This is a genomic window from Pseudomonas sp. HP_01 (genome assembly GCF_055284355.1).
Genome location: NZ_JBTOPV010000010.1, coordinates 1 through 56,901 on the forward strand (window position 1 = coordinate 1; position 56,901 = coordinate 56,901).

The following is a 56,901-nucleotide window of genomic DNA, read 5'->3' on the forward strand; positions in this document are numbered from 1 at the left end:
GCTCCTCCCCCCCCCCCCGCCGCCCCCGTGGCCCCCCCCCCCCCCCCCCCCCCCCCCCCCGCTCCTACGCCTTCGGCAGAAGCGGGGCGGGGTATGCTTGAACTCTGGTGTTTTGATTCTCGCCGGATGCCGTAGGAGCGCGGCTTGTCCTGCGATCTGCCGGGAACCGGCAGTCAACGAGGCGATCCTTTTCCATCAGGCACACCGCATTGGCCGGTTTGCTGTCGATACGCGCCAGATCGCGGGACAAGCCACGCTCCTACCGAACTTTCATGCGCCGGACGTCCAGCGCCTGGCACAGATCATTGTAGGAGCGCGCTTGCCCGCGAAGACTGGGGTACAGCTGATAAAGATGCGTCGGGTGTACCAACGCTTTCGCGGGCAAGCGCGCTCCTACGCCTTCGGCAAAAGCGGGAGCGAGATATGCCTGAGAAGGTTATTCAAAGCCAGGCCCGCCGCATTGGCGCGGTGGGCCTGCAGGACTCAGTCTTAGTGCAGCTTCATCCGTGGCTCGGTGCCGCGGCCGATTCGGCTACCCAGCATGAGCATCAGCGTGCGGAACATGCCGTAAAGCGCCATCTGGTGCATGCGGTACAGCGAGACGTAGAACATCCGCGCCAGCCAGCCTTCGAGCATGACGCTGCCGGTCAGGTTGCCCATCAGATTGCCGACCGCCGAGAACTTCGACAGCGAAATCAGCGAGCCGTAGTCCTGATAGCGATACTCGGGCAGCGTCCCGCCCTCGATGCGCAGCTTCAGCGATTTCACCAGTAACGACGCCTGTTGATGGGCCGCTTGCGCGCGGGGCGGGACATTACGGTCGGTGCCTTTTTGCGGGCAGGCCGCGCAGTCACCGAAGGCGAAGATATTGTCGTCGCGTGTGGTCTGCAGCGTCGGACGAACTTGCAGCTGATTGATGCGATTGGTCTCAAGACCGGCGATGCCCTCCAGAAATGCAGGAGCGCGGATGCCCGCCGCCCAGACCTTCAGCGTTGCAGGAATCACCTGACCGGTCGCGGTCACCAGGCTGTCAGCCGTCACTTCGCTGACAGCCGAATTGGTCAGCACCGTCACGCCCAGTTTCTCCAGCGTCTTGTGCACCGGGCCGCCAATACGCTCCGGCAGTGCCGGCAGCACGCGTGGCCCGGCCTCGATCACGGTGATGCGCAGGTTTTCCGGCTTGATCTGGCCGAGCCCGTAGGCCGCCAGTTCGTGCGCGGCGTTGTGCAGCTCTGCGGCCAGCTCGACACCCGTAGCCCCGGCACCGACGATGGCGACGTTGATCTCTTCGGCCGCATCATTCTGGCTGGCGTGGGCGCGCAGATAGCGATTGAGCAATTGCTGATGGAAGCGCTCGGCCTGCTTGCGCGTGTCGAGAAACAGGCAGTGCTCAGCCGCGCCTTTGGTGCCGAAATCATTGGTCGTGCTGCCCACGGCAATCACCAGCGAGTCGTAGTCCAGGCTGCGCGCCGGGACCAACTCGTTGCCGTTTTCGTCGAGGGTCTCGGCCAGATGGATCTGCTTGTTCTCGCGGTCCAGCCCGGTCATGCGGCCCATCTGAAACTGAAAATGGTTCCACTTGGCTTGCGCCACGTAGTTCAGCTCATCCTCATAGGAGTTGAGCGAACCGGCGGCCACTTCGTGCAGCAGCGGTTTCCAGATGTGGGTCAGGTTGGCGTCGACCAGCGTGACGCTGGCCTTGCCTTTCTTGCCCAAGGTTTTACCCAGACGGGTAGCCAGTTCCAGACCGCCAGCGCCTCCGCCGACAATCACAATACGATGGGTCATGGGGATATCTCATAAGGCTTAAGGAATTCTGTGTCAGCGCAATCCGCGCGAGCGCAAGGCAGCTCATAGCGGCAGATCGCTTGGTAAACGGTTCAACGGGCCCGGTCCGAGCACCACCACAAGGAGCAGCCGAAGCCAAAAAGGCCGGCGCTCGACTTGGGCTGGGGGCTCGAAGGTACTCTTCGACACGCCCTGGGTCGGCAGGTTTCAGGCGGCTGATCATTTGAGGCTCTTAATCAATCTTGACCCGGATCAGGAAACGGCGCTGTTGGCTGCGTTAAAGTCCTGGACGCTCGGTTCGATCGGCTCGATACACAAAACGTCATCCAGACGCACGATGCCGCTTTGTATCACCCGCGCGGTGATTCCGCCATGGCCGCGAACGGCCTGAAAAATGCCGTGGCCCAGGCGTTGCTCAAGGCGTGCGCAGGGTTGGCACCAGCCGGTGGTTTCGAAGATCGCCTGACCGATGCGGAAGCGCCGGTTTTTCAGGCTGAACAGGTTGATGCCGCTGATCACGATGTTGCGCCGCAGATCCCGTGGCAACACCGGGTTGTCCTCGGTCCGGCCCATCAGCGAACTGACCACCGCAAAGTGCTCCCACTGGATCAGCGTCACCTGTCGAGCGTTGCGCGGGCCAGGGCGTGCATGATCGCCCGTCAGGCCAGCTTCGCGGCGGGCTTCCACGGCGTCAAGTTCAACCATCTCGCCACGGGATTCCGGGCGCACGCCGATCCAGCGCACACGCCCGCGCTGGGGTACATCGGCGATCAATTCCTGCAACGGACTCATAAACTGATTCCCACATCAAACACCACGCTACGGCCCAGATTGGTCCGCAGAAAATCCGGAGCGTCCGGATGGGCGAACAATACCCGGGCGAAGGTCGGTCCGACCAGCGAGAGTGATCGCCAGCCCTGACGTAAATACTCGGTGGGCGGAGGAAAGTGGCTGTTCAGGTCCAGCACCTCGCGTTTGAGGCTGGCGAAGGCAATGATGTCAAACTCGCCCAAATCCAGCCCACGCTCCTTGTAGTTGTGGGCCTTTTTGCGCAGGGTTGGCGCCAGGCGCCGCAGCAATTCGGCAGCGGGGATGCGTTTGGGTTTGGCTTCTCGTCTCACCAGTTGACTGAGTGAAAACGCGCTGCGTCGGCGTTGCAGTTCTTCACGCCACTCATCGTTGAGTCGACGACCTTCATCCAGAACGAAAAACACTTCAAAACACGCATCGCGAAACAGTACGTCCGGCGGCTCTTGCCCGGCAGGCAAGAAGTCGTCGGTGCGATGGGGAATGTTCAGGCCTTGCAGCAATCGTTCGCACACCCAACGTTCGCGCTCCCACTTGCGCGCATTGGACAGAAACGCGTTGGCTTGCTCGGCCTGGCTCGTCAAGAGACGCAGATAATCGGAGTCATCCATGGCGCCAAGCTTAACGCTCCGGAGGGGAGAAGAAACACCGGGTTAGATTTAAAGTTGGCTGGTTTGCTCGTATTTACCCCGGAGCCGGCTTGCTGGCGAATGCGGTGTATCAGTCCCCTTTGATGTATCTGACAGATTGCCTTCGCCAGCGCGCCAGCTCCTACGCATCGAAGTGAGCATTAATGCCATGGGATCCCTCTTAAAACGCTCCGGACTCAACCGACAGCTCAGCCACCAGAAAATCAATGAACGCCCGCGTCTTCATCGGCACTCGCCGGGACGAGGGATACACCGCGTTCACCGTAATTGCCGGCGCCTCCCAATCGCACAGCACCGGCACCAGACGCCCGTCCGCCACTGCGCGCTCGACGATGAAGTTGGGCAGCAGTGCGATGCCCATTCCCGCCACAGCAGCCTGCGCCAGGATGTCACCGTTGTTCGCGTGCAACGGCCCACTTACCGTCACCCGCTGGGTTTCCTTACCGTTGCATAACTGCAGACTCGCGCCGCTCTGCAGATAGCCGTAGCTCAGGCACTTGTGGTGTGCCAGATCCTTGGGCGTTTGCGGCGTGCCTTCGCGGGCCAGGTAGCCAGGCGAGGCCACCATGATCCTCGGCGCCGGGGCCAGCGAGCGCGCGATCATCGACGAGTCCGGCAGGCTGGCGATCCGAATCGTTACGTCGAAACCGCCCTTGACCGGATCCACCTGCTGATCGCTCAACACCACCTGCAGCTCGACATTCGGATGCAATTCGTTGAAGCGCGGAATCAGCGGCCCCAGACGACTCAGCCCAAACGACATCGGCGCGTTGACCCGCAATACGCCGCGTATCTCGCCCATGCCGGTCCGCGCCCGCTGTTCGGCCTCGTCCAGCGAGGCGATGACATCCCGACACGCGTCGTAGTACTCGGCGCCCGCTTCCGTCAGATGCAGGCTGCGCGTGGTGCGCTGCAACAACTGCACACCGATGGCTTCTTCCAGCGCCTGAATCTGCTTGCTGATTTTCGAGCGCGGTACGTCGAGCGCGCGGGCTGCTGCGGCAAAGCCGTTGGCGCCCACAGTAGCGACAAACGCGCGCATGCATTCGATACGATCCATGACCGTCCCTGAATTGGAAACAATGAGTCCCAATTCTATGGGATTGTTCCTTAAGCAGCCAGTCCGTACATTCACTCCCAAGCCAGCCAACAAGCGCGACGAGCGCAGCGGCTAACCCATATCGAACTCACTGCTGACCACTAAGGAATCTACCCATGTCCATTCGCGAACTGCTGAACCCAACCAACGCAGCCCTGATCCTCATCGACCACCAGCCGCAAATGGCCTTCGGCGTTCAGTCGATCGACCGCCAGACGCTTAAGAACAACACCGTCGGCCTGGCCAAAGCTGCCAAGATCTTCAACGTGCCGACGATCTATACCTCGGTCGAATCCAAAAGCTTCAGCGGCTTCATCTGGCCTGAACTGCTGGCGGTGTTCCCGGATCAGCAGCCGATCGAACGCACGTCGATGAACTCGTGGGAAGACAAGAAACTGGTGGAAGCGGTTAAGGCGACCGGTCGCAAGAAGTTGATCATTGCCGCGCTGTGGACCGAGGTCTGCCTGAACTTCCCGACGCTGGACGCGCTGGCTGAAGGCTACGAGGTGTACATCGTCACTGACGCTTCCGGCGGGACGACCAAGGAAGCCCACGACATGTCGGTGCAGCGAATGATTCAGGCGGGCGCAGTGCCGGTGACCTGGCAGCAGGTGCTGCTCGAATTCCAGCGCGACTGGGCACACAAGGAAACCTACGAAGCAGTGATGGAGCTGGTCTTGGAACACAGCGGCGCATACGGCATGGGCGTCGACTACGCCTACACCATGGTTCACGGCGCGCCGCAGCGTAAATTGGGCTAAAACCCTCGGCCAAAAAAAAGCTTCGCGATTAACGTCGCGAAGCTTTTGTTTTCTGCGGTTTATCGTCGAGCACGGTTCCGGTCATTCCGAGCGGAATATGTCCACAAACTCACCGGACACCGCAGTCCACTGTAGGAGCGCGCTTGCCCGCGAATGCGTCAGCACAGTCAACATCCTACTACCTGACCCACCGCCATCGCGGGCAAGCGCGCTCCTACAGTTAGATATCGATCCGGAACAAGGGGAATGCAGCGGCGCTGGTGATGTTCGGCCCGGAGTGGTTGGAGAGGGTTAAACGCACCCGTTACCTGTCGGCGCTCTCGAAGGACTCAGCCTCCGAGCGCCGAGTCTGATCAATGCTGACGAGGGTCGAGGTCGCCCGAAAACAGCTCGTCTTCAGCATCCGGCGCAACCGGAATCGCATGTTCTTCCGACGCCCAGGCACCCAGGTCGATCAGCTTGCAACGGTCTGAACAGAACGGCCGAAATTTACTCTCCGGCGTCCACTCCACGGGCGCTCCGCAGGTTGGGCAATCGACGGTCATTGGTTGGCTCATCATTGGCCTCCACGCAAAGTTAAATAAAAGTGATGCAGACGCTCGACCTCGCTTTTCAGCCAGGCCGGCTCACGGTCATTGACGATCACATCATCGGCCCGGCTCAAGCGCTCGTCGCGACTGGCCTGCGCCTTGAGGATCGCCCGTACCTGTTCCTCGTTGGTCTTGTCACGCAACACTGTGCGCTCGATCTGCACCGATTCCGGCACATCTATGACCAACACCCGCTGCACCATCTGGTGCTGAGAAGTCTCCAGCAACAGCGGCGACACCAGAATCGCGTAAGTCGATTCAGCGCGCGCCAGGTACTGACGGATTTCCTCGCGGATCAGCGGATGCAACAGGCCTTCGAGCCAGACCCGCTGTTGCGGGTCCTTGAAAATCAGCTCGCGCAACGCGGCTCGGTTCAGCGTGCCATCGCCCTGCAAGACGCTCGCGCCGAAGTGCTCGGCAATCTGCGCCAGGGCAGGGCGCCCGGGTTCGACCACCCAGCGGGCGGCCTGATCAGCGTCCACCAAATGCACGCCGAGATCGACGAAGCACTGAGCGGCCGCACTCTTGCCACTGCCGATGCCTCCGGTGAGGCCGAGAATCCAGGGTTTTGACGCAGGAGAAGTCATCTGAAACCGGCGATCTGCAAATACGAAGTCGTTATTTGATCACCCCAGAGCAATGCGATCCACCCCGCGAGCGCCAGATAAGGACCGAAGGGGATCGGCGTGCTGGTCTCGACATTGCGTAAGCGCAGCAGAATGAGGCCCAACACCGCCCCGACAATCGACGACAGTAGAATCGTCAGCGGCAGAATCTGCCACCCGCCCCACGCGCCGAGCATGGCCAGCAACTTGAAATCGCCGTAGCCCATGCCTTCCTTGCCGGTGATCAGCTTGAACAGCCAGAACACACACCACAACACCAGATACCCCGCGACCGCGCCCCACAGCGCATCGGTCAGCGACGTGAACAGCCCGAACGCATTGACGATCAGGCCCAGCCACAACAGCGGCAACACGATTGCGTCGGGCAGAAGCTGGTGGTCGGCGTCGATCAGACTCATCGCCAACAAACCCCATGTCAGCACCAGCATCGCCCCAGCCTGCCAACCGAAACCGAAATGCCAGGCGATAAAGGCCGAGAGTAAGCCACACGCCAATTCAACAAACGGGTAGCGCTTGCTGATCGGGGCTTTGCACTGGGAGCACCTGCCGCCGAGGAACAGATAACTCACGACCGGAATGTTCTCCCACGCGCGGATTTTGTGTGAGCAATGCGGGCAGCGGGAGTGGGGGAGGATGAGGTTGAAGGTTTCTGGTTGTGGCTCGGCGGGGAGGTCGAGCATTTCCCGGGACTGGGCTTTCCAGTCGCGGATCATCATTAGCGGTAATCGATAGACAACGACATTCAGGAAGCTGCCGACTAGCAGGCCCAAGATGAGTGCGCATAAAACAAAGGCCAGCGGGGAGCTGGCCAGGAGGTCGAGGAGGGGCATGGTTAGACGACTTGTCCGAGTTTGAAAATGGGGAGGTACATGGCGATCACGAGTCCGCCGACAATAACGCCAAGGAAAGCCATGATCATGGGTTCCATGAGGCTCGTCAGGCTGTCCACCATGTTGTCGACTTCGTCCTCGTAGTAGGTCGCGACTTTATCGAGCATTGAGTCCAGCGCGCCGGATTCTTCCCCAATCGCGGTCATCTGTATGGCCAACATCGGAAATACGCCGGTGCTCCGCATGGAAAAGTTGAGCTGCATGCCGGTGGAGACGTCCTGTTTGACTTTGTTGACGGCGTTCTTGAACACAACATTACCGGTGGCGCCAGCGACGGAATCAAGCGCCTCTACCAATGGAACGCCCGCGGCGAACGTCGTGGACAAGGTCCGTGCGTATCGCGCTACTGCGGACTTGTACAACAAAGGGCCAATAACGGGGAACTTGAGGAGTGCTCGGTCAAGGCCATTTCTAAACTTTTCGGAAGTTCGGTATGCGCGCCGAAACAAGAAAATACTCAATGCGATCCCGCCCAAGATCATCCACCAATACTCCTGAACCATTTTTGATAGGCCAATCACCATCAATGTGAATGCAGGGAGCTCAGCTCCGAACCCGTCGAAAATGCTCTGAAACTGAGGTACGACTTTGAGTAACAAGATCCCCGTTACGATAAACGCGACAACGATCACAGCGATTGGATAGGTCATCGCTTTTTTGATCTTGGCTTTCAGTGACTCAGTCTTTTCTTTGTAGGTTGCGACTCGATCCAACAACGTTTCGAGAGCACCTGCTTGTTCACCTGCATCTACCAGGTTGCAGAAAAGATCATCGAAATATAAGGGCTTCTGCCTCAGCGCCGTTGCGAAGCTGTGTCCGGCGGCGACCTCTTGCTTGATGTCGTCTACCAGCTTTCGCATGTTCGGGTTGTCATGCCCCTCGCTGATGATGTCGAAGGATTGCAACAGCGGCACACCTGCTTTCATCATGGTTGCCATCTGGCGGCTGAAGAATGCGATGTCCAACGGCTTAATCTTCTTGCCTTTGCTGAAGATCGAAGCCGATTTTTTTCGGACTTTGGTCGGGTTGACTCCCTGCTTTCGCAGCTGAGCTTTTACCAAGGCAGGATTGTGCCCATTGATTTCGCCAGTGAGCTTAGTCCCTTTTTTATCTACCCCTTCCCAAGCATAGACGCTGACTTTTACTGCTTTGGTCGCCATGCTTAATCCTTGGTCACCCTGTTTATTTCTTCAAGACTGGTCACACCCTGCATCGCCTTCATCAGGCCCGAGGTGCGCAGATCGTTAAAGCCGTCTCTGCGCATCTGTTCGGAAATTTGGATCGAATTGCCTTCCTCCATGATGATGCGCTCCAGCGCTGGCGTGCTCTTCACCACTTCGTAGATGCCTACGCGGCCCTTGTACCCGCCGTTGCAGTGCTCGCAGCCCACTGGAGAGTAAAGCTGAAATGCGCCGATCTGCGACTCGGGGAAACCTTCCGCAATCAAAGTTTCACGCGGAATCTCAACCTCCTTTTTGCAGTGGGGGCACAGTTTCCGCGCCAGGCGTTGAGCGATGATCAGGTTAATTGCCGTCGCTATATTAAATGCCGCCACGCCCATGTGATGAAGCCGGGTAAGCGTCTCGGCCGCGCTGTTGGTGTGCAGCGTAGACAAAACCATGTGTCCAGTCTGCGACGCCTTAATGGCAATTTCGGCAGTCTCGAGATCTCGAATCTCGCCAACCATGATTACGTCAGGATCCTGACGCAGAAACGCCCGCAGTGCCTGAGAGAAGTCCATCCCCTGACGCGGATTGACGTTGACCTGGTTGATGCCCTCAAGGTTGATCTCTACCGGGTCTTCTGCTGTCGAGATGTTGATATCAACGGTGTTGAGAATATTCAATCCGGTGTAAAGCGACACCGTTTTACCCGAGCCGGTAGGGCCAGTCACAAGGATCATGCCTTGGGGTTGGCGTAGAGCCTCAAGGTAGAGCGCCTTTTGTTCAGGCTCATACCCAAGCGCGTCGATGCCCATTTGTGCAGTAGTAGGGTCCAGAATCCGCATCACAATCTTTTCACCCCACAATGTAGGCAGGGTGTTGACCCGGAAGTCGATGGCGCGGTTTTTAGAAATTCTGAGTTTGATGCGACCATCTTGGGGTTTGCGACGCTCCGAAATATCGAGGCTCGCCATGACCTTTAGGCGTGCAGCAATTCGCCCAGCAAGGTGAATGGGCGGCTTCGCCACCTCATGGAGAATGCCGTCGGTACGGAGCCTTACCCGAAAGATCTTTTCGTAGGGTTCGAAATGCAGATCAGACGATCCTAGGCGGATAGCGTCCATCAGCATCTTATTAACGAATCGGACGACCGGCGCGTCATCGGCGTCTTGACCGCCGATCGCGGTCTCTTTGCTCTCATCGACCGCCTCGATTTCGAGGCCCAGATCGACGTCCGCCAAGTCGCCCATACCAGCATTACCGTCGAAGAACTTATCGATAGCGATGGTCAGTTTGTCGTCTTCGACCAAAATGGCTTCAGTGGTCAGGCCGGTGCTGAACTGGATGTCAGTAATAGCTTGATGATTGGTGGGGTCAGATATGCCCACAAAAAGCTTGTTACCCCTACGCCACAGCGGAAGCGCGCAGTGCTGGCGAATGAGCTTCTCACTGACGAGCCCTTTCGGTTGGGTCTCCTTGTCCAGCGTGCCGAGATCAAGAAAAGGAATGCCGAATTGATCTGACGCGACCTCAGCCAGCGTAATGCTCTTAAGTAGCTTCGTCTCGACGAGGTGGTGCACAAGCGAAACCTTGTCACGTCGCGCTTGTTCGTAGGCTTTTTGGGCCGTTTTCTCAGTGAGCAGCTCAGCCACAACAAGTTGTTTAGCCAAGCCGGTTAGGACGACGTCAGTCATTACAGCCACCAGATCCAGACATTGGACCGTTTATAGCCTAGTCAAGCTTGGCTGCCAAATAAGCAATGTCAGGGTGACGGAAATTGTCACTTTGTGCTGACTCCGCGCGCCGTTTGCGACGGGGGCGCTTGCAGAAGGGGCAACGGCTTCGGCGATTAGAAACTGGCACGTTGCGTGCAATTACTACTTCGAGCAACACCAAATTGACGCTTGGAGTAGTAGCGATGAATTTACAAAAAGGTTTTACGTTAATCGAGCTGATGATTGTCGTGGCGATCATCGGGATCCTGGCCGCGATCGCAATCCCTCAATATCAGGATTACGTGGTGCGCGCGCGCTGGGCTGACAACAACACTGCGATTGCGCCTGTGAAAGCAGCAATCGCAGAGTGCCTGCAGACTAACAACAGCGTCCTCGCCAGTTGCGACACCCCCGCAAGGCTGTTGACGACCGTCGGGTATGCAGGTCTTCCTGCTGCGACCCCTAACATGAACGCTGTGGTTATGACTCCTGGTACTGCGGCAATCGTGGTAACTGGTACAGCGGCGGCAGGTGGTTGCACTGTCACTTGGACGCCGGGCGTTGCTGATGCTAACCGCATCACTTGGGCTAGTGTGACGGGCGGTGGCTGCACTCGTTCTCGTACTGGTGTGAACTAACGACACCGCCAGAGTCGGCGTTTTGTAGGTGGGGCTGGCTAGAGCTTTTACTTACACCACAACGCTTTTCGCCGAAATAGCTCAGTCGGTAGAGCAGCGCACTCGTAACGCGAAGGTCGTAGGTTCGATTCCTATTTTCGGCACCAGAAACACAAAAAGCCCGGTCCTCAAGACCGGGCTTTTTCTTACCAACATTCTTACAACCTCGCCAATCAACAAATCCCCGGCGGAATCCCGTCCTTATTAAAATCCTTCAACCGCTCCTTTTCCTCCTCAGTCGAGTGGGCCGGAACGTCTTCTTCAGGTTCGACAGGTTTCTTCTCGTCAGCCATCGTCATTTCCTCATCCGTCTAATCACCAATCCGATTTCAGGGATCTCAGGCCCATAACAAGCAGAGCCCTGGCAATCCACGCAGTTCAACCTTTACGACGTCGCGACGCTTTCAAATGCTCAACCGCATCGACAAATCCACCGCCTTCACATCCTTAGTCAGCGTCCCAATGGAAATGTAATCAACGCCCGTTTCAGCAATGGTCCTCAGGGTCGCGTCAGTCACACCGCCGCTGGCCTCCAACTTGGCGCGACCCGCAGTGAGGCGCACAGCCTCGCGCATGTCGTCCAGGCTCAGTTCGTCGAGCATGATGATGTCGGCGCCGCCGTCGAGGGCCTGTTTGAGTTCGTCGAGGCTTTCCACTTCGATTTCCACGGGCTTGCCCGGTGCGATCTTGTGGGCGGCGGTGATGGCTTCCGCAATGCCGCCGCATGCGGCGATATGGTTTTCTTTGATCAGGAAGGCGTCGAACAAGCCGATGCGGTGGTTATGACAGCCGCCGCAGGTGACGGCGTATTTCTGAGCCATTCTTAAACCCGGGAGGGTTTTGCGTGTGTCGAGCAGTTTGACTTGGGTGTCCGCCACCATGTCGGCGTAGTGCCGGGCGCGCGTCGCAACGCCTGACAGCAGTTGCAAAAAGTTGAGCGCGCTGCGTTCGCCCGTCAGCAGCGAACGGGCAGGGCCTTCCAGGTGGAACAGCGCCTGATTGGGCTGCACGCGATCGCCGTCAACAATCTGCCAATGCACCGCGACGCGTGGGTCGAGTTGACGGAAGACCGCGTCAACCCACGCCGTGCCCGCAATCACCGCTGCGTCGCGGGAGATCACAGTGGCCTTGGCCAGTCGCTCCGCCGGTATCAGCTGCGCAGTGATGTCGCCAGTGCCGACATCCTCGAGTAACGCACGGCGCACGTTTGCGTCGATTTCAGCAGTGAGGGCGTCAAGACGTAGGTTTGGCATATCAGGCTCCACGGACTAAGTGCGCCGAGTATATGGCAGACTTGTGTACCAACCTAAGTAGGCCAGGTGCTCAGTCGGGTGCATAACCTGCACTTTGTCGGTTTTTTACTCGGTTATGCGACAGATTGCGATTTTGAGGGTCTATCGCTGCGCACGTCCCTTCGCCGCCTCCTATTATTCCAACTAAGGCGAAGACACCGCTGGCGAGCGGGTCTGATTTACCTGATACTTTCGCCTTGTATTTGACGTCATGGCGTTGACGTTAGCCTGCAACATCCCCAGGGATAAAATTTTGAGATCCGTCCGAATGGAGTCGAGTCTTCATTCGCTGCGGGGTGTAGCTGTTGTTAAAGCAGTTGTGTCGACGGTGTGAAGGAGTCCTTGATGCAGAACGACAGTAATAAAGTGGTGCCATTGAAGGCGGGTCCGGATAATCCCGGTTCCTCGCCTCTCGCTCGGCTGCCCGTCGTTCTGCTTCAGGTGCGTGATCGGGCCGCTCAGCAGTTGAAGGAAAGCCTGCAGACGCTGTTCGATAACGCTGATGACACGCTGTTCGAAATGGCTGATCGTGCCCACAACAACGCCGAACAGAACATCTTTTTCGAGGCCATGCGCGACTTGCGTCTGAAGCGCAAAAGCATCGAGCGCAATTTCCTCGACAAATTCTTTGAGGCGTTCCTGCGCCTGGGTCAGTACGAAGTGGCTGAGCCACCGATGCCAGAGCCCGTTTCCTACGACAAGCTTGCGCTGGTTCACAACGACGATCTTGAGCGAACCGTGGCGGTAGACGCCATGGTGGTCAAGGTCATGAGTCGCGACGGTATCGCCCTTGGTCAACTGACCACACGTTTGAATGTACTGATCCCGCAGCCGTTGACCGACGAGACCAATCCGATGGGTCCGACGCTGCTGTGTGACTATTTCCTGCAGGCCGGGCGCAGCCTTGGCGTTGAAATCAAGGTGAAGCTGATCATTCTCAAATTGTTTGAGAAGTACGCTTTGAGCAACGTCGATCAGCTCTTTGAGGAAGCCAACCAGTTGCTAATTTCCGCAGGTGTATTGCCGGAACTGAAGGCGCTGCCTTCCCGTCGCTCGACTGATCGTATCGCCAGCGTGCCGCTGTCGAGTGAAGCCATGCGCGCCGACAACGCCGCCATTCTTCAGGCGACGGAGAGCCTCGATAAAAGTGTTCAGGACGTGTTTTCTGCATTGCAGGATTTGCTTGTTCACGTGCGTGGCCACCTCACTCCGCGCCCCGATTCGGTGACCGAGGCGCGCCCGATTTCGAGTCAGGATCTGCTGCGTCTGCTGTCCCATTTGCAACAGTACGTACCGAAAGTCGAAGAAAGTGACGACTTTGATCTGCGCGCCCAGCTTGAGCAGTTGATCAGCCGTGTGAGCGCGAGAAGCGGCAAGTTTCGCGTGGTCGGCACGATGGATGAGGACGTTATTAACCTCATCTCGATGCTCTTTGAATTCATTCTCGACGACCGCAACCTGCCGAGTTCGCTGCGCGCGTTGATCGGCCGTTTGCAAATTCCAATGCTCAAGGTCGCGGTCATCGACAAGAGTTTCTTCAGCCGTGGCAGCCATCCTGCGCGCCGGCTGCTGAACGAAATCGCTTCTGCTGCGCTCGGCTGGGGTGGTCGCGACGACACCCAGCGCGACTCGCTCTATGCCCGCATCGACCAGATCGTCCAGCGCCTGCTCCACGATTTTGTCGATGACCCGGCAATTTTCACTGAGTTGCTGGTGGATTTCCTGGCGTTCACCAGCGACGAGCGTCGTCGCAGTGAACTGCTGGAGCAGCGCACCCGTGATGCCGAACAGGGCCGTGCATTGGCCGAGTTGGCGCGTCAGCGGGTGCAGCAGGCGCTGAATGACCGGCTGCTCGGCAAGACCCTGCCGCAGGTGGTTGTTCGCCTGTTGCAGGAGGCGTGGAGCAAGGTGCTGTTGCTCACATGCCTGAAGCACGGCGACCAGTCAGTTGAATGGACGTCAGGTCTTCAGGCCATGGATGATCTGATCTGGAGCGTCGAGTCCCACGACGAGCCGGAAGCGCGACAGCGTCTGCTTGAGCTGGTGCCTGGGTTGCTCAAGTCCCTGCGCGATGGCTTGAGCAGTGCCGCTTTTGATCCGTTTGCCACCAGCGAATTCTTCAGTCAGCTCGAAGTGCTTCACGTCAAGGCGTTCAGCCACGTGACCAGAGCACCAGGCACGGGGCCTGATGCCGATCAGGCCGGGTCTGATAACGGACCGGCGATGATGGCCGTTGTCGAAGAGATCATCCTGGTTGGGCCTGGCGAGCAGATTCAGACTGAGCCGTCGACGCAGTTGCCTGCCGACGACGAAGGTTTGATGCAAGTCGAAAAGCTTCGTCTGGGCAGTTGGGTCGAAATCCACGAGGACGAATCCCACAAGCTGCGCTGTAAACTGGCTGCCATCGTTGAACCGAGCGGACGCTATGTGTTCGTCAATCGCACCGGCATGAAGGTACTTGAGAAAACCCGCATGGGCCTGGCGGTGGAGTTCCGTCGCGGCACCATTCGTGTTCTCGACGACGCCCTGCTGTTCGACCGCGCGCTGGAGTCCGTACTGGGCAATCTGCGCAAGCTCAAGGGCTAAGCGCCAGATCAGTCCTACGACTTCCAAATGCGAATCCGCATGACCTCAGCGTAGATTCGCCATCCACATCCTTTTTCGCCGCGGGCATACTGCGCGCTGTCGTTTCACGCTCTAAGGACTTCCTATGCATCTGGACCCTGCCACCGGCTGGTGCCACGGCGCGCAGCACTGCCCTTCGCCCAATTTCAATGACCGACCGGAAAACGAGATCTCGTTGCTGGTGATCCACAACATCAGTCTGCCGCCCGCGCAGTTCAAGACCGGCAAGGTCCAGGCGTTTTTTCAGAACCGGCTGGACGTCACAGAACACCCTTACTTTGAAGGCATCGCCGAGCTGCGGGTGTCTGCGCATTTCCTGATTGAGCGCGACGGGGAGGTGACTCAATTCGTGTCGTGCCTCGATCGTGCGTGGCACGCAGGTGTGTCGGTATTTGAGGGTCGCGAAACGTGCAATGACTTTTCCATTGGCATCGAGCTTGAAGGCACGGATGATCAGCCTTTCACCGAGGCGCAGTATGAGGCATTGATCGAGTTGACTCGCCAGTTGCAGGCGGCGTGGTCGGCAATTACGGTGCAACGCATATGCGGTCACAGCGACATTGCGCCGGGACGCAAGACCGACCCGGGTCCATGTTTTGACTGGGCGCGGTTTCGTGCCGCCCTGGATGTTTGAAGTGAGGAACAGCTAATGAGTTTTCTGGTTTTGCTGCTGGCGGTGTGGATCGAGAAGTTCTCGGCCCTGCGTCAGCGTATTCAGCGCGACAGGCCATGGCTCAATCAATTGAGCCGGCTGGAATCCAACCCGCATTCAGCCAAGCGGCCGTGGTGGATTTTGATGCTGACGGTAGTGCTGCCTTTGGTGGTCCTGGCCCTGGTGCTGGTGATTGTCGGATCGGTGGCCTACGGCTGGCTCGCCCTTCCGATCCACTTGCTGGTGCTGATTTACAGCCTTGGCCGCGGCGACGTCAAAGCCGCGCTCGGCTCGTTTCGAGACGCCTGCCGTCGGGGTGATCAGGAAGCGGCGGTGCTGGTGGCCGAACGTGACCTGGGTGTCCGGGCCGAGAATGAAGAGCAGCTGTTGGGCGGCGCTCAGAGGTATTTGTTGTGGGAGATTTATCAGGGTTTTTTCGCGGTCATTTTCTGGTACTTCGTACTCGGCCCGGTTGCCGCGCTGGCTTACCGCTTGTTGGCGCTCGCTTCGGAGCACGGCAAAACACCGGCACTCGTTGAGCGCGCGACCCAGGCAAGGCATGCCTTTGACTGGGTGCCTGTGCGCTTGCTGGCGGCCAGCTTTGCACTGGTTGGAAACTTCGTCGCGGTCAGTCGCGTGATGCTCAGCGAGCTGCTCAACTGGAACATCAGTGCTTCGCGCCTGATCAGCAAAGTCGGCTGCGTCGCCGGCGAGGTTCCCGCGCCAGTGGTGGGCGTTGAGGGCGTCAACAGCCTGGATGTGTTGTGGGAGCTGCTCATCCGCTCGGCCATCGTCTGGTACGTCGGCTTCGCGTTGATCACCTTATTCGTTTGAATCGTCGGGAGTCGGCAAGCCGGCTCCCGCATGTTCAGCCCTGGCTTCGCTTTGCCTAGATGTCCTCCCTGAAATATCCGTGTTGCTGCTTCGCTAACTCGCCGCTGATTGATATAGATCAATACCCAGCCGGTCCCTGACGCTATCCTCTTTTGCCTTCGGCTAGACGCCGCCACCCCTCTGAACTGACAGTTCTTCTCCACGTTATTCATTCTTCATAAAACATTAATAGCCTAAGTAAGGATGGCTTGTCGCAAGCAACTAGCGGCCGGCTGGATTCTTGATTAACAAGAATCCCTTGCTATAGCTAAACCCTCTCACCTTTTGCAAACAGGGCAACGGAATGTCAGTCGCTAAGAAAATGAGCGTCGGTCAGCTCACGATGTTGACTGCGGTCAACATGCTCGGGTCCGGCATTGTGTTATTGCCGACCAAACTCGCCGAGGTCGGCGGTATTTCCATCCTGTCCTGGCTGATCACGGCCACCGGCTCGCTGGCTCTGGCCTATGCCTTTGCGCGCTGCGGCATGCTCAGTCGCAAGACCGGCGGCATGGGCGGTTACGCAGAATATACCTTCGGTAAATCGGGCAACTACATCACCAACTACACCTACGGTTTATCGTTGCTGATTGCCAATGTGGCCATCAGTATCACCGCAGTTGGATATATTCAGACGCTGTTCGGTATCAAGTTAGGATCGCTGGAAGTCGGTCTGGCCACCATCGCCCTGTTGTGGATTACCACGTTCGCCAACTTCGGCGGCGCGAGTATTACCGGCAAGATTGGCGCGGTGACCGTATGGGGTGTTATTGCACCAGTCGTGCTGGTCTCGACCATTGGCTGGTTCTGGTTCGACAGCAGCACCTATGCGGCCGGATGGAATCCCCACGACAAATCCTGGTACGAAGCTGCAGGCGCTTCGGTGGCGATTACCTTGTGGGCGTTTCTCGGCCTGGAGTCGGCGTGCGCCAACGGTGATGCTGTGGAAAACCCAGAGAAGAACGTGCCCATCGCAGTGCTCGGCGGTACCCTCGGTGCAGCAGTGATCTACATCGTGTCGACCAATGTCATCGCCGGCATTGTCGGCAACGCGGAGCTTGTTTCTTCAACCGCACCCTTCGGGCTGGTGTTCGCCAAGATGTTCAACCCCATGATCGGCGACATCGTCATGGGGCTGATGGTGCTGGCTTGTGTCGGCTCATTGTTGGGCTGGCAGTTCACAGTGGCGCAGGTGTTCAAAAGCTCGGCGGACACCGGATACTTCCTGCCGATCTTCGCCAAGGCCAACAAGCACGGAGTGCCCATCATCAGCATGTTGATCCTGCTGGCGATCCAGACCGCACTGGCGCTGCTGACCATCAGCCCCGACCTGGCCAAACAGTTCGACACGCTGGTCAATCTCGCGGTGGTCACCAACCTGGTGCCGTACATCCTCTCGATGGCAACGCTGATGACCCTGCAAAAGGTTTCCAACGTGCCGCCGCACAAAGCCCTCATCACCAACATCGTCGCTGGCATCGCCGCCGCGTACAGCTATCTGGCGCTGTACAGCTCCGGCGCCGAAGCGTTGATGCTCGGCGGGGTGGCAACCATTTTCGGCTACACCCTGTTCGGCTTCGTCAACACTCGGCTGATCAAACTTGAAGGGCTGAACAACAGCGTGCCGACCCAGACCGTCGCGGCGCAGCACATCGTCGGCGAGCCGATCCCCGTCAATAACCTGCACCTCGCCACCCTGGAGACTCGACCATGAGCGACAACAGACATTTACTCGGCATGCTGGCGCTGCTGGTCAGCAGCCAGCCAGACAAGCGCAGCGTGTTCGGCCGGGCCCTGATCCAGTTGATCAGCGACGTGGAAGAACGCTCCATCAGCGTGCTGACCTCCGAAAGCCTGAGCGACGCAAAGTCGATCCTCAGCTCTGATCCTGCCATTCAGTGTGTGCTGCTGAGTTGGGAGATGGACGACAGCCAGGACCATCATGAATGCATCAACCTGCTCACCGCCTTGCGTGAGCGCAACACGCGAGTGCCGGTGTTTCTGATCAGCGATCGCAGTACGGCGTCGAGTGTGCCGTTGATTGTCATGCAGCACGCCGATGACTTCATCTGGCTGCCGGAAGACACCAGCCGCTTCCTTAGCGGACGCATCATGGCGGCCATCGAACGCTATCGTCAGGCGGTGTTGCCGCCGATGTTCGGCGCGCTGCTGAAGTTCGCCCGCAGCTACGAATATTCCTGGCACACCCCGGGCCATGCCGGCGGCACGGCATTTTTGAAAAGCACCGCAGGCCGCGCGTTCTACGAGTTCTTCGGCGAAAACCTGCTGCGTTCCGACCTGTCGATTTCCGTCGGCGAACTGGGCTCGTTGCTCGACCACAGCGGCCCGATCGGCCAGGGCGAGCGCTACGCCGCGAAGGTGTTCGGCGCCCATCGCACGTACTACGTGACCAATGGTTCGTCGATGTCCAACCGCGTGATCCTGATGGCCAGCGTCACCCGTGACCAGATCGCCCTGTGCGACCGCAACTGTCACAAGTCCGCCGAGCACGCGATGACGCTGTCCGGCGCGATCCCGACTTACCTGGTGCCCACGCGCAACCGCTTCGGCATCATCGGCCCGATCCTGCCGCAAACCCTGAGCGCCGAGAGCGTCAAAGCCGCCATCGCCAGCAATCCGCTGGTCAAAAGCCACATCGACCCGACGCCGGTGCATGCCATCGTCACCAACTCCACGTACGACGGCCTGACCTACAACGTCACCCGCGTCGAAGAGCTACTGGGGCAGAGCGTTGACCGGCTGCATTTTGACGAGGCCTGGTACGGCTATGCGCGGTTCAACCCGCTGTACAAAGACCGCTTCGCCATGCACGGCAGCCCGGATGATCACGATCCGTCCAAGCCCACCGTGTTCGCCACGCAGTCGACTCACAAGCTGCTCGCGGCGCTGTCCCAGGCCTCGATGATTCATGTCCGTAATGGCCGCAACCCGATTCCCCACGGGCGGTTCAACGAGTCCTACATGATGCACGCGTCGACCTCGCCCAATTACGCGATCATGGCGTCCTGCGATGTCAGCTCGGCGATGATGGAGGCGCCTAGTGGGCAAATTCTGACCAACGAATCCATCGAAGAAGCGGTGGCGTTCCGTCAGGTCATCTCGCGCATGCAGACCGACATGCTGAGCCGCGACGACTGGTTTTTCTCCTGCTGGCAGCCGCCTACGGTGCAGGTCGGGGCTACGGCGATTGCGTTTCACGAAGTCGATCCGGTGCGGCTCAAGACCGATCCAAACTGCTGGGTCTTGCACCCCAACGAGGTGTGGCACGGCTTCGGAGACATCGAAGACGGCTACTGCATGCTCGACCCGATCAAGGTGTCCATCCTCAGTCCGGGCATGGGCGACGACGGCAACCTGCTGGACTTCGGCATTCCGGCCTGCTTGCTCAGTGCCTACCTGGGGCATCAAGGCATCATCGTTGAGAAGACCACCGACTTCACCATCCTTTTCCTGTTCTCCATCGGCATCACCAAGGGCAAGTGGGGCACGCTGGTCAACGCATTGCTCGACTTCAAGCGCGACTACGACACCAACCTGGAACTGGAAATTTGCCTGCCCGAACTGCTGACCGCGAACCAGCAGCGCTATGCCGGCATGGGACTAAAGGATCTGGCGCAAGCTATCTTTGCCGCGATGAAAGAGACCAAGACCACGGCCGCCATGTCGAAGGCGTTCGGCACGTTGCCCAAGGCGGAGTTCAGCCCGGTGGAGGCGTATGAGAAGTTGGTCAAAAACGAGGTGGAGCAGGTCACTCTGGAAGAGGCCGCCGGGCGAATTGCCGCGACAGGGATCGTGCCTTACCCGCCGGGCATCCCGCTGCTGATGCCGGGGGAAAACGCAGGCCCTGCGGATGGGCCGGTGCTGTCCTATCTTCGGGCGCTGGAAAGCTTTGATCGATCATTCCCCGGCTTCACCCACGACACCCACGGGATTGAAAGCGAAGCAGGTGTATATCGACTGCTGGTGTTGAAATAGCTGCAGCGCTGAAAGAGGTGGGCCGTTTGGCGCACCTGCGGCTCAGTTGCTCTGGGCCTTCTGCAGTGCCTGCTGCGTCAGCGCCACACATTCACGTCCACCGTCATCGTTGTGCCGCGCCAGGGCCGCTTCGGCGCGGTGCACGGTGGTGTCGATATCGCTTTTCACTGCGTCGCTGAGGTTGGGATTGGCGACTTTCGCGTCACGAACCTTGCTCAGGTTCATCTGGCACTGATTGTTATCGTCGTTGGCATTTGCCGCGAAGGGCAGGGCACATGCAGTCAGGAGCAAGCCGGCAAGCAGGGCGTGTTTCATGTGGGTTTCCGCAGAAGTAGGGGTGTGGCTCGTTATCTGTACGAGCTTTCCGCATCAGACCTCAGATTCCGGATTTCCGCCAGTGGCCGCTTAACGCGATCTGTCACCTGACCAGTGTGATGATGCCGACCACCTTCTTGTCGCCATCCAGCACCGGCAAGTAATTGCTGTCATTCCTGGCCAGCATCTTCATCGCGTCCGCCATCGAATGCTCCAGGGACAGACTTTCCGTACTGCGTGAGAGAGTCCGAGCGGCGTCGATATCGAAACGGTTACGCCGCAGCGCGTGCTCTTCGGTCTTGTGCAGAATCTCCTCAAGGTCCTCCCGAGAAACATCGACGAACTCGCCCATCTCCTCCAGCGCCTTGTCGAGATCCTCGGTCTTGAAACCGTCGTTGTTGAGTGGCGGCTGTTCGGTCGCCGGCAACTCACTGGCCTGCGCCTTGGGGTAGCGCACCCTGGTCAGGTTGTTGTAGATCAGCGCGCCGACCAGCAGACACAGCGCGTTGAGCATCACCGGGCCAAGCACATACAGCCCCAAGGGCGACAGCTCGTTCTTCGACGTGACGATGCAGATCGCCACCGCTGCAGCGGGCGGATGCAGGCAGCGCAACACGCACATGAGCAGGATGGACGAGCAGACCGCCAGGCTGGCGGCGTTGATGGTGTTGCCGAACAGCCTGATGGACAAGAGCGCCACCAGCGCGGCGATCAGGTAACTGCCGAGGATCGACCAAGGCTGCGCGAGCGCCCCGGTCGACACCGCAAACAGCAGCACCGCCGACGCACCGACCGGGCCCAACAGGTGCAGCGTGATATCGATGCCATACAGCTCGCGGCAGAACACTGCACTGACGAAGATGCCCAGGCACGCACCGATTGCGGCCCGCCACCACTCGACAGGATGAGTGTTGGAAGATTGGGGGATAAAACTACGCAGGAGGTTTTTCACGATCAACACATTTCAAGAGAGGGGATAAAAGCGCGGAGATTTTCAATGCATTGGCCGGGCAAGGCAAACGTGAACAGCGCTGGTTCGATTCAAGAGGCTTGAGACATGGGACAGAGCCGCGCAAAAGAAAGCCACCTACGTCGCCAAGGTCGGGGTTACCTGGCTGCGTAGGTGGCGTAGTTCAAAGCTGCATTTACAAACTGCGCGACTGAGCTGACTGCCGAACTCGACGTGCAGGTCGTGCCTCTTCAACTTCCAGCAAGTGCATGGCCAATACGTCAGTCAAAAACCGGAACTGATCGTTGAAGCCCACCACCTCATTACTGAAGTGGTTTTCCGCCGAGGGCATCATGAAGGCGCCGAAGCGATTGTCCTCAACGAGACCGTGGCTGTTCTTGCGGGCGATGACATGTTGTGAGTAATAGTTCTTTCCAAATATCGGAAAGCTAACGTGCAAAGTGACGTCTCGGGTCATGTCGATTGCTCCGCATTCAACAGAAGTTGAAAGCGTGAAAGGTGCTGATAAGTGTCAGCTACTTGGCCTTAATTGGCCGGTGCCACAACACGACTGTCCTCTTCGTCCGCGGTCATGACGACCGACGCCAGATCGAAGAGTTTGAGGGCGACGACGTAGCTGGTTAGCGCTGCGAGCGTCAAGCAAGTAAGGAGATGAACGATCATTTTTCCTGCCCTCGGTTCGTGTTTGGGTGTGAGGGCGATGGTACGCCCATGAATGTTGAGCGGAAGGCATTCGCGGGAATGTTGGTTATCGATGGGAATGATGGAGCGGGAATCCTGTAGGAGCGTGCTTGCCCGCGAATGCGTCCAGTCAGGCGCATCAGAATTCCTGACCCAACGTGATTCGCGGGTAATTGCGCGCCTGCTGCAGGTCGTTCATTTGCCCGCCCGACTGCTGAGTTTTGTGGCCTACGCCCGAATCGTTTCGCCGTACCGATGCGTCGCCAGGCACGCCAGCAGCAAGCCACTGATCGCCACCATGCCGCCTACCAGACCGATGTTCGCCACGCCAAGCTGGCTGATCACCACGCTGCCCAGCAGCGCGCCGCCGCCGATGCCGATGTTGTAGATACCTGAATGCAGCGCCATGGCCACGTCCGTCGCATCCGGCGCCATCGCCAGCACCTTGGACTGCATCACCAGACCAAAGCACATGATCGCCATGCCCCAGACCACGCTCAGCGTACCCATCGACGAGGCATTGCCGGACAGCGGCAGCAACAGAATCAGACACGCCGCCAGCGCGCCGATCGCGGTGATCAGCAGGCCGCGCGGGTAACGGTTGTTGTAGCGGCTGAAGATCACCGATCCGACGATCCCGGCGCCGCCGAACAGCAAGAGGATAACGGTAGTCATGTCGCCATCCATCTTCGCCACGATCTGTGCGAACGGTTCGATGTAGCTGTAGGCCGTGAACTGAGCCGTGACAACCAGAGCCGTCAGCAGATAGAGCAACATCAGCGCCGGCCGCTTGAACAGCATCGGCAGGCTCTGCAACGAACCCGAGTTCTGGCTCGGCAGGAGCGGCAGCGATTTCATCAGCACCAGCACGGTAATACCCGAGGCAATGGCAATCGCCAGGAATGTTGCGCGCCACCCCAGCGCTTCGCCCAGCATGCGCCCCAGCGGAATGCCGAGCACCATCGCCAGCGCGGTGCCGGTTGCCAGGAGCCCGAGGGCTTGTACCTGCTTGCCCTCCGGCGCCACCCGCACGGCCAGCGACGCGGTCACCGACCAGAACACAGCGTGTGCCACCGCGATACCGACGCGACTGACCAACAACATGCCGAAGCTCGACGACACGCTCGACATCACGTGGGCGGCGATGAACGTCAGAAACACAAACAACAGCAATTTGCGCCGCTCGATGTTGCGGGTCAGCAGCATCATCGGCAGGGAGGTCAGCGACACGATCCACGCATAGACCGTCAGCATCAGGCCGACCTGGGCAGTGGTCATGTCGAAGCTATGACCGATAGCGCTCAACAAGCCCACCGGCACAAATTCCGTGGTGTTGAAAATGAAGGCCGCCAGAGCCAGCGCGATCACGCTCAGCCAACTTCCGGTGTGTGCGTTAGTGGTATTCATTAAAACGAATGCCCTCCTGAAGAATTCGGTTTGCCGCTTCCCCCACAAAAACGACGACAAGCAGGAAGACCGCTCGAGGCGTAGGCCTGGGCGGTGCATGCGGTCAGCTGAATATTATGAGTATGGGGAGATGCGACGAGATGTTGCGGATTCTACGCCGTTGTTAACGTTGTCACAACGCAGGTCCGGGGTCTCAGGGGCGTTCATTTGTCGCAGGTGTGCTGCGGCGCTTGCTTTCAGCAGCGGTCGCCAGCATGTGGGGCGCGATGAGGTCGGCGTTCAATATGAGATGTCGTGGACAAACCGCCCGTCTAATCCGGGGCACTTGGCGAGTTCATAGGATTCTCATGGTCATGGTGCGGATAACTCGCACGTAAACGAGGAGATCGGTTTCATGGCTAATGACACTTCGCTTACAGGAAACACCGCGCAGACGGATCCGGATAAGGACCTTGGCTTTAATGAGGAATCGCCCGATGTCTCCGATCCGCAGGTAGACCCGACCGAGCCCGCGCGTACCGAGAATGACCCGGTGACTGACGAGCCAACTACTCGTCGCGGCAATGACGAACCGTTGCCGGGTAAGGGCGGGGTCTGATCGACTCCCGCTGAACGCAAAAGCCCCGCTGAGTGAAGCGGGGCTTTTTTATGTCTGGATTTTGTTGAGCGAAGTGCTGCTGCGTGGGGGTGGCCCACGCGCAAAGGGTGTGTGCGCGCAACCAAATTCCACCCACAAAAAAAGACGTCCTTGGACGTCTTTAGATATAAAAGTGGTGGGCCGGGGTAATCTGAATTGATGTTGTAAGATTATGATTTCATTGGTTTTTTTATGTCTGCATTTTCTGCTTGGAATACTCTTTGGAATACCGAGTCCATTTAGAATGCTCTGAGGCGTGATCGGCCAAGCCGATGAGATTCCTTCTGATCCGGACGACTCTATCAAATGCCTTCAACGTTGGGATCGGCCCACAATCCCTTCAGCTCAAGCCATTCGTCTTAGGTTAGCCCCCCATTTTCAATGCGCGACACCAAAAGGCCTGTGCTCAAGGCGGACATTATCAACAGTGGAAGCTTAAAGGCGCTGGTTGGAGGAAAACCAGCAGTAGATCTCTAGCGTGTTGCTAGGCTAGGGGAATTTGCTAAGCTACGAGCAATCGGCATTTCCATCAGGCGAAGCATTCGCCGCCGTGATATGCGACCGGGCCGTGTGCGGAGCAAGCTACTCTGCCGAAACGGGATTTTCTGGTTGACTCGGGTAAAGGTCAGACTAGGCGTACAGCCTCAAAAGGACGTGAGCTTGAACGTAAGACATTGGCAGCGTGCATTGCTAGCGCTACAGGTGAGATCTGTTCGCCTTAACAGTGTCGACGGCTATCCTGCGCATCGAATCCGCGCTTTCCGTTCTCAGGTCTGTAGTCCGCGCCTCGCGTCACCATGCGCCACCCCACATGCCCTCAAGAGCCCAAGTCAGTGAGCACATGAATTCTTTTTCTGCAGAGTTTAAAAAGACCATCACTTCCCAGATCGGTCGTGATTTGTATTTGGAAATAGAACGCGCGTCCTGGAATGCAATGCCCCCGGTGGCCATAGCTGACCTATCCGTCGCCATCGGCACCAGTGTAGGGTTGGTCCGTTCGAGAAATGAGGACCGGGTTGCTGTAGCCCAAATCTCAGCAGCAGATGGCGAGGCCTACTTTGTCGTGCTCGTGTGCGATGGCGTGGGCGGTACAGACATGGGGGATGTCGCCGCATCAATCGCATTAACTGCCTTTTTAGAAGAGCTGGCGCACAACCGCTCCAGCCTTCCCCTTTCAATCCTGCTTCCTCGACTAGTTAGACGTGTTGATGATCGTGTCCGTGAAAGTCTTCGCGGAAAGGGTGCTACCACGCTCAGCGTATTGATAGCGAGAGGCTACGGAGAAATGGCGGCGACGAATATCGGCGACAGTCGGATCTACGCTTGGTCCCCACTCAAAGATAGGCTAGTCCAAATCAGCAGAGATGACACAATGGAGAACGAGCTTTCCGAGCTTGCCATTAAAGATCCCTCTGCTCTTCGCTTCCGGGGATTTGGCGGGAGTTTGTCGCAGGCAATCGGAGAAGAAAGCAGGACCGCCGATGATCTTAGAATAACTCTATTAGATCCCGACCACCTAAATGACGGTGTCGTTGTAGCTACGGACGGTACATGGAAGGGTGCCGAAGAAGGATTTAATGCCCTGCTAAAAAAAGCACCCTCTGCAACCGCTGCCGTCAGCAGAGTAATTTCACTGTCAAACTGGACGGGTGGGATAGATAATGCGTCCATTGTTGTAATTGAAAGAATTAAGGATGCTATTTCAAATATACCCAAGGCTGAATCAGGCTTGCTGAAAATTCAAGCGTGGATCGGAAATACTAAAGTGATACTTTCTGCCTCGGCATCAGCTTCGCGCCTGCCTGATTCAGAGCGGCCAATTATGAAGTCGGATATTCGAAAGGCGTTGCGGAAGAAGTATGCCCGCTCGGGAGTAGAAGAACACAAGCCAGAACAGCTTGACTTTAGAATCGTTGAAGAACCTGCGTTAGAAAGAAAAAAAGTAGCGCGTGCGAAGATTGAAATTTCGGTCGATCCCGAGCCAAGTACAGACCCTAAAGATTGAATGGAATCAGATGATAAATTTACCCAGTAGATACTCGACAGTTACAAATACGTTGATGAGTGGTGGGTTTGGTAGCGTTCAGCCTGTCCGAGATAATTTTTTGGGGAGGGATGTTCTATTTAAGTTTATGCAGTCTGGGCACGATGATGCGCAGCTTCGTAATGAGATTCAGATGTTGGCCAAAGCCCGGTCTAAACATATAGTCGAAATCTATGATGTTATCAAAGACGAGGGCGGAGCAGTTCAAGGGATCATAATTGAGCATCTCAAAGGTCGATCTTTCGAGAAGTTCCATTTAGAAGCCTCGGGTGATCCTACAGGCTATTTGAAGGTGGTTTATCAAATCGCGCAAGCCTTGGCTGCATTGCATGCTGCTGATATTATCCACAGGGATCTGAAGCTTGATAATATAAAAACGTCCTCCGCTGGCATAGTTAAGCTCTTTGATTTTGGTATTTCTGTTGAAGGCATGGATTACCATACGGTGCTTAATCGTGGTACTTTCGTGTACGCGGCTCCCGAGCTATTCGTAACTGGTGCGTGCATCACAAAAGAAATGGATATTTATGCGCTAGGTGTCTGTGCTTGGGCTCTTGCCAGTGCGAGTACACCTAGCGTGTTATTCGAAAGGCCCCCTCAGACCTCTGCCGGCGTGCCTTCAATAGACACGGTTATGAGTGGGAAGTTAGCGAAAGAAGTCGTAGATCTCATTGATTCTTGTTTGTCGACTAATCCTGCTTCGCGTCCTACCGCAAAGAGGTTTTGCGATATCATTCAGAATCATCTCGTGCGGGATGAACACAGGGGGACGTTTGTTTACAATAGTAACCTCTATCAGCTGTCGAAAGATAATAGGCGGGTGGGGTTAAAGTTCAAAGGTCTAGGTGGGATAGTTGCGGTCTATGATGGCGTGCGCTTCGAAATAACCAGCGTCGAGGGTGATGTCTACATCAATAATCGCGTTGCGGTTCCCGGTGCTATTTTGCATCATGCGTGCGTGTTAACTTTTGGCCGCGCTGAACTCAGAAATAACCGTTACTGGGTTACCTTTTCCTCCTCTCACCCCGAGGTGATACTGTGAGTCAACTTCGTCTAAGTCCAGGGCAGGTACTTGTTGATCGATATGAGATCATAAGGTTTCACGCTGCGGGTGGTATGCAAGAGGTTTATTATGCCTACGATCGTACGCTTGATAGGCATATAGCCGTAAAAACTCCTAAGGCGGGGGTTAAAGATAGACGATTTCGACGTGGAGCGGAGATGGGCGCGCGCGTCAATCATCCAAATATCGCCGCAACACTTGATTACTTTGAAGATGATACCTTTACTTTCATGGTCGAGGAGTTTATCTCAGGTCGAGATTTAGGGGATCGCTTAGCTAATGACTTCCTCTTTTTAGATCCGTATCTTGCTGCGCATGTCTCTCATCATATTGCGAAGGCTTTGCATGAAGCCCACAAGGTAGGAATATGTCACAGGGATCTCAAGCCTAGCAATATCATGACTTCCATTGATGCATCAATGGAGTCTATTAAGCTTACGGATTTCGGAATCGCAAAACTCGCTGAAGCTGAAATTGCTGCAGAGATGGAGCTTTTTGCGGAGGACGAATCTACGCTCCTGTCCTCCAATACCTTGCTGGGTGCTGTTCCTTACATGGCTCCTGAATGCTGGGACGATTGGAAGAAAGCCGGCATGCCTATGGATGTCTGGGCTCTAGGATGCGTGATATACCACTTATTGGCTGGTGTGCCTCCGTTTGGTACTGGGCGTATGGCTATTAAGAACGTCACCCTATACCAAGTTGGAAAGTACTCAATCGCTCAACCTACTTGGTTTGGCAAACATCCTGACACCGGCGAGCTGGAGCGTAATGTTTGGGATCTGTTGATTAGTTGCCTAGCGATGGAGCCTGATGATAGGCCTACCGCAGAAGATGTGATCAAGAGCTTTAACTCCTTTACGTATGCGACGGGTGCTCGCAGGGTTGGGCGAATTACTCGATACCCTATCAACTATCAAGGAGGTGGCACAGCCACGGCCGGGTTCATTGCTGAGGAGGATGGGGTGTCTGAGGATAAGTTTTTCCATGTGTCTAATTTTTACGGCAGTGTTTCACCAACTGTGGGTCAAAAGGTTTGTTTTTCCTCTTACCCAGGTGTGCCTTCGCCACGGTCGTCGCCTATTCTTCTCCTTCGGTGACGCTTATTTGTCTGGAAAATTAGATCAATTTTTAAGATTAAAATAGGTCGCGTTGTTTAGTCGGCTGGTATGTCGCTGTTCATTACGGCCTTAGAACTTCCAGCATTTTTGATTCGGGGGTGGGGTCAATAGCTCGTTTGATCGTAGCGCTTTGGTGTCGGTGCCCATTAGGTGGGCACCGTTTTTAGCCTCATGCATCTTTTCATTACATACCAACCAATGCGTCACCACAGTGACAACAATCACCCTTTTCATCGTGTGAGCTACCACTTCGAAGCTGTGACCCGGTGTACGCCATTCGCTGTCGTGTGCTTGGTTCCAACGGTGGCTAAGACACGCTCCTGGACGGCATGTTCATCTACGAGCAGGCCGAGGTGGAGGCATTCGACAATGCCATTGTCGATCTAAACGTTACCCACCAGAAACCCTACTCACTTACCCAATCGGCCACCGACCGATTCAATGGCAAACTAAAGACGCTGAACGACGCCATCGATCAGTGGGAAAAGGCTTGGGAGATAGCTCAGAGCAGCGGTTACAACAAGGGCATGGAGTACGCCGACGTGCAGCGTGCCGAGTACTGTAAGGCGCGTGACGAGTTGATGGTTTTCAGCGAGAGTCTGTCCAAGTTTGTACGAACCTATGAGTACATTGCGCAATTGGTAGAGTTCGGTGATTCTGCGTTGGAAGCCTTTGCCTGCTATGCACGGCTGCTGCGCAGGTGCCTGAAAGGGATCAGCGCCGAGCAGGTAGACTTTGGGGATCTCAAACTCACCCATTACAAGATTAAGAAAGGTGATGATCTGGTCGGTGTTGGCGTGCTGGCCGAGGTTCCTGGTTTGTATGGCATGATCGACAACGGTCTGCGCGCAGCGCGCGACCGCGAGAGAAAATATCTCACGGAGCTTATTGAAAAGCTCAACAACGCCTTCGGTAAGGACATCACTGAAACCGAGCAGGTGGCCTTTGCCGTTCATGTATCAGAAAGGCTACGTAGCGATAGCGTTGTCATGGCCCAAGTTCAGAACAACACAATGGATCAAGCTATGAGGGCCGACCTGCCGATGAAGGCCGTTCAAGCGATTGCCGGTGCCATGAGCAGCCACGCCAGCATGGCGACTAAGCTGCTGAGCGATGAGGCGACGCGGGATGTGTTCCTGACGGTGGTATATGAGTTATTGAAGAAGGATGCGGGGGCAGACCTGCTGAGTTCGGCTAGGGCTTAAATTTTTAGCAATCCGGACCAAAAAAATAGCATAGTTGTTAGGCAGACAGGGGGTGCTTCAACCCCCTGTCTGCCGTATGTTATTTATCAATTTTGGGCAGGCGTTTGAGCATCCAGTGAAAGATTAGGAAGGCAATGCCTACTGCGATCAACATTGGCGGAAACCGCAGCATCAGTATCATACCCAGTACTACCAGTGAAACACTTGCCAATACACCGATGAAGGTGAGAGGTGTGATCAGGAAACGTACAAGCGCCATGGAAATCTCGTCGACTTATCGCGATATTGGTTCATATCCGGGACGTAGCTGCCTCGCCCAGCCTGATCTGCTTGCCTAGTGCATATCAAGGGGAAAGCGCTCCTACAGTTGTCGCTGTTCTGCCAGCGAGACACAGCCCTCATAACCCACGACGACATGGTCCAATATGTGGGTGCCAATCATGTTGAGTGCATTTTTGAGGACTGCGGTCAGTGCTCGATCTGCTTGACCGGGCTCCGGGCCACCGGAAGGATGGTTATGCACCAGAACCACGGCCGCAGCGTTATGCTCCAAGGCGATCTTGACCACCTCTCTAGGGGACACGCAGACAACCTCCAATGCGCCCCTGAATAGTTCCTTAAAGCCAATAACCCGGTGCTCGGTATCGAGCAGTAACAAAGCAAGGACCTCGTAATCATGGAATTGCAGCAGCGTTTGTAGGTGGCTGATGACGAGTCTACGCTCAGTCAACGCCCGTCCTTTAGACAGACGATACATCGCGAGTTGTTGAGCCATCTGCAGGATGTCGGACTCGGTTACTGGTGATTCCATGACATAGGTGTCGGGCGTTTTACCTGGGCTGAGCTTGGGATATTTCATGCTGATATTCCTATCCGAACGCGTGGATGCACTGGCGGGCGGGTGCGCAGTACTAGAGTGTGGGTGTTGGCATTAAATGATTACGAACGCCCCTTCAGGCGAGAGCGCTCGGCAGTGCTGTGGCTCGATGGTTCACGCAACGAGTTGGAAGGCTGCATTAAGAGCCTTCTGTTTGATTACTGCGCCTTGTCCAAACCATGCGGAATCCATTCGATACTCAGAGCTCCGGGCGCGTCTTTCATGATCGACGTATTGAGTCACGGCGTTCAGCAAGCCCCATGCTGTTCCGCGAGCAGACTCCAGATCAGCTCCCTGGCCTTTACCTTCGTAAAGGTTTTGCACCTTCTCCATAGCTCGCTTGTTGGGCAGTACATTTGGAATGGGGTCATGGGCTCCGGTGTCGCATAGCACGTCCATAAAAAAGCCAAGGGCCTCTTTTGTCTGAACCTTGCGTTCGACGAGGACGCGCATCCGGTACATGAATTCGTCCCATTGCGAGACGGCGATGCCCAGTTGCTTTTTTACAGTTCGCGGATCAAAGCGTGTGCTGTGCGAAACCTTAATGGCTTGACTGGCGTTGTTTAGGGAAATGCCCAAAGTATTATTGCAGACAACGCGAACGGTGGTGGGGGTGGCGGTGGTCGCCAGTGTGCCATCGCAGGAAGTTGCCAGCAGCAGATAACCGTTGACCCGATCATTGTCCTTCAGCATTGTTGCCTGACCGGTTCTTGCGAGTGCCCAGAACTTGCGACCGCCTTTGAGCACGCCAGCAGTTTCCAATTCGTAACCCGAGAACTCCGTCAGGTCTCGGTAGAACTCTAGAACTTCACGAGGTTGCACTACCTGATAGCGATGCGAGACCACCGACAACGGTGCTTTGGTGTCGGAGCGATACAGCACCTTTTGTTCCGGGAACGAGTGAATGCTGCCTATATGGCCAGCGGTATCGGCTTTGAAATGAACCGGGCTGTCCTGAATCTGCCAGTTCATGCCGGCTTCACGCTGCCAGACTTCCAGCGGCTGTTTCTCTGTAAGGCGACTGCCCAGGCCATGCCAGGGCGTAGCGCCAACGTAAGCCATTTGTTCGATGAGATGTGCCATGGGAACTTCCTTTTCATAGGGGCACGGCGAGGCCGCTGAGCATTCAGCAGGAAACCTTCGGCATGCGGAGTCGTGATCGAGGAGAGCGGAGCGATGAATCAGATGGTGAGTAGCGCTTGCTTCAAGCGGGAGGAGAGCAGTTCAAACTTCAGGTCAAATAGACTGACGACAGCTAAACGAAAGTCCGCAGTCTAGGCAGAGGAAATTGTCCAGAACTCGTTCATCTACTATCTCGCCGAGTTTGGCGCCAGCGATACAGCCTGTTGCCGCGCCTGCTAGTCCGCCGAGGATGGCTCCGGCAATCCCGCCAACGGCGACCCCAGGAGGGCCGGCGATGACGCCGATAACAGCACCAACCTCGGCCCCGGCCATTGCCCCGGTGACCCCTTGGGCGGCACCACCGACGGTGCCGATGAGGGCACCGATTTTCTTGCCAATATCTTTGGTCATTACAGAAGCTGATTGGCAGCTGGGACACTGAATGGTCATGAGCGCTTTCCTTTTATAGAGAGATGAAGTCATTGCACGCTTACAGAGCCCATCAAGCAGGTCGTATGGCCGATCTGCTTGGATGTGAATTGCCGAGTCGGGAGAGGTAATTGGTGCGCAGAGATTCAGGTTCGTAATGTATGACCGAGATTTTGTTGACTGCGATTTTTTATGTATCGCAGACAGCTGCTTCCTGCTATTCCCGCTACGAATTGCAAAAATAGCAGGGGCGTGAGGCAGCGGGATGAGCATTTAAAAAGTTGAATGAAACCGGCTATCGTGCCCCGCCCTTTACTGAGGGTAACAGGCATGATTGTTGCGGAGTTTGATTGGGTTGGACATGTTTGGATGTGAAAATATGAGTTCGGATCGTTTGGTAGGGCGGTGCGCTTTTGAACTGCGCGTGAATTTTCGATCAAAGAACTAAGTTTTATTTTTGCGAACTAACTTCTGTTGTTATGCACGCGCTGCGCGATTAGTCAGGTCGGCCTTCGCTGTCAAGGGGGGCAGCAGCAGTGGCTGTCAACGGCGGGGATTTTTTGCGAGCGATCATGAGGTGAATGACGTGTTCAGCGTTATGCCATAGCCTGTTCTCCAAGCCATACGAGGAGGCCCCTGATGAATACCGAACCTAAAAAGGCAATGCAGATACTGCGAATGGCAGAGGTCACAAGGCGAGTAGGTCTTTCAAAGTCGACTATTTATGATCGAATCAACCCGAAATCCACCCGCTATGATAATACCTTCCCTAAACCAATTAAGATTGGCTTGTCAGCTATTGGTTGGCTAGATCATGATATAAACGGCTGGATAGAGTCCAGGGTAACGCTCGGTCGAGAGTGAGGGTGTTATTGAAATTCGACACTAACTTTTTTCAGGTTTTGTTCTGAGTTTCTATATTTTCGAACTTGATAATCCTCTCTAGAGGTGAGGGTGGTGAGATATCGCCGTAAGTGTTGCGTGTGTGAGTATTGGTTTATATGTTATATCAATAATTATATCTAATATTGAATGTATGTAATCGCTCGTTTGTATTGAGTGACTTTACTGGTGCGAGCTTGGCGTTTGTAGTGGTCGAGGATGAAATATGAATGATGATTCAGCATGTGCTACTGTGTTGCAAGGTCGTGAAGTTGAGTTGGCGTGGAATCATGAGACGCTTAATGATGAGTGGGTTATTCATTCTTCCAATATGTTCGGAGCCGTGGCTGCAATAATTCGGGCGACGAGTTTGATACTGGAGACCAAGGGTGAGGTTCTAGCAAAAATTCAATATGCTGCATCAGATACTGGGTTTCACATTGTATCCTCTAAGCGTGCTGAGATCGTTATAGAAGCGATGCGCGTCAGTGCATACGAAAGTGGCTATGAAGAAATGAAAAATGTCGTAAAACTAAGCCCATATGTGCATGCTTTCTTCGAATTGCGAAGTGAGTTTAAGTATAACTTTAAAGCGTATTCTAAGGAGGGTGCGGACGACAATGTTAAAAATGTTAATGCATACGTTCGCGGTCTTTATGCTCATCTTAACTCCGGTGAGTTCAAGAAGGCAGAGCGAAATCATCGGCGAGCTTCTGATAAAAATTTTCGGAGTACTTCTAAATACATTGACGATATTCTGAAGTGCTTCTCCCGATTGCTGGTCGTTCGTGTTGATCTAGGCTACTCAGGCGAGGAAAGCGATTTAATTTCGCGCGAGGGCTATGAGGTGCATTCGTATCACCCTGAGATATGCGAGCATCGAAAGTCTTTGTTCAAGGCGCTGTCAAAAAAAGATTCTCCTATATCCATGGTCGGATATGCCTGTAAGCTTGAGTACGGTATCAGGAAGGGATTTCATTTCCATGTGATGTTATTCCTAGATGGCTCAAAGCACCGTGAGCATTTAACAATGGGTATGCGTGTAGGTGAGTTATGGCAGCAGGTCACCTGTGGGAAAGGGCACTATTGGAACTGCGTGCCTCGGCCATGGCATAACGTAGATGGCACCGGCCGACTCGATTATTATGATCTTGAGAAATTACAAGCGGTCAAGGAGGCTGCTTCATACCTGACGAAAATTGATCGATGGGTACGTGCTTATTTGCCCGGAGACAAGCGCTCGTTCTATAAAGGTGTAGTAAAAACTGTACAAGCTCAGAAAGGGGGTAGGCCAAGGGCCAAATGATTTTTATACCGGGCGATTGCTTTTAATATATACTTCAATCATTGCGCTGTTTATTTTGCTCGAAGGCTAGGTTCACTAAGTCATGCTTTCTCATCCAAGCTATCAAGCGCTTTTTAAGCATAGCTTTGTCTTGAGTGCTTGGGTGTCTAATTTTTTCTTTGTCTAGATACTCTTTGAGTTTTTCCATAATGCTCGTAGCTGCTTCATTTTCGTCTTTCCAGCCTTCTTCAGGTCGTAGTTCATCAAGAAGTTCGCAAGTTTTAATGCGCGCAGCGCTATATTTTAAGCTTTGCAGTCTTCTGGTACGTTTTATTGACTTTTGGCGGTCAACTGTATTGTCTTTTGCGAATCTATCTTGGCCTGCATAAGCATGCTCTAGGCTGAAAAGCAATGTTGGAATTGCTAATGGCGGAAGGCCTGAAAACTTTTTAGCGTCCTTGTGCTCGGCAAAAGCTTTGATGAGATGATTTATTACCGTAAGTTCCTCTCGGCTTAGATAGGATAAGAAATTGGTTGATTTGCGCACTGCGGTAGCGATGAGCTTGTCGTCGCTATCTACGATTTTAGATATGTCTGAAAGCAGCTTTTCCCTGGTATCGGGGGCAAATCGCTGAGTGAAAACTAACATGCGGTGGGTAATTATTTCAAACGTCTGCTTTAAAGCTTCTTCAATGCTAAGTTTCTCAAGTACAGTCAAAATCCTTGCTGCGTTTCCGATGAACCAGTCCTTTCCTGAGAATAGATCTTTTTCGCAAGCCTGTCTCAATTCGGACGGTTTGCGCCGTTTAATACCTTCAATCTGCGCATCTGTAATCGAAATCATACTTCCTCGGAACGTACCAACGCAGAAGTTAATCATAGAAAATTAGCCCGATCTGTCTTGAACGCACGTCACTTGTCGAGGAAGTCGGAGCGAGAGTACGACCCCTCAGTTTGGTCACGTTCATCATGCGCCATCGCCGTTTCGCAAACCTCACGTGGGTAGTGAGTGCATTCGCCCACCCGGACCCGGAACGAAGAGCGGAAGCCGTGTCGCGTGGTATGTTCATGTCCCATGCCATGCAGGCGCGGCGTATGGTGTTTGCGTGTATCACTCCGGTCTTGCCCTGCCCTTGAAACAAATAGGGCTTTTCCTTTTGCTTGCGGAATGCTCTGCACGAGGTTTACGACGTCTTCCGAAATTGGGAGTAGGAAAGCCACTCGCATCTTAATGCGCTCATCCGGGATGAGACAAAAGATAGCTTCAGTTCAGGCGATCAATGATTGCGGAAATCGACAGATTTCCGGTAGCCGCTTCCTTGATATGCTCGCTCCACCATTTCATCATGGGCCGTCTTCGCTCTATGTAATCTGCCCGATTATACGCGCTACGAACCTCGTCCTTATCCACGTGAGCAAGCGCAACCTCAATCAGCTCAGGATCCCAGCCGTGCTCGTTGAGGATGGTGCTGGCCATTGAGCGCATTCCATGACTAACCAAGCGGCCTCCAAAACCCATACGCTTGAGAGCCATATTGGCGGTTTGGCTGTTGCAATGAGTACGGGGATTCCGGTCTGCAGGGAAAACATGCTCGCGGTGTCCGCTAAGCGGCTTTATAGCCTCCAGGAGCTCCAGAGTCTGTTCCGTGAGCGGGATGATGTGAGTCCGGCGCTTTTTCATTCGCTCCGCAGGTATCGTCCAGATTTTCTTGCTAATGTCGATGTCTGCCCACCGTGCGGTAGCTGCTTCTGCGGGTCGAGTCATTGTGTGAAGCTGCCACTCGATCAAGCACCGCGTAGTCCTTTTTATACTGGCATTCGCCACCGTCACCATCAGTTCTTTCAACTCGTCTGGAGCGAGTGCTGCCATGTTTTTCTTTTTTGGTTTCTTGAAAACCGAGCGAATCCCGCTGAGTGGATTTGAGTGAATCAAGCCGGAATTCACGCCGTAGGTCATGATCTCGTTAAGACGCTGGCTCAGTCGCTTCACTGTCTCAAGGCTGCCTTTGGTCTCTAGCGGCCTAAGCAAATTTATGACCGCTGGAGCCGTGATTGCTGAGATCGGGGTAGCCCCCAAATCGGGAAAGACATGCAGCGTCAAAGAGCGCCAGATGTCTTCAGCATAGGCAGTAGTTACAGAGTCTTTCTTGAGCTCGAACCATGCGCTGGCCACATTTTTGAAGGTGTGTTCCGTAGTCGCTCTTAACGTTTGCCGATCAGCGTCACGCTTCTCTTTCGGATCGAACCCTTGCGCCACCAGCTCCCTTGCCTCTACGGTCCGTTTCCGGGCTTGAGCCAAGCCCACCTCCGGGAAGGTACCAAGGCCCATATTGATCCGCTTTTTTGTTGCTGGGTGAATGTAGTTAAAATTCCACAGCTTTGAGCCATTGGCTCTCACTCTCATCTGAAGGCCGTCGCCATCAGTGAGGATGTAGTCTTTTTCCTTTGGTTTCGCGGCTTTGACTTTGACGTCTGAAAGCCGCGTGGCTTGAGCACCCATGGTGATCTCCGATACTGCGTGTATTCCAAAAAATACCAGTCGTGGGTTTGGAATACCACGTGGAATACACGATTTGTAGGATGAGCTCAGATGCCCTCGGACCCCATTGGACCTAAAAGCCCCGCATTTGCTGGATTTCAGGCACAAAAAAAGACGCCCTAGGACGTCTTTAAATGTGAATTTGGTGGAGCCGGGGGGATTTGAACCCCCGTCCGCCAGTACTCCGCTTTCGGGCCTACATGCTTAGCCGTGTCTATTAAGTTAACCCTCAGCGACCCGACGGGCAGGGTGCTTTGGGCGAGCTGTGTAAGTTTTAGCCGATTCGTCCACAGCGTACTGCACGGCGATCCTGTTCTATATGACAATCACTTTGGGTTTACAGGCATCCCCTGGTGATTGCTGGAGCCGAGGCTACCAGAAGGAAGGCTAGCACCGCTTACGCGGCGAGAGCTTGTTCCCCGTAGGTTTCGTCATTGGCAACTATAGAAAGTTGCAACAGTGGATTTACGACTTCTGTTACCAAGTCGGCATGCCCCTAGAGTTTCATCACCGGCGTCGAATCCTAATCGGCCCCAATTCTGCTGCTCTAGCAGTCAGGCGGCGGAGTCTACCCGAATCAATGAGATACGTCGACCGTCCACCTGACATTCCTATCGCGACGGGCCTGGGCCCGTCGCGATTCGGCAATTACTTCGCGGCGCCGCCGTCGCTACCGTCACCGCCGGTTTTCAGCTCGGTGATTTTCTTGGTAGTGATGGAGATGCACTCTTTGTCATCGCCACGTTTCTGCGCGGCGGTGGCATCAGCTACGGTTTTCTCGATGTCAGTCTTGCTGTCGCCGGTCAGGTTGGTAGTGGTCGATGCTTCAGCATTTTTCAGTGCCGCGATGTTCGCGCCGCACAGGTCATCAGCAGCGAAAACCGGGGAGCCCAACAGTGCAGCGGTAAGAAACAGTCCAGTCAGTGCGGTGCGCTTCATGTGTATCTCCTTGAGCCTGTTGACTCGGTGTCGCCGCTCAATTTGCCGGTGCCCGAGATAGAGGGAAAAGCGCCGAATGGTTTGCGGCGCCTAAAGAGATGGACTGCCGCCTGTCGCAGGGGTTCTATTTTTTTTCACGATGCTGCGAAAAAGCCACGTTGCCGGATGTTTCGAGATTATGGGGCGATCTACGCCCCATTTGTGTGCATCAAGAGATTCTGGGTTTAGTCACTCGATCCACGAGATAGACGAGCCCGTGGTAGTCGATACCGCCATGTTGCGCGAGCCCGATCTCGCACGTCCGGCTGGTCGAAATGCCTTCATCACAGAATTGAACAGCGTCTTTTAACGAGCGCAGCGCATGGGCATTCAGCTCCGGTGTGGTGAAGCCTTTGTCTCCCGCGAATCCGCAGCAATGAATGCCTTCGGGCACGACCACATTCACGCTGCACATTCGCGCAAGGTCGATCAGCGCCTGGCTCTCGCCCAAGTGTTGCGTGCTGCAAGTGACGTGGACAGCGATGGGTGCCTGCTGCGGGGTGAACACCAGCTTGTCCAGCAGATGCGTGCGGATGAAGCGTACCGGGTCGTACAGGTCGAGCCGGCTTTCCTTGAGGTCTTGGACCAAACGCAGGGTGCAGGGACTGGTGTCGCAGTAGATCAGATCGATCCCGCCGCGACTGGCCTTGATCAGCGCAGCGAGCATCTGCTGGCGCTTCTCTTCTGCCTGCTCGGCGTAGCCCTTGGAGGCGAAAGGCTGGCCGCAGCACAGACTGTTCTGGTCTTCCGGGAACACCACTTGATACCCGGCTTTCTCCAGCAGCCCTCGGGTCTTGTCCATCAGCGACATCTGCTCGCGGTCACCCGCAGCAGGCCCCATGACGCGGGACACACAGGCGGCCAGGTAGACCACTCGCGGGCGCGAATCTTCAATCGGCGGCGTGAAGCGAATAGCGTTCTCGGGCTGTGGCATTGCCGGCGTCCACTGAGGCACGCGGCCCGAAGACGCTCTGCTCAACGCGCTGGAAACGTTCGCCAGCCTCGGTGCGCCGAGCAGCATGCGCGCGCCATTGGCGGCATGCAGCGTAAATCGCGCCCCCCTCAACGCTGTCGCGAAGTGCTGGCTGATCCAGCTGGCAGCCTTGCCGTGTTGCGCTTGTTCCCCGCGAAGCTTTTTCACCAGCTCGCCGGTATTGATGCCGACCGGGCAACGTTGAGCGCAGAGTCCGGTGGCTGCACAGGTATCGATGCCCTGGTATTGATAGTCACGCTCGAGCTGAGTCGTGTCGGCGCCCGCGCGTTTTTTCGCCTGGATGTCCCGCCACATGACGATGCGCTGGCGTGGACTCAGGGTCAGCCCTTTTGACGGACACACCGGCTCGCAAAAGCCGCACTCGATGCATTTGTCGATGATCGCATCGGCAGCGGGCATGGGTTTGAGGTGCTTGAGGTGCACCTGCGGATCTTCACTGAGCACGACGTCCGGATTGAGAACGCCGGCGGGATCGAGCAGACGTTTGAGTTGCCACATCAGCGCGTACGCCTCGCTGCCCCATTCAAGCTCCACGAACGGCGCCATGTTGCGGCCGGTGCCGTGTTCGGCTTTCAGTGAGCCGTTGAACTCCACGGTCACCAGTTGAGTGACGTCATCCATGAACGCGGAATAACGCGCGATCTCCTGCGGATCGTTAAAGCCCTGGGTGAAGACAAAGTGCAGGTTGCCCTCCAGTGCGTGGCCGAACAGGATCGCCTCGTCGTAGCGGTGCTTTTCGAACAGTTCGATCAATCGCCGAACGCCGATGGCCAGTTGCTCGACGGGAAAGGTCACGTCCTCGATGATCACCGTCGTGCCGGTCTCACGCACTGCGCCGACGGCAGGGAAGGTGTCTTTGCGAATGGCCCAGAGCCGTGCGTTCTCGGTCGCGTCTTCGGTGAAATCGACCTGCTTCTCGACCGGGAAATGCGCGATGGACGCCATGATCTGCGCCAGTTGTTCGTGCAGTAACGGTCGTGTCGCGGCGCGGGCCTCGATCAACAGGGCGCAAGCGCCTTCCGATAGCTCACGAACGAATGCCGGCATGCCTGGCTTGTTCTGCACCGAGCGCAGGCTGCGCCGATCAAGCAGTTCGACAGCAGCGACCGGCTGGGTTTTCAAAACCGTCACGGCGTTGCAGCAGGTTTCGATGTCGGGAAAGACAATCAGCGCCGTTGCCTTGTTCGGGTGATCGGGCACCGTGTCGTACGTCACCGCGCTGATGAAGCCCAGCGTGCCCTCTGACCCCACCAGCAGGTGACTGAGGATGTCGAGCGGCTCGTCGAAATCTACCAAAGCGTTCAGCGACAGGCCGCAAGTATTCTTCAGACGATACTTGTGGCGAATCTTCGCGGCGAGGTCGGTATTGGCGCGGGTCTCACGACCCAACTGCGCGAGGCGCTCAAGCAGCTCGGCATGGCTGAGGCGAAACGCAGCGACGCTGGCGCCGTCTTCCGTGTCCAGGCGGGCGCCGTCGGCGAGCACCAGCCGAATGCCAGCAAGGGTGTGGTAGGTGTTTTGGGCCGTGCCGCAGCACATGCCGCTGGAATTGTTGGCGACGATGCCGCCGATTTTGGCGGCGTGCATGGAGGCCGGGTCCGGACCTATCTTGCGCCCGAATGGCGCGAGCCACACATTGGCCTGCGCGCCGATAACGCCCGGTTGCAAACGGATCTGCGCACCTTGCCCGCGTATTTCACGACCGTTCCAGTTGTCGCCTAGCACGATCAATACCGAGTCGCTGATGGCTTGCCCCGAGAGGCTGGTGCCCGCCGCGCGGAAGGTCACAGGGACTTTATCCGCCTGCGCCAGTTTGAGCAGCGTCACGACTTCGTCTTCTGATTCGACGCGGATGACCAGTTTGGGGATCAGTCGGTAAAAACTGGCGTCGGTGCCGAAGGCCAGGGTCGAGAGTGGGTCGTCGAAGCGTCTTCCGGCAGGAATGAGGCTGTTCACACCGGCCAGAAACGCGGCGGGCAAGGTCATGCGGTCTTCCTCGTGGGTGCATCTCGGTGGCGGCTGCGGCCTCTGTCGGGCCGCATGCGGGGAATCAGCGCGGGTCAGGCGCCCAGTTCGCGAACCAGCGAATCGCGGGTGATCTCGCTGATCGACTTGGCGCCGGTCAGAACCATCGCCACGCGCATTTCTTTCTCGAACAGATCCAGCAGGTTTTTCACGCCGGCCTCGCCGTGGGTGGCCAAGGCGTAGATGAACGCGCGGCCGATCAGCACGGTGTCGGCACCGAGGGCAATCATGCGCACCACATCCAGGCCGCTGCGAATACCGGAGTCGGCGAGAATCTTCAGATCGCCTTTCACGGCGTCGGCAATGGCGGGCAGCGCACGGGCGCTGGACAGCACGCCGTCGAGCTGGCGGCCGCCATGGTTGGACACGACGATGCCGTCGGCGCCGAATTTCACCGCATCCCGGGCGTCGTCCGGGTCGAGGATGCCCTTGATGATCATCGGGCCGTCCCAGGAATCGCGAATCCATTCCAGGTCTTTCCATGAAATCGACGGATCAAAGTTATTGCCCAGCCAGGCGATGTAATCGGTAAGTCCGGTAGGGTTGCCGCGATAGGCCGACACGTTGCCCAAGTCGTGGGGACGGCCGTTGATGCCTACATCCCACGCCCATTGCGGGTGAGTCATGGCTTGCAAGACCCGGCGCATCGGTCCGCTTTTGCCGCTCATGCCAGAGTGCGCATCTCGGTAACGAGCGCCGGGGACGGGCATATCGACGGTGAACACCAGTGTTTTCACGCCGGCGGCTTTGGCTCGCTCCAGCGCATTACGCATGAAGCCGCGGTCTTTCAGCACGTAAAGCTGAAACCACATGGGCCGCTTGATCGCCGGGGCGACCTCTTCAATCGGGCACAACGAAACCGTCGACAGCGTGAACGGAATGCCCTTGGCGTCTGCGGCGCGTGCGGCCTGCACTTCACCTCGGCGGGCGTACATGCCGCAGAGACCGACCGGTGCCAGTGCCATCGGCATGCTCAGGGTTTCACCGAACAGCGTCGTCTCAAGACTCAGCTCGGACATGTTCTTCAGGATGCGCTGGCGCAGCGCAATGTCGGCCAGGTCGGAGACGTTGTGGCGCAGGGTGTGCTCGGCGTAGGCGCCACCGTCAGCGTAGTGAAACAGGAAGGGCGGGAGCTTGCGCTGGGCGGCGGCTCGGTAGTCGGTGGAGGCAGAAATGATCATGGGATCTCGCAGATGAGTGAGCGGGGCCACAGCCGGGCGCGCAAGAAGCACACCCGGCGCTCGTCTGATTAATGAACCAGCATGCCGGTGAACCAGTACGCCTGGGCGTAGGTGATGCAGCCAACGATCGTGGCAAAGAAAATGCTGTGCTTGAGGGTGAAGCGGAACAGGTCGGATTCTTTACCTACCAGCCCGGTCGCCGCGCAGGCCACCGCGATCGATTGCGGGGAGATCATCTTGCCGGTCACACCGCCGCTGGAATTCGCCGCCACCATAAGCACGTCACTGACGCCCAGTTGGTGTGCAGTGGTGGCCTGCAACGAGCCGAACAGCGCGTTCGAGGAAGTGTCGGAGCCCGTCAGGAACACGCCCAGCCAGCCGAGGAACGGCGAGAAGAACGGGAACGCGCTGCCTGTCCCGGCGAGGACCAAGGCCAGCGTCGAGGACATCCCGGAGTAGTTCATGACGAAGGCGAAGGCCAACACCATGCCGATGGACACGATGGCCCAGCGCAGTTCGATCAGCGTTTCTTTGAAGGTGGTCAGCCCGGTTTTGGCGCTGATGCGCAGTACGATCATCGCCAGAATGGCCGAGATCAAAATCGCGCTGCCCGATGCAGCGAGCAGGTCAAACTTGTACACAGCCGGCATGGCGGTTGGATTGGCGACAATCGGCGCCACCTTCATGACCAGTTGATCCAGGTGCGGCACCGGGAAGTTCATGGTCAGCGCTTGCAGCGGGCCGCCGGCAGCGAACAGCGCCTTGAACGGCTTCAGCGTCCAGATCGTCACGACGACGGTCAGGATAAGGAAGGGCGACCACGCCTTGATGATGGTGCCCGCCGAGTAAGGCGATTTCTTGGTGGTGCGCGGCTGGCCAAAGCCGCCTGCATTACCTGCGCCGCCTCCCATCACCGCAGCACCGCCTGACGCACCGACGATTTGCGCGTCGGCTGAGCGAGCGGGCTGCCAGACTTTCAGGAAGAAGGTAAGGGCCACGAGGCTGACCAGCGCCGAGGTAATGTCAGGCAGTTCCGGGCCAATGAAGTTGGAGGTCAGAAATTGCACGACGGCGAAGCTGCCGCCCGCGACCAGCGCCGCTGGCCACGTCTCCTTGACGCCTTTCACGCCGTCCATCATGAACATCAGCCAGAACGGCACGAACACCGACAACAGCGGCAATTGGCGACCGGCCATGGCGCCGATCTTGAACGGGTCGAGGCCGGACACCTGACCGGCTACGATGATCGGGATGCCCAATGCGCCAAACGCCACCGGTGCGGTGTTGGCGATCAGGCAGAGGCCAGCGGCGTACAGCGGGTTCAATCCCAGGCCAACGAGCAAGGCAGCGGTGATCGCCACCGGTGCGCCGAAGCCTGCTGCTCCTTCCAGAAACGCGCCGAAGCAGAAACCGATCAGCAAGACCTGCAGGCGCTGGTCGTCCGTGATCGACATGACCGAGCTGCGAATGATCTCGAACTGGCCGCTTTTCACCGTCAGTTTGTAGAGAAACACGGCCGCGATGATGATCCACGCGATGGGCCACAAGCCGTAGAGGAACCCGTAACCGGCGGACGCGACGGCCATGTCGGCGGGCATATGGAACGCGAAGATCGCGATCAGTATGGCGAGCAGAAGCGTGATGGCGCCTGCGACGTGGCCCTTGAGCCGGAATATCGCGAGCGCCAGAAAGAAGAAAATAATCGGAATGACAGCCACCAGCGCCGAAAGGCCCAGGCCGCCAAGAGGTGTGTAGAGCTGTTGCCAGGTTTGCATGTATGAGGCCCCTAATTGTTTTTGGTTAGGCCCGGTGTCCATGTCTTACGTGCGCGGCTCCTGCAGGTGACAACTGCTTGTCTGTCTTCCTGTCGGCGCTGACGAACGAGTCGCACAGCTCACCAGCTCAAGCGTTCCGCCGTCGGGAAGTGCCTGCAGCGTGGGACAGTGATAAGCCGTCCATCGCCGGCATTGTAAATTGGTAATACCAATTTACAATGTCTTGGAGCTAGGTTAGAAGCCTTGCTGACGGTGTGTCAATTTATGACGCGTAAACTTTCGTAGCAGCTCGCCTGGATTTCGCCCGCTTTTCGCCTGAGAGGGCGATTTCTCCTACAGCTGCCGGGTGAATGTCTGATCGTGATCGGCGAGAATATGCGCCCCGCAGCTACGTCAGACGGGGCAGCCGGGTTGTGGAGTGAAGGGTTATGGGCTTTGATCAGGTGCGTCAGCGCCGCTTGTCCGACGACATTGTCGAACAGCTGGAAAGGATGATTCTGGAGGGCACGTTGCGCTCCGGCGGTCGTCTTCCGGCTGAGCGAGCGCTGGCCGAACAGTTTGGTGTGTCGCGCCCCTCGCTGCGCGAAGCCATCCAAAAACTGACGGCCAAAGGGCTATTGGTCAGCCGTCAGGGAGGCGGCAACTACGTCGTCGACAGCATCGGGTCGACGTTCAGCGATCCGCTGCTTCATCTTCTGGAAAGCAGTCCTGAAGCCCAGCGCGACTTGCTTGAATTTCGCCACACCCTTGAAGCCTCATGCGCCTACTACGCGGCGATACGTGCGACGGATGTTGATCGGCTGCAGCTGCGCGAAGCCTTCGATGCGTTGCAGGATTGCTACAGCCGTGCAGAGGAGGTGAGCCGCGCGGAGGAGGGCGCGGCGGACGCCAATTTCCACCTCGCCATCGCCGAAGCCAGCCATAACGCCGTGTTGCTGCATACGATTCGCGGTCTGTTCGATCTGCTGCGGCGCAGTGTCGTCACCAACATTGGCGGCATGTACAAACAGCGCGCAGAAACCCGCGACATGCTGATTGATCAGCATCGTGAGTTGTACCTGGCGATTATCGAAGGGCGGGCGGACGACGCTCGAGAAGTGTCGAGCCGTCACTTGCTGTACGTGCAGGAAGTGCTGGAGGAAGTGCGCCAGCAAGTGCAGCGGACTGCCCGGGCTGAGCGGCGCAGCCGGATTTGAAGAGGTGATGTTGCGCACGATGGGGAGAGTGCCGCTGATAACCAGCCGGCGCTGCTGAACGTGCATTTTACCGGGCCTCAGCCGAGACCCGGTCTTGCCGAAACAGGCGGGAGAGTCTGAATCAGTCTTCCTTACCCTTGTTCCGCACTGCGCGTTGCAGCTCGCGATTGGAATCGCGTTCGCGCTCGGTGTCGCGCTTGTCGTATTCCTTCTTGCCTTTGCCCAGAGCAATCTCGCACTTGATCAAGTGCTGCTTCCAGTAAAGGGCAAGGGCCACGCAGGCATAGCCTTTCTGCTGAACAGACGACGTCAGCTTTTCCAGCTCGCGCTTGTTGAGCAACAGTTTACGGGTGCGTGTCGGATCAGCGATGACGTGGGTACTGGCTGTCGTCAGTGGCGAGATATGGCTACCCATCAGCCAGGCCTCACCGTCTTTGAGCAGCACGTAACTGTCAACCAGCTGCACCTTGTTGGCACGCAGGCTTTTTACTTCCCAGCCAGCCAGGACCAGACCGGCCTCGAACTTGTGTTCGATGAAGTAATCGTGACGCGCCTTTTTATTTTGCGCGATGGTCCCTGTGGGATGTTTCTTGAGCTTAGCCATAGGTGACGCATTATAGGGATCAACGGGCTTCTCGGCTATGGGCTCGCACGCTGAAGCTGTGTGCTTGAGCGCGTGGAGTGAATCCCGGACAATGCGCGATCTTTTTTGCGTGTTGGACGTGTCAACGATGTCGACGGACAAGGTTTCGGTTCACGGGAGTTGGGCCAGTCGCTGGGTGTTCATCCTTGCTGCCACCGGCTCTGCCGTGGGGTTGGGCAGCATCTGGAAATTCCCTTACATGGTCGGCGTCTACGGCGGCGGTGCATTTGTGCTGGTGTTTCTGGCGTGCATCGCGCTAATCGGGATTCCGGTGATGATCGCCGAAACGCTCATCGGCCGTCGCGCACGGCAGAGCCCGGCCAACGCGCTGCGATCGCTGGCACTGGCGGCCGGACATTCGTCGAAGTGGTCGTGGGGCGCTTTTGCCGGCATGGTGACCGCGCTGCTGATTCTCTCTTTCTATAGCGTCGTGGGTGGCTGGTCGCTCGAGTACATCATTGATGTCGGCAAAGGCGATTTCAAAGGCGTGACGCCTGACGGTGTCGGTGCCTATTTTGGCGAGATGATCGCTGATCCGTGGCGCCTGGTGGGCTGGCATACGCTGTTCATGCTGCTGTCGGCGATTACCATCGCCAAGGGCGTCAACGCCGGCCTTGAGCGCAGCCTGCGCATCCTGATGCCCTTGCTGTTCGTACTCATCGTCATTCTGTTGGGCTACAGCCTGACCACCGGGCACTTCATGGAAGGCGTGCATTTCATGTTCGACTTCACACCGGAGAAGCTGCTCGATGGCCTGCTCCCTGCCATGGGCCACGCGTTCTTCTCGCTCAGTGTGGGCGTCGGTTCGATCATGATCTACGGCGCGTACATGACCAAAGAAGCATCGATCAGCGCGACGGTGGTGGGCGTGGCATTGCTCGATACCTTCGTGTCGCTGCTGGCGGGCCTTGCATTGTTTCCGATTGTGTTCGCGGCGGGTCTGAACCCCAGCGAAGGGCCAGGGCTGATGTTCGTTACGTTGCCGTATGCATTTGGTAACGTCGCCTTCGGTACCGTCATGGGCGTGGTGTTCTTTATCCTTGTCGCGGTCGCGGCCTGGAGTTCGGCCATTTCTTTGCTCGAACCCATGGTCGCGTATCTGGTCGAGCGGACAAAGGTTCGCCGCGGCTGGGTGACTTTCTGGCTATCGTTCATCTGCTGGTTCGTCGGTCTTGGGACGGTCTTCTCGTTCAACATCTGGAAGCAGGCCAAATTTTTCGTGAACGAAGGCGCAGGCTTCCATCTCTATCAGTGGGGAGCGTCGTCGGGGCTGGATTTCTTTGGCGTGATCGATTTCTTCACCTCGCGGATCATGCTGCCGCTGGGTGGATTGTGTTTTGTGGTATTCGCAGGTTGGGTGATGGGACGCGGTGCGGTACGCGACGAATTGTCGGTACGCAGCCCGGTTCTGTTCGCTTTAACGTTCTCTTTGATGCGCTATGTGGCGCCGATCGGCATCTTGATTGTCTTTGCCGCTCAGCTTTGGAAATGACGCTGACATGACTACGCATATTCAACGTTCCGCCCTTTTGCCATATCCCGCCCAGGCGCTTTATGACCTGGTCAACGACGTGAGTCGCTACTCCGAATTTCTGCCGTGGTGTTCCGCCGGCACCGTGCTGGAGCAGAGTGATACCTCAATGCGTGCGCGTGTCGAGATCGCCAAAGGTGGCCTGAGCCAGCACTTCGTTACGCGTAATACGCTGACGCCGGGACAGGTCATCGAGATGAACCTGGAGGAGGGGCCTTTCAGCCAGTTGCACGGCGTCTGGACCTTCAAGGCCCTGAACGAAAAGGCCTGCAAGATCAGCCTGGACCTTTCGTTCGACTACAGCGGCTCGATCGTCCGCGCAACCTTGGGGCCGCTATTTAATCAGGCGGCCAACACCTTGGTTGATGCTTTCTGTCAGCGAGCCAAAGAGCTGCATGGCTGAGCCGATGATTCGCGTCGAGGTGGTCTATGCCACCGTCGACCGTCAGGAGTTGCTCGCGCTGGACTTGCCCGTCGGAACATCGGTACGCGCCGGGGCTCTTGCATCGGGGATGGCCGAGCGCTTCCCTGAGCTGGATCTCGCACAGTGCCCGTTGGGCATCTTCGGCACGCTCGTCGGCAACCCCGATCAGCGCGCGCTGGAAGCCGGAGACAGGGTCGAGATTTATCGCCCGTTGCTGGCTGATCCGAAAGAGGTACGTCGTCTGCGTGCTTTAAAAGCGGCGAATGCCAGCAAGGCGCAAAAACCGATTTAATTTTCTCATCGGGTCGATTGAGAGACGTAAAAAAGCCCGGGGTTTCCGGGCTTTTTTATACGGCTGATTCCAGAAGGGAACGAAGGATCAGCGCGGGTTTGTGTCCAGTGGCTCCTGAGAAGGCACGGGCACGGTCTCGACTTTGTCGACGTCGTTCTGAATCTGCTCAAGCAACGAGCCAGGCTTCGGTGGCTCTTCCTTCGGCGGCTGCGTCCCTTGATTTTCGGGGGTGACAGTTGTGTCGCTGCTCTTGCCGAGGATGGCCTCGTCGCGGCTGACACCCGGCTTGAAGTCACCGGACAAGCTTGCCAACTGGTCGTTGCCATTGAAGATCAGGCTGACGCGCTCCTGCTGGCGTTCGCCACCACCAGGCTGCAGGCTGTACAGATAGTCCCAGCGCTCAGGGTGGAAGGTGTCGGTCAACAAGGGGTTGCCCATGATAAACCTTACTTGCCGACGGGTCATTCCCGGGCGTAACTGGTCTATCATGTCCTGCGTGACGACATTGCCCTGTTGGATGTCGATTTTATAAACCCCGGGGAATGAACAACCGGCGAGTGCGAGCAGTCCCACGAAGGTGAAACTGGTTAGCAAGAGCTTGGTGTTTTGCATCGGTGGGCGACTTCCACTATCTTGGCTGGGACAACGTAAACCCCGATCATACCTGCATTAAGAGAAGCTGCGAAGCAGCGTCTGCGAGAAAGCTGACCATGGTTGAAAATAGCGAACTACGCAAAGCCGGACTTAAAGTGACCCTGCCGCGGGTCAAGATCCTTCAAATGCTCGATTCTGCCCAGCAGCGTCACATGAGCGCGGAGGATGTCTACAAGGCGCTGATGGAGGCCAACGAAGACGTCGGTCTGGCAACGGTTTACCGAGTTCTGACTCAGTTTGAAGCAGCCGGATTGGTGGTTCGCCACAATTTCGACGGCGGCCATGCGGTGTTCGAACTGGCTGACGGAGGCCACCACGACCATATGGTTAACGTCGAATCCGGCGAGGTCATCGAGTTCTTCGACGAAGAAATCGAAAAACTGCAAAAAGCCATTGTGAGCAAGCACGGCTTCGAGCTGGTTGATCACAATCTAGTGCTCTACGTACGCAAGCAAAAGGTGTAAGCCTCTTGTGAAGTACGACAAAGGCGACCCGCAGGTCGCCTTTGTTGTTTCTGCATTTGTCGGTCGAATGCTGCCAGAAAGGCGACGCCCAGATCAGGTGGTGATGGGCCTCACGATTTGGAGGTGACCACCATCTTCTTGGCGTGCGCGAGCGACTCTTTGGTCAGATCGATCCCTCCCAGCATGCGCGCCACTTCTTCCACTCGCTCGTTCTTGCTCAGCTTGGACACCGCCGTGCGGGTCACATCCGCCTCACGAACCTTGTGCACGAAGAGGTGTTGATGCCCCTGGGCAGCGACTTGCGGCAAGTGAGTGACGGTCATGACCTGGCCGCGTTCGCCCAGGCGGCGCAGCAGTTGGCCAACGATTTCAGCCGTAGGGCCGCCGATACCCACGTCCACTTCGTCAAACACCAGCGTCGGAACTCGAGAGGTTTGTGCGGTGATCACCTGGATCGCCAGGCTGATCCGCGACAATTCCCCGCCCGATGCCACTTTCGCCAGCGCCTTAAGCGGCTGACCCGGGTTGGCGCTGACCAGCAGTTCAACCTGCTCCAGCCCGTTGGGTGACAGCTCTTTGTCTACATTCTCGCGCAGCTCGATATTGAAGCGGCCGCCCGGCATGCCCAGCCGCTGAATTTCGTGCTCGACCTTGTGGGCCAGCTCCGGCGCAGCACGGTGACGCAAGTCGCTCAGCTCGCGCGCCTTCTCTTGATAGTGCCGCGCGTAGGAACCTACCTCGTGTTCCAGTCTCTCGATCGCTTCATCGTTGGCGTTGAGGGTCTCGATCTCGTCGAGCAATTTCTGATGCAGCGCCGCGACTTCTGTCGGCTGCACGCGGTGTTTGCGTGCCAGCGTATAGATGGTGTCGAGGCGCTCTTCGATTTGCTGCAGGCGGGCGGGATCCGCTTCAAAACGATCGAGGAAGCGATTGATCTCGCCGACGGCCTCTTCGACCTGAATCTGCGCACTGGAAAGCAGGTTGGTTGCTTCATTGAGTGCATCGGGCGTGTTGTTCACGCTGCTGAGTCGGTTGAGGCTGGCGGTCAGTGCGTTGAGCGCATTGCCGGAATCGCTTTCACTGCACAGCTCGACGACTTGCCGGCAGATCCCCAGCAGGCTTTCGGCATTGGTCAGCGTGGTGTGTTCCTGTTCCAGGCGCTCGAGCTCGTTTTCGCCAAGGCTCAAGCTTTCCAGTTCTTCAAGCTGGTAGCTCAGCAACTGATGCTTGGCCCGCTGCTCGTCGCCTGAATTGGAAAGACGTTCAAGCTCCTGACGCGTCTGCCGCCAGCGCTGAGAGGCCAGTTGCACCTGGCGGGCGAGGTCAGTGGCGCCCGCGTATTCGTCCAGCAGTCGCCGATGGGTATCGGTCTTGAGCAGCGACTGGTGCTCGTGCTGGCTGTGAATGTCGATGACCAGCTCGCCAAGTGCTTTCAGGTCGCCCTGAGGGCATGGTGTCCCATTGATATAGGCGCGTGAGCGGCCTTCGGCAGTGATGACACGCCGCAGAATGCAGGGGCCGTCTGTTTCGAGGTCTCGCTCTTTGAGCCAGGCGCTTGCTTCAGGGATATCCGACACGTCGAAGGTTGCCAGAATGTCTGCCTTGTCGGCACCTGGCCTCACCACGCCACTGTCGGCGCGATCGCCCAGCGTCAGGCCGAGCGCGTCGAGCATGATCGACTTGCCGGCCCCGGTTTCCCCGGTGATCACGCTCATGCCGCGATCGAGTTCGAGATCGAGATGTTCAACGATGGCGTAGTTATGTATGGACAGGTGGACCAGCATCAGAGCGGCTCCCAAACAATTTGTCTGGTTATTTATACAGTGTTTTGCTTTGGGCTGACAATGCCCGGCCTTAGCTCGATTTAAAAGGTCATCGCCAATTTTTAGCATCAATTCTGCATTTCGCCACCGCCCATGGCCGCTGAACTCATGTCGGAACATTTGTAGGGTTATTCAGCCGATCCTGCACCCAAACCCCTTGAACCCGAAAATTACGACCCCATATAGCCGGGCAGAGGCGTGAGTTGAGCTCACGGATGTAATTAGAAGGAGAGAGTTTATGGCTGACGAACAGAACCCGGACATGCAGGCCCAGGATCAGGCTGCCGACGCGGCGACTTCTCAAGATGATCTGGCAACGCGTGTGCAAGTGCTTGAAGAACAGCTGAAGGCGGCGCAGGACCAGTCTCTGCGTGTGGCTGCGGATCTGCAGAACGTCCGCCGACGTGCCGAGCAAGACGTCGAGAAAGCGCACAAGTTTGCGCTTGAGAAGTTTGCCAGCGATCTGCTGCCAATCGTCGACAGCCTTGAGCGTGGTCTGGACCTGTCGAACTCGGATGACGAGAGCATCCGGCCGATGCGTGAAGGTATCGAACTGACGCTGAAAATGTTCTACGACACGCTCAAGCGTTACAACCTTGAAGCCATCGACCCTCATGGCCAGCCGTTCAATGCCGAGCACCATCAGGCAATGGCGATGCAGGAGAGCGCCGACGTGGAGCCGAACAGCGTGCTCAAGGTGTTCCAGAAGGGCTATCAGCTCAATGGTCGTCTGCTTCGCCCGGCCATGGTCGTGGTCAGCAAGGCGCCATCGCCTGTTTCGCCGTCTATTGACGAGCAGGCTTGAAATTAGCTGAGTGGCCCCCATTTACAGGCCAAGCGTTTAAGAATTACCGCAATTTGTAAATGCAGTTGCGGCAACCAAATTTAAGTTTCGGGAGATTCAAAAATGGGCAAGATTATCGGTATCGACCTGGGGACCACCAACTCCTGCGTCTCGGTTCTGGAAAACGGTAAGGCCAAGGTTATCGAGAACGCCGAAGGCGCTCGTACCACCCCTTCGATCATTGCGTACGCCAATGATGGCGAGATCCTCGTGGGTCAATCGGCCAAGCGTCAGGCAGTCACCAACCCGCACAACACCCTGTACGCGGTGAAGCGTCTGATCGGTCGCAAGTTCGACGAAGAAGTCGTGCAGAAAGACATCAAGATGGTGCCTTACAAAATCGCCAAGGCTGACAACGGCGACGCATGGGTTGAAGTCAACGACAAGAAAATGTCTCCTCCTCAGATTTCGGCTGAAATCCTGAAGAAGATGAAGAAAACCGCCGAAGATTACCTCGGCGAGACGGTGACTGAAGCGGTCATCACTGTTCCTGCCTACTTCAACGACAGTCAGCGTCAGGCCACCAAAGACGCCGGTCGTATTGCCGGTCTGGACGTGAAACGCATCATCAACGAACCGACCGCAGCTGCATTGGCTTACGGTATGGACAAAGCGAAGGGCGATCACACTGTCATCGTCTATGACTTGGGTGGCGGTACGTTCGACGTCTCCGTCATTGAAATCGCTGAAGTCGATGGCGAGCACCAGTTTGAAGTGTTGGCCACCAACGGCGACACCTTCCTCGGCGGTGAAGACTTCGACATCCGCCTGATTGATTACCTGGTCGACGAATTCAAGAAAGAATCCGGCATGAACCTGAAAGGTGATCCGCTGGCGATGCAGCGTCTGAAAGAAGCTGCCGAGAAAGCGAAGATCGAGCTGTCTTCGAGCAATTCGACCGACGTGAATCTGCCTTACATCACAGCAGATGCCACCGGTCCCAAGCACTTGAACGTGAAGATCTCGCGCGCCAAGCTGGAATCGCTGGTTGAAGACCTGGTTCAACGCACCATCGAGCCTTGCCGCATTGCGCTGAAAGACTCCGGTATCGACATCGGCGCGATCAACGACGTGATCCTGGTCGGCGGTCAGACCCGCATGCCACTGGTTCAGCAGAAGGTGACCGAGTTCTTCGGTAAAGAAGCGCGCAAAGACGTCAACCCTGACGAAGCCGTGGCCATGGGTGCTGCCATTCAGGGTGCGGTACTGGCCGGCGACGTGAAAGACGTTCTGCTGCTGGACGTCAGCCCGCTGACCCTGGGTATCGAAACCATGGGCGGCGTGATGACTGCGCTGATCGAGAAAAACACCACGATTCCTACCAAGAAATCGCAAGTGTTCTCGACTGCCGATGACAACCAGGGCGCTGTGACCATTCACGTGCTGCAGGGTGAGCGTAAGCAAGCCGCTCAGAACAAGTCTTTGGGCAAGTTCGACCTGGCCGAGATTCCACCAGCGCCACGCGGTGTACCTCAGATCGAAGTGACCTTCGACATCGATGCCAATGGCATTCTGCACGTCGGCGCGAAAGACAAGGCGACTGGCAAGACTCAGTCGATCGTGATCAAGGCCAACTCCGGTCTGTCGGATGAAGAAATCCAGCAGATGATTCGCGACGCTGAAGCGAACTCGGACGAAGACCGCAAGTTCGAAGAGCTGGCCTCTGCCCGAAACCAGGGCGATGCGCTGGTTCACTCGACTCGCAAAATGATCTCGGACGCTGGCGATAAAGTCACCGCCGAAGAGAAGACCGCTATCGAGGCCGCACTGGTTGCACTTGAAGCCGCTGTGAAAGGCGACGACAAAGCTGCCATCGACGCCAAAATCGAAGAGCTGTCGAAAGTCTCCGCGCCGGTCGCTCAGAAGATGTACGCCGAGCAAGCCGAAAAACCTGAAGGCGGTGCTCAGCCGGCTCAGGAAGAAAGCAAGCCGGCGGACGATGTTGTCGACGCCGAGTTCGAAGAAGTGAAAGACCACAAGTAAGCGCAGGCTCACTTGATCGCTGGTTGACCGCTTTCCAGTGGTCGCTGGTAGGATGTCGCCGCGCGGGAGCTTGCTCCCGCGTTGGCGTGTCTGGAACACCCAAAATTTTCGAGCTTGCGAAGCTGATTCGCGAGCTTTGTGGCAAAGCCGGATGCTCCTGCACTCCGGCTTGTTCAGCCGCTTTTCTCGGTCGATCGAAGGCCGTTGAACCAAGACCAGGATCGTTTAATTGACGTGAGTTGGGTCCGGGCCTGAAAGGGGCTCAACGAGTTCGGCAGGCTCAGGAGGGTCATGCCGGACGTCCTCAAGAGTGCGGAAAATTTATGTCAAAGCGTGATTATTACGAAGTATTGGGAGTGGAGCGTGGCTCCAGCGAAGCGGACCTGAAAAAGGCGTATCGCCGTCTCGCAATGAAATTTCACCCTGACCGCAACCCGGGTGACAAGGCTTCGGAAGACGCCTTCAAAGAAGCCAACGAAGCGTACGAAGTACTATCCGATGCCAGCAAGCGCGCGGCCTATGACCAATACGGTCATGCCGGTGTCGATCAAGGCATGGGTGGTGGCGGTTTCGGCGGCGGTGGCGCCAACTTCTCCGACATCTTCGGTGATGTCTTCAACGACTTCTTCGGCGGCGGTCGCGCAGGCGGCGGTGGTCGTGGCGGTGCCCAGCGTGGCAGCGACCTTCGCTATACCCTCGAATTGAATCTTGAAGAGGCAGTGCGCGGCACGACCGTCAGCATCCGTGTGCCGACTCTGGTCAACTGCAAGCCGTGCGACGGCAGCGGCGCCAAAAAGGGCTCGTCCCCGGTCACCTGCCCGACATGCGGCGGCATTGGCCAGGTGCGCATGCAGCAGGGCTTCTTCTCTGTACAGCAGACCTGTCCGCGTTGCCACGGCAACGGCAAGATCATCTCCGATCCATGCGACTCCTGCCATGGCGAAGGTCGTGTCGAAGAGTCCAAGACGCTGTCGGTCAAGGTGCCGCCAGGCGTCGATACCGGCGACCGTATTCGTCTGTCGGGCGAAGGCGAAGCGGGGACCCAGGGCGGCCCAGCCGGCGACCTGTATGTCGTGATCAATGTGCGTGAACACGCGATCTTCCAGCGCGACGGCAAGCATCTGTATTGCGAAGTGCCGATCAGCTTCACCGACGCTGCACTGGGCGGCGAACTGGAAGTGCCGACGCTGGACGGTCGAGTCAAGTTGAAGATCCCGGAAGGTACGCAAACCGGTAAGCAGTTCCGTCTGCGCGGCAAGGGCGTTGCCCCTGTGCGTGGTGGCGGCGCCGGCGACCTGATGTGCCGTGTGGCAGTAGAGACTCCGGTCAACCTGGGCCGTCGTCAGCGCGAACTGCTCGAAGAGCTCCGTGCATCCCTTGACGGCGACAGCTCTCATTCGCCCAAGGCCAGCGGCTGGTTCGAAGGCGTGAAGCGCTTCTTCGGCGATCTCTGAGGAGCAGGGCATGCGACGCATTGCTGTGATGGGCGCCGCCGGGCGTATGGGCAAGAACCTGATTGAGGCGGTGCAGGATCGCGCTCCGCTCACCGGACTGACAGCAGCAATCGTGCGGCCCGGTAGCACGATGATCGGTGCCGACGCCGGCGAGCTCGCATCGCTGGGCCGCATCGGTGTTCAGTTGACCGGTAATCTGGAGCAGGTCGCCGACGAGTTCGACGTGCTGATCGACTTCACATTGCCGGACGTCATGCTGAAAAACCTGGCGTTTTGCCGCAAGGCGGGCAAGGCGATGGTCATTGGTACTACCGGTTTGAGCGTCGAACAAAAGCGCTTGCTGGTGGAGGCGAGCCGGGATATCCCTGTTGTCTTCGCGTCCAATTTCAGTGTGGGTGTGAACCTGTCGTTCAAGCTGCTGGATCTGGCGGCGCGAGTGATGGGTGAAGACGCGGACATCGAAATCATCGAAGCTCACCACCGCAATAAGGTCGACGCGCCGTCGGGTACGGCGGTCAGCATGGGTGAGGTCGTTGCCAATGCCCTGGGGCGTGATTTGAGTAAGGTCGCCGTCTATGGTCGTGAGGGCTACACGGGTGTTCGTGAGCGCGAGACGATCGGCTTCGCCACAGTCCGTGGCGGTGACGTCGTAGGTGATCACACTGTGCTGTTCGCCGCTGAGGGTGAGCGTCTGGAAATTACGCACAAGGCGTCGAGTCGCATGACCTTCGCCAAGGGCGCAGTGCGTGCCGCGCTGTGGCTCGATGGCAAGGCGCCGGGGCTTTACGACATGCAGGACGTACTCGATCTGCGCTAGGCCCAGCGGCGCTCGAGTCGTGTCAGGTAACAATGCGGGCAGGAGAGGGGCTTTCCCTGTATCCTGCCGGCAGTTTCACGCTATTGCACACCCGCTACGCGATGTCCCGTCGCACTCCCCAGCCCTCAGGGCAATTTTAGCGGTGGATTAAAAAGACCTCTTTCTGTAAGCTACAGCTTTAGTGTGTCCACTAAAAGCGCGCAGATAATTCTATGAAAAAAGCGGGGTGACGTGTCTATACGTCATTCCGCTTTTTTACAACCTGCGATCGCCCTTTCAGGCTTTATTACGGGAGGTCTTCTTGACTAAGCCAGCCATACTCGCCCTTGCTGATGGCAGCATTTTTCGCGGCGAAGCCATTGGTGCCGACGGTCAAACCGTTGGTGAAGTGGTGTTCAACACCGCAATGACCGGCTATCAGGAAATTCTTACCGATCCTTCCTATGCCCAGCAAATCGTCACCCTGACTTACCCGCACATCGGCAACACCGGCACCACGCCGGAAGATGCCGAGTCTGACCGCGTCTGGGCGGCGGGTCTGGTGATTCGCGACCTGCCACTGGTTGCGAGCAACTGGCGTAACAAGATGCCGCTGGCCGAGTATCTGAAGGCCAATAAAACCGTTGCGATCGCAGGTATCGACACGCGCCGTTTGACGCGCATCCTTCGCGAGAAGGGCGCTCAAAACGGCTGCATCATGGCTGGCGACAACATTTCCGAAGAAGCAGCCATCGCGGCAGCGCGAGGTTTCCCGGGCCTCAAAGGCATGGACCTCGCCAAGGAGGTCAGCACCAAAGACGCCTACGAATGGCGCTCCACGGTCTGGAACCTGCAGTCCGACAGCAGTCCCGAAGTTGCCGCAGCCGACTTGAAGTACCACGTGGTCGCCTGGGACTACGGCGTCAAGCTGAATATCCTGCGCATGCTGGTTGAGCGTGGTTGCCGTGTGACGGTCGTACCGGCGCAGACCCCGGCCAGTGAAGTGCTTGCGCTCAAGCCGGACGGCATCTTCCTGTCCAACGGCCCTGGTGATCCGGAGCCT

At 56.9% G+C, this 56,901-nt stretch carries 51 protein-coding genes, 1 tRNA gene, 1 other RNA gene and 1 pseudogene (1 of these 54 only partly in view); 25 read left to right on the top strand and 29 right to left on the bottom strand.

What is annotated here, in order from left to right:
- Window positions 1-489: 489 nt before the first annotated feature.
- The 4 genes from ACYAR8_RS07490 to ACYAR8_RS07505 form a co-directional block, all read right to left on the bottom strand.
- Window positions 490-1,788 carry an NAD(P)/FAD-dependent oxidoreductase gene (locus ACYAR8_RS07490; RefSeq protein WP_463579515.1) on the bottom strand — a complete coding sequence of 433 codons (1,299 nt, stop codon included), beginning with the start codon at window positions 1,786-1,788 and terminating at the stop codon, window positions 490-492.
- A gap of 252 nt (window positions 1,789-2,040) precedes the next feature.
- Window positions 2,041-2,580, bottom strand: a complete 540-nt coding sequence (locus ACYAR8_RS07495; protein WP_463579516.1) for an MOSC domain-containing protein — start codon at window positions 2,578-2,580, stop codon at window positions 2,041-2,043.
- On the bottom strand, window positions 2,577-3,206 hold the full coding sequence (locus ACYAR8_RS07500; RefSeq protein ID WP_463579517.1) for a DUF1780 domain-containing protein: 630 nt from the start codon (window positions 3,204-3,206) through the stop codon (window positions 2,577-2,579). Before ACYAR8_RS07500 ends, ACYAR8_RS07495 begins: the two co-directional genes overlap by 4 nt.
- A 199-nt stretch (window positions 3,207-3,405) precedes the next feature.
- Window positions 3,406-4,305 carry a LysR family transcriptional regulator gene (locus tag ACYAR8_RS07505; RefSeq protein WP_463579518.1) on the bottom strand — a complete coding sequence of 300 codons (900 nt, stop codon included), beginning with the start codon at window positions 4,303-4,305 and terminating at the stop codon, window positions 3,406-3,408.
- Between the two features lie 155 nt (window positions 4,306-4,460).
- Between ACYAR8_RS07505 and ACYAR8_RS07510 the strand changes: the two genes are divergently transcribed.
- Window positions 4,461-5,105 carry a hydrolase gene (locus ACYAR8_RS07510; protein ID WP_463579519.1) on the top strand — a complete coding sequence of 215 codons (645 nt, stop codon included), beginning with the start codon at window positions 4,461-4,463 and terminating at the stop codon, window positions 5,103-5,105.
- A gap of 353 nt (window positions 5,106-5,458) precedes the next feature.
- On the opposite strand, the gene yacG is transcribed toward ACYAR8_RS07510, so the two are convergent.
- From yacG to pilB, 5 genes are read right to left on the bottom strand one after another with little or no spacing between them, the layout of a single operon-like run.
- Window positions 5,459-5,662: a DNA gyrase inhibitor YacG gene (gene yacG, locus ACYAR8_RS07515; RefSeq protein ID WP_074888353.1), complete on the bottom strand. Its 204-nt coding sequence runs from the start codon at window positions 5,660-5,662 to the stop codon at window positions 5,459-5,461.
- A complete protein-coding gene (coaE, locus tag ACYAR8_RS07520; protein ID WP_463579520.1) occupies window positions 5,662-6,282 on the bottom strand; it encodes a dephospho-CoA kinase in 621 nt (206 codons plus the stop codon). The genes yacG and coaE overlap by 1 nt, the downstream gene beginning before the upstream one ends.
- Window positions 6,279-7,151 carry a prepilin peptidase gene (locus tag ACYAR8_RS07525; RefSeq protein ID WP_463579521.1) on the bottom strand — a complete coding sequence of 291 codons (873 nt, stop codon included), beginning with the start codon at window positions 7,149-7,151 and terminating at the stop codon, window positions 6,279-6,281. The genes coaE and ACYAR8_RS07525 overlap by 4 nt, the downstream gene beginning before the upstream one ends.
- A gap of 2 nt (window positions 7,152-7,153) precedes the next feature.
- The gene (locus tag ACYAR8_RS07530; RefSeq protein WP_463579522.1) at window positions 7,154-8,371 is read right to left on the bottom strand and encodes a type II secretion system F family protein; all 1,218 of its coding nucleotides are present in this window, start codon (window positions 8,369-8,371) and stop codon (window positions 7,154-7,156) included.
- Between the two features lie 2 nt (window positions 8,372-8,373).
- Window positions 8,374-10,068, bottom strand: a complete 1,695-nt coding sequence (gene pilB, locus ACYAR8_RS07535) for a type IV-A pilus assembly ATPase PilB (protein ID WP_463579523.1) — start codon at window positions 10,066-10,068, stop codon at window positions 8,374-8,376.
- Window positions 10,069-10,292: 224 nt separating this feature from the next.
- Between pilB and ACYAR8_RS07540 the strand changes: the two genes are divergently transcribed.
- Together ACYAR8_RS07540 and ACYAR8_RS07545 are read left to right on the top strand one after the other, a co-directional pair.
- Window positions 10,293-10,727, top strand: a complete 435-nt coding sequence (locus tag ACYAR8_RS07540; protein ID WP_369318926.1) for a pilin — start codon at window positions 10,293-10,295, stop codon at window positions 10,725-10,727.
- 70 nt (window positions 10,728-10,797) lie between these two features.
- Window positions 10,798-10,873 (top strand) — tRNA-Thr (locus tag ACYAR8_RS07545).
- Between the two features lie 297 nt (window positions 10,874-11,170).
- Here the strand turns inward: ACYAR8_RS07545 and nadC are convergent.
- Window positions 11,171-12,019, bottom strand: coding sequence for a carboxylating nicotinate-nucleotide diphosphorylase (gene nadC / locus ACYAR8_RS07550; RefSeq protein WP_463579524.1), 849 nt, complete (start codon window positions 12,017-12,019; stop codon window positions 11,171-11,173).
- A 384-nt stretch (window positions 12,020-12,403) separates the two neighbouring features.
- Between nadC and ACYAR8_RS07555 the strand changes: the two genes are divergently transcribed.
- From ACYAR8_RS07555 to ACYAR8_RS07575, 5 genes are all read left to right on the top strand, one after another.
- On the top strand, window positions 12,404-14,644 hold the full coding sequence (locus ACYAR8_RS07555) for a DUF1631 domain-containing protein (protein WP_463579525.1): 2,241 nt from the start codon (window positions 12,404-12,406) through the stop codon (window positions 14,642-14,644).
- Between the two features lie 124 nt (window positions 14,645-14,768).
- Window positions 14,769-15,317, top strand: coding sequence for a 1,6-anhydro-N-acetylmuramyl-L-alanine amidase AmpD (ampD, locus tag ACYAR8_RS07560; protein WP_108118949.1), 549 nt, complete (start codon window positions 14,769-14,771; stop codon window positions 15,315-15,317).
- A 15-nt stretch (window positions 15,318-15,332) separates the two neighbouring features.
- Window positions 15,333-16,169 carry a regulatory signaling modulator protein AmpE gene (gene ampE, locus ACYAR8_RS07565; RefSeq protein WP_463579526.1) on the top strand — a complete coding sequence of 279 codons (837 nt, stop codon included), beginning with the start codon at window positions 15,333-15,335 and terminating at the stop codon, window positions 16,167-16,169.
- 343 nt (window positions 16,170-16,512) lie between these two features.
- Entirely contained in the window at window positions 16,513-17,922 is a 1,410-nt protein-coding gene (gene potE, locus ACYAR8_RS07570) for a putrescine-ornithine antiporter (RefSeq protein WP_463579527.1), read from the top strand.
- A complete protein-coding gene (locus tag ACYAR8_RS07575; RefSeq protein WP_463579528.1) occupies window positions 17,919-20,204 on the top strand; it encodes an Orn/Lys/Arg family decarboxylase in 2,286 nt (761 codons plus the stop codon). The genes potE and ACYAR8_RS07575 overlap by 4 nt, the downstream gene beginning before the upstream one ends.
- Before the next feature lie 42 nt (window positions 20,205-20,246).
- Here ACYAR8_RS07575 and ACYAR8_RS07580 read toward each other — a convergent pair whose 3' ends face one another.
- From ACYAR8_RS07580 to ACYAR8_RS07595, 4 genes are all read right to left on the bottom strand, one after another.
- Window positions 20,247-20,519, bottom strand: coding sequence for a hypothetical protein (locus tag ACYAR8_RS07580; RefSeq protein ID WP_074888396.1), 273 nt, complete (start codon window positions 20,517-20,519; stop codon window positions 20,247-20,249).
- Between the two features lie 103 nt (window positions 20,520-20,622).
- Complete coding sequence (locus ACYAR8_RS07585; protein ID WP_463579529.1) at window positions 20,623-21,471, bottom strand: HPP family protein; 849 nt, start codon at window positions 21,469-21,471, stop codon at window positions 20,623-20,625.
- A gap of 193 nt (window positions 21,472-21,664) precedes the next feature.
- A complete protein-coding gene (locus tag ACYAR8_RS07590) occupies window positions 21,665-21,946 on the bottom strand; it encodes a hypothetical protein (protein ID WP_074888404.1) in 282 nt (93 codons plus the stop codon).
- A gap of 452 nt (window positions 21,947-22,398) precedes the next feature.
- Window positions 22,399-23,577, bottom strand: coding sequence for a sugar transporter (locus ACYAR8_RS07595; protein ID WP_463579530.1), 1,179 nt, complete (start codon window positions 23,575-23,577; stop codon window positions 22,399-22,401).
- A 394-nt stretch (window positions 23,578-23,971) separates the two neighbouring features.
- Here ACYAR8_RS07595 and ACYAR8_RS07600 point away from each other — a divergent pair, with 394 nt between their 5' ends.
- From ACYAR8_RS07600 to ACYAR8_RS07620, 5 genes are all read left to right on the top strand, one after another.
- Window positions 23,972-24,175 carry a DUF6021 family protein gene (locus tag ACYAR8_RS07600; protein ID WP_463579531.1) on the top strand — a complete coding sequence of 68 codons (204 nt, stop codon included), beginning with the start codon at window positions 23,972-23,974 and terminating at the stop codon, window positions 24,173-24,175.
- 880 nt (window positions 24,176-25,055) lie between these two features.
- Window positions 25,056-26,219: a PP2C family protein-serine/threonine phosphatase gene (locus tag ACYAR8_RS07605; protein WP_463579532.1), complete on the top strand. Its 1,164-nt coding sequence runs from the start codon at window positions 25,056-25,058 to the stop codon at window positions 26,217-26,219.
- Window positions 26,220-26,274: 55 nt separating this feature from the next.
- A complete protein-coding gene (locus ACYAR8_RS07610; RefSeq protein WP_463579568.1) occupies window positions 26,275-27,300 on the top strand; it encodes a protein kinase domain-containing protein in 1,026 nt (341 codons plus the stop codon).
- Entirely contained in the window at window positions 27,297-28,421 is a 1,125-nt protein-coding gene (locus tag ACYAR8_RS07615; RefSeq protein ID WP_463579533.1) for a serine/threonine-protein kinase, read from the top strand. The genes ACYAR8_RS07610 and ACYAR8_RS07615 overlap by 4 nt, the downstream gene beginning before the upstream one ends.
- A 350-nt stretch (window positions 28,422-28,771) precedes the next feature.
- A complete protein-coding gene (locus ACYAR8_RS07620) occupies window positions 28,772-29,647 on the top strand; it encodes a hypothetical protein (RefSeq protein ID WP_463579534.1) in 876 nt (291 codons plus the stop codon).
- A gap of 79 nt (window positions 29,648-29,726) precedes the next feature.
- Here ACYAR8_RS07620 and ACYAR8_RS07625 read toward each other — a convergent pair whose 3' ends face one another.
- The 4 genes from ACYAR8_RS07625 to ACYAR8_RS07640 form a co-directional block, all read right to left on the bottom strand.
- Window positions 29,727-29,906, bottom strand: coding sequence for a hypothetical protein (locus tag ACYAR8_RS07625; protein ID WP_463579535.1), 180 nt, complete (start codon window positions 29,904-29,906; stop codon window positions 29,727-29,729).
- A gap of 102 nt (window positions 29,907-30,008) precedes the next feature.
- Window positions 30,009-30,506 (bottom strand): JAB domain-containing protein, encoded by a 498-nt coding sequence (locus ACYAR8_RS07630; RefSeq protein WP_463579536.1) that lies wholly within the window; start codon window positions 30,504-30,506, stop codon window positions 30,009-30,011.
- Between the two features lie 132 nt (window positions 30,507-30,638).
- A complete protein-coding gene (locus ACYAR8_RS07635; RefSeq protein WP_463579537.1) occupies window positions 30,639-31,607 on the bottom strand; it encodes a DUF932 domain-containing protein in 969 nt (322 codons plus the stop codon).
- 153 nt (window positions 31,608-31,760) lie between these two features.
- On the bottom strand, window positions 31,761-32,096 hold the full coding sequence (locus ACYAR8_RS07640; RefSeq protein ID WP_463579538.1) for a hypothetical protein: 336 nt from the start codon (window positions 32,094-32,096) through the stop codon (window positions 31,761-31,763).
- Between the two features lie 618 nt (window positions 32,097-32,714).
- On the opposite strand from ACYAR8_RS07640, the gene ACYAR8_RS07645 reads away from it, so the two are divergent.
- Together ACYAR8_RS07645 and ACYAR8_RS07650 are read left to right on the top strand one after the other, a co-directional pair.
- Complete coding sequence (locus ACYAR8_RS07645) at window positions 32,715-32,939, top strand: helix-turn-helix transcriptional regulator (RefSeq protein WP_463579539.1); 225 nt, start codon at window positions 32,715-32,717, stop codon at window positions 32,937-32,939.
- A gap of 244 nt (window positions 32,940-33,183) precedes the next feature.
- Entirely contained in the window at window positions 33,184-34,263 is a 1,080-nt protein-coding gene (locus ACYAR8_RS07650; protein WP_463579540.1) for a YagK/YfjJ domain-containing protein, read from the top strand.
- A gap of 34 nt (window positions 34,264-34,297) precedes the next feature.
- On the opposite strand, the gene ACYAR8_RS07655 is transcribed toward ACYAR8_RS07650, so the two are convergent.
- The 8 genes and pseudogenes from ACYAR8_RS07655 to ACYAR8_RS07690 form a co-directional block, all read right to left on the bottom strand.
- On the bottom strand, window positions 34,298-35,086 hold the full coding sequence (locus ACYAR8_RS07655; RefSeq protein WP_463579541.1) for a hypothetical protein: 789 nt from the start codon (window positions 35,084-35,086) through the stop codon (window positions 34,298-34,300).
- Between the two features lie 68 nt (window positions 35,087-35,154).
- Window positions 35,155-35,490: pseudogene (locus ACYAR8_RS07660) on the bottom strand (integrase); the annotation flags it as partial.
- Between the two features lie 16 nt (window positions 35,491-35,506).
- Window positions 35,507-36,742: an integrase domain-containing protein gene (locus ACYAR8_RS07665; RefSeq protein WP_463579542.1), complete on the bottom strand. Its 1,236-nt coding sequence runs from the start codon at window positions 36,740-36,742 to the stop codon at window positions 35,507-35,509.
- 182 nt (window positions 36,743-36,924) lie between these two features.
- Window positions 36,925-37,316, bottom strand: a transfer-messenger RNA (tmRNA) gene (gene ssrA, locus ACYAR8_RS07670).
- A 113-nt stretch (window positions 37,317-37,429) separates the two neighbouring features.
- The gene (locus ACYAR8_RS07675) at window positions 37,430-37,720 is read right to left on the bottom strand and encodes a hypothetical protein (RefSeq protein ID WP_074888420.1); all 291 of its coding nucleotides are present in this window, start codon (window positions 37,718-37,720) and stop codon (window positions 37,430-37,432) included.
- Between the two features lie 208 nt (window positions 37,721-37,928).
- On the bottom strand, window positions 37,929-40,739 hold the full coding sequence (locus ACYAR8_RS07680) for an FAD-binding and (Fe-S)-binding domain-containing protein (RefSeq protein WP_463579543.1): 2,811 nt from the start codon (window positions 40,737-40,739) through the stop codon (window positions 37,929-37,931).
- A gap of 74 nt (window positions 40,740-40,813) precedes the next feature.
- Window positions 40,814-41,959 carry an FMN-dependent L-lactate dehydrogenase LldD gene (lldD, locus tag ACYAR8_RS07685; RefSeq protein WP_074888426.1) on the bottom strand — a complete coding sequence of 382 codons (1,146 nt, stop codon included), beginning with the start codon at window positions 41,957-41,959 and terminating at the stop codon, window positions 40,814-40,816.
- Between the two features lie 68 nt (window positions 41,960-42,027).
- Complete coding sequence (locus ACYAR8_RS07690; protein ID WP_463579544.1) at window positions 42,028-43,734, bottom strand: lactate permease LctP family transporter; 1,707 nt, start codon at window positions 43,732-43,734, stop codon at window positions 42,028-42,030.
- A 428-nt stretch (window positions 43,735-44,162) separates the two neighbouring features.
- Here ACYAR8_RS07690 and ACYAR8_RS07695 point away from each other — a divergent pair, with 428 nt between their 5' ends.
- A complete protein-coding gene (locus ACYAR8_RS07695) occupies window positions 44,163-44,930 on the top strand; it encodes a GntR family transcriptional regulator (protein WP_410935993.1) in 768 nt (255 codons plus the stop codon).
- A 121-nt stretch (window positions 44,931-45,051) separates the two neighbouring features.
- Here ACYAR8_RS07695 and smpB read toward each other — a convergent pair whose 3' ends face one another.
- The gene (smpB, locus tag ACYAR8_RS07700; protein WP_065987620.1) at window positions 45,052-45,534 is read right to left on the bottom strand and encodes an SsrA-binding protein SmpB; all 483 of its coding nucleotides are present in this window, start codon (window positions 45,532-45,534) and stop codon (window positions 45,052-45,054) included.
- Between the two features lie 127 nt (window positions 45,535-45,661).
- Between smpB and ACYAR8_RS07705 the strand changes: the two genes are divergently transcribed.
- From ACYAR8_RS07705 to ACYAR8_RS07715, 3 genes are read left to right on the top strand one after another with little or no spacing between them, the layout of a single operon-like run.
- Entirely contained in the window at window positions 45,662-47,065 is a 1,404-nt protein-coding gene (locus tag ACYAR8_RS07705) for a sodium-dependent transporter (RefSeq protein WP_074888707.1), read from the top strand.
- A 7-nt stretch (window positions 47,066-47,072) separates the two neighbouring features.
- Complete coding sequence (locus ACYAR8_RS07710; protein ID WP_074888440.1) at window positions 47,073-47,507, top strand: type II toxin-antitoxin system RatA family toxin; 435 nt, start codon at window positions 47,073-47,075, stop codon at window positions 47,505-47,507.
- Window positions 47,500-47,820 carry an RnfH family protein gene (locus ACYAR8_RS07715; protein ID WP_463579545.1) on the top strand — a complete coding sequence of 107 codons (321 nt, stop codon included), beginning with the start codon at window positions 47,500-47,502 and terminating at the stop codon, window positions 47,818-47,820. Before ACYAR8_RS07710 ends, ACYAR8_RS07715 begins: the two co-directional genes overlap by 8 nt.
- Before the next feature lie 87 nt (window positions 47,821-47,907).
- Here ACYAR8_RS07715 and ACYAR8_RS07720 read toward each other — a convergent pair whose 3' ends face one another.
- Window positions 47,908-48,432 carry an outer membrane protein assembly factor BamE gene (locus ACYAR8_RS07720; RefSeq protein ID WP_074888447.1) on the bottom strand — a complete coding sequence of 175 codons (525 nt, stop codon included), beginning with the start codon at window positions 48,430-48,432 and terminating at the stop codon, window positions 47,908-47,910.
- Window positions 48,433-48,530: 98 nt separating this feature from the next.
- On the opposite strand from ACYAR8_RS07720, the gene fur reads away from it, so the two are divergent.
- Window positions 48,531-48,938, top strand: a complete 408-nt coding sequence (gene fur / locus ACYAR8_RS07725) for a ferric iron uptake transcriptional regulator (RefSeq protein WP_065987616.1) — start codon at window positions 48,531-48,533, stop codon at window positions 48,936-48,938.
- Between the two features lie 110 nt (window positions 48,939-49,048).
- On the opposite strand, the gene recN is transcribed toward fur, so the two are convergent.
- Complete coding sequence (gene recN, locus ACYAR8_RS07730) at window positions 49,049-50,722, bottom strand: DNA repair protein RecN (protein WP_074888451.1); 1,674 nt, start codon at window positions 50,720-50,722, stop codon at window positions 49,049-49,051.
- A 277-nt stretch (window positions 50,723-50,999) separates the two neighbouring features.
- Between recN and grpE the strand changes: the two genes are divergently transcribed.
- The 5 genes from grpE to carA all read left to right on the top strand — a co-directional run.
- Complete coding sequence (gene grpE / locus ACYAR8_RS07735; RefSeq protein WP_074888454.1) at window positions 51,000-51,566, top strand: nucleotide exchange factor GrpE; 567 nt, start codon at window positions 51,000-51,002, stop codon at window positions 51,564-51,566.
- Between the two features lie 102 nt (window positions 51,567-51,668).
- On the top strand, window positions 51,669-53,588 hold the full coding sequence (gene dnaK, locus ACYAR8_RS07740; protein WP_074888458.1) for a molecular chaperone DnaK: 1,920 nt from the start codon (window positions 51,669-51,671) through the stop codon (window positions 53,586-53,588).
- Between the two features lie 323 nt (window positions 53,589-53,911).
- Window positions 53,912-55,042 (top strand): molecular chaperone DnaJ, encoded by a 1,131-nt coding sequence (gene dnaJ / locus ACYAR8_RS07745; RefSeq protein WP_463579546.1) that lies wholly within the window; start codon window positions 53,912-53,914, stop codon window positions 55,040-55,042.
- Window positions 55,043-55,052: 10 nt separating this feature from the next.
- On the top strand, window positions 55,053-55,859 hold the full coding sequence (dapB, locus tag ACYAR8_RS07750; RefSeq protein WP_108118909.1) for a 4-hydroxy-tetrahydrodipicolinate reductase: 807 nt from the start codon (window positions 55,053-55,055) through the stop codon (window positions 55,857-55,859).
- 301 nt (window positions 55,860-56,160) lie between these two features.
- Window positions 56,161-56,901: the 5' portion of a glutamine-hydrolyzing carbamoyl-phosphate synthase small subunit gene (gene carA, locus ACYAR8_RS07755; protein WP_463579547.1), read on the top strand. Its footprint extends 396 nt past the window's final position; the window shows 741 of its 1,137 coding nt (coding positions 1-741); its start codon is at window positions 56,161-56,163; its stop codon lies off the right edge, out of view.

Coding starts and splice junctions, on each gene's coding strand:
- ACYAR8_RS07500 (WP_463579517.1), bottom strand. CDS start 3,206: ATGGATGACTCCGATTATCTGCGTCTCTTGACGAGCCAGGCCGAGCAA.
- ACYAR8_RS07595 (WP_463579530.1), bottom strand. CDS start 23,577: ATGAATACCACTAACGCACACACCGGAAGTTGGCTGAGCGTGATCGCG.
- ACYAR8_RS07580 (WP_074888396.1), bottom strand. CDS start 20,519: ATGAAACACGCCCTGCTTGCCGGCTTGCTCCTGACTGCATGTGCCCTG.
- ACYAR8_RS07720 (WP_074888447.1), bottom strand. CDS start 48,432: ATGCAAAACACCAAGCTCTTGCTAACCAGTTTCACCTTCGTGGGACTG.
- ACYAR8_RS07555 (WP_463579525.1), top strand. CDS start 12,404: ATGCAGAACGACAGTAATAAAGTGGTGCCATTGAAGGCGGGTCCGGAT.
- ACYAR8_RS07645 (WP_463579539.1), top strand. CDS start 32,715: ATGAATACCGAACCTAAAAAGGCAATGCAGATACTGCGAATGGCAGAG.
- ACYAR8_RS07620 (WP_463579534.1), top strand. CDS start 28,772: ATGTTCATCTACGAGCAGGCCGAGGTGGAGGCATTCGACAATGCCATT.
- ACYAR8_RS07680 (WP_463579543.1), bottom strand. CDS start 40,739: ATGACCTTGCCCGCCGCGTTTCTGGCCGGTGTGAACAGCCTCATTCCT.
- ampE (WP_463579526.1), top strand. CDS start 15,333: ATGAGTTTTCTGGTTTTGCTGCTGGCGGTGTGGATCGAGAAGTTCTCG.
- ACYAR8_RS07605 (WP_463579532.1), top strand. CDS start 25,056: ATGAATTCTTTTTCTGCAGAGTTTAAAAAGACCATCACTTCCCAGATC.
- ACYAR8_RS07490 (WP_463579515.1), bottom strand. CDS start 1,788: ATGACCCATCGTATTGTGATTGTCGGCGGAGGCGCTGGCGGTCTGGAA.
- grpE (WP_074888454.1), top strand. CDS start 51,000: ATGGCTGACGAACAGAACCCGGACATGCAGGCCCAGGATCAGGCTGCC.
- dnaJ (WP_463579546.1), top strand. CDS start 53,912: ATGTCAAAGCGTGATTATTACGAAGTATTGGGAGTGGAGCGTGGCTCC.
- ACYAR8_RS07715 (WP_463579545.1), top strand. CDS start 47,500: ATGGCTGAGCCGATGATTCGCGTCGAGGTGGTCTATGCCACCGTCGAC.
- ACYAR8_RS07530 (WP_463579522.1), bottom strand. CDS start 8,371: ATGGCGACCAAAGCAGTAAAAGTCAGCGTCTATGCTTGGGAAGGGGTA.
- coaE (WP_463579520.1), bottom strand. CDS start 6,282: ATGACTTCTCCTGCGTCAAAACCCTGGATTCTCGGCCTCACCGGAGGC.
- potE (WP_463579527.1), top strand. CDS start 16,513: ATGTCAGTCGCTAAGAAAATGAGCGTCGGTCAGCTCACGATGTTGACT.
- ACYAR8_RS07690 (WP_463579544.1), bottom strand. CDS start 43,734: ATGCAAACCTGGCAACAGCTCTACACACCTCTTGGCGGCCTGGGCCTT.
- ACYAR8_RS07695 (WP_410935993.1), top strand. CDS start 44,163: ATGGGCTTTGATCAGGTGCGTCAGCGCCGCTTGTCCGACGACATTGTC.
- lldD (WP_074888426.1), bottom strand. CDS start 41,959: ATGATCATTTCTGCCTCCACCGACTACCGAGCCGCCGCCCAGCGCAAG.
- ACYAR8_RS07675 (WP_074888420.1), bottom strand. CDS start 37,720: ATGAAGCGCACCGCACTGACTGGACTGTTTCTTACCGCTGCACTGTTG.
- ACYAR8_RS07630 (WP_463579536.1), bottom strand. CDS start 30,506: ATGAAATATCCCAAGCTCAGCCCAGGTAAAACGCCCGACACCTATGTC.
- recN (WP_074888451.1), bottom strand. CDS start 50,722: ATGCTGGTCCACCTGTCCATACATAACTACGCCATCGTTGAACATCTC.
- ACYAR8_RS07655 (WP_463579541.1), bottom strand. CDS start 35,086: ATGATTTCGATTACAGATGCGCAGATTGAAGGTATTAAACGGCGCAAA.
- ACYAR8_RS07705 (WP_074888707.1), top strand. CDS start 45,662: ATGTCGACGGACAAGGTTTCGGTTCACGGGAGTTGGGCCAGTCGCTGG.
- ACYAR8_RS07710 (WP_074888440.1), top strand. CDS start 47,073: ATGACTACGCATATTCAACGTTCCGCCCTTTTGCCATATCCCGCCCAG.
- ACYAR8_RS07575 (WP_463579528.1), top strand. CDS start 17,919: ATGAGCGACAACAGACATTTACTCGGCATGCTGGCGCTGCTGGTCAGC.
- pilB (WP_463579523.1), bottom strand. CDS start 10,068: ATGACTGACGTCGTCCTAACCGGCTTGGCTAAACAACTTGTTGTGGCT.
- ACYAR8_RS07540 (WP_369318926.1), top strand. CDS start 10,293: ATGAATTTACAAAAAGGTTTTACGTTAATCGAGCTGATGATTGTCGTG.
- ACYAR8_RS07505 (WP_463579518.1), bottom strand. CDS start 4,305: ATGGATCGTATCGAATGCATGCGCGCGTTTGTCGCTACTGTGGGCGCC.
- dapB (WP_108118909.1), top strand. CDS start 55,053: ATGCGACGCATTGCTGTGATGGGCGCCGCCGGGCGTATGGGCAAGAAC.
- ACYAR8_RS07640 (WP_463579538.1), bottom strand. CDS start 32,096: ATGACCATTCAGTGTCCCAGCTGCCAATCAGCTTCTGTAATGACCAAA.
- ACYAR8_RS07495 (WP_463579516.1), bottom strand. CDS start 2,580: ATGAGTCCGTTGCAGGAATTGATCGCCGATGTACCCCAGCGCGGGCGT.
- fur (WP_065987616.1), top strand. CDS start 48,531: ATGGTTGAAAATAGCGAACTACGCAAAGCCGGACTTAAAGTGACCCTG.
- ACYAR8_RS07650 (WP_463579540.1), top strand. CDS start 33,184: ATGAATGATGATTCAGCATGTGCTACTGTGTTGCAAGGTCGTGAAGTT.
- ACYAR8_RS07525 (WP_463579521.1), bottom strand. CDS start 7,151: ATGCCCCTCCTCGACCTCCTGGCCAGCTCCCCGCTGGCCTTTGTTTTA.
- ampD (WP_108118949.1), top strand. CDS start 14,769: ATGCATCTGGACCCTGCCACCGGCTGGTGCCACGGCGCGCAGCACTGC.
- yacG (WP_074888353.1), bottom strand. CDS start 5,662: ATGAGCCAACCAATGACCGTCGATTGCCCAACCTGCGGAGCGCCCGTG.
- ACYAR8_RS07665 (WP_463579542.1), bottom strand. CDS start 36,742: ATGGGTGCTCAAGCCACGCGGCTTTCAGACGTCAAAGTCAAAGCCGCG.
- dnaK (WP_074888458.1), top strand. CDS start 51,669: ATGGGCAAGATTATCGGTATCGACCTGGGGACCACCAACTCCTGCGTC.
- nadC (WP_463579524.1), bottom strand. CDS start 12,019: ATGCCAAACCTACGTCTTGACGCCCTCACTGCTGAAATCGACGCAAAC.
- ACYAR8_RS07610 (WP_463579568.1), top strand. CDS start 26,275: ATGAGTGGTGGGTTTGGTAGCGTTCAGCCTGTCCGAGATAATTTTTTG.
- smpB (WP_065987620.1), bottom strand. CDS start 45,534: ATGGCTAAGCTCAAGAAACATCCCACAGGGACCATCGCGCAAAATAAA.
- ACYAR8_RS07635 (WP_463579537.1), bottom strand. CDS start 31,607: ATGGCACATCTCATCGAACAAATGGCTTACGTTGGCGCTACGCCCTGG.
- ACYAR8_RS07510 (WP_463579519.1), top strand. CDS start 4,461: ATGTCCATTCGCGAACTGCTGAACCCAACCAACGCAGCCCTGATCCTC.
- ACYAR8_RS07590 (WP_074888404.1), bottom strand. CDS start 21,946: ATGACCCGAGACGTCACTTTGCACGTTAGCTTTCCGATATTTGGAAAG.
- ACYAR8_RS07625 (WP_463579535.1), bottom strand. CDS start 29,906: ATGGCGCTTGTACGTTTCCTGATCACACCTCTCACCTTCATCGGTGTA.
- ACYAR8_RS07600 (WP_463579531.1), top strand. CDS start 23,972: ATGGCTAATGACACTTCGCTTACAGGAAACACCGCGCAGACGGATCCG.